At 46.9% G+C, this 48,376-nt stretch carries 44 protein-coding genes and 2 pseudogenes; 13 read left to right on the top strand and 33 right to left on the bottom strand.

Translation table 11 applies throughout. The features are described from left to right. From PMI05_RS22985 to PMI05_RS22980, 3 genes and pseudogenes are all read left to right on the top strand, one after another. Positions 1-2,295 (top strand): annotated as a pseudogene (locus PMI05_RS22985) (hypothetical protein); the annotation flags it as partial. Between the two features lie 82 nt (positions 2,296-2,377). Continuing rightward, entirely contained in the window at positions 2,378-2,560 is a 183-nt protein-coding gene (locus PMI05_RS31440; protein ID WP_007726978.1) for a hypothetical protein, read from the top strand. Positions 2,561-2,582: 22 nt separating this feature from the next. Beyond that, positions 2,583-2,972: a M67 family metallopeptidase gene (locus PMI05_RS22980; RefSeq protein ID WP_052006451.1), complete on the top strand. Its 390-nt coding sequence runs from the start codon at positions 2,583-2,585 to the stop codon at positions 2,970-2,972. A gap of 37 nt (positions 2,973-3,009) precedes the next feature. On the opposite strand, the gene PMI05_RS22975 is transcribed toward PMI05_RS22980, so the two are convergent. The 6 genes from PMI05_RS22975 to PMI05_RS22950 all read right to left on the bottom strand — a co-directional run bounded on the left by PMI05_RS22975 (position 3,010) and on the right by PMI05_RS22950 (position 9,109). Then, positions 3,010-3,198, bottom strand: a complete 189-nt coding sequence (locus tag PMI05_RS22975; RefSeq protein WP_007726973.1) for a hypothetical protein — start codon at positions 3,196-3,198, stop codon at positions 3,010-3,012. A gap of 16 nt (positions 3,199-3,214) precedes the next feature. Continuing rightward, complete coding sequence (locus PMI05_RS22970; RefSeq protein WP_007726971.1) at positions 3,215-3,511, bottom strand: ferredoxin family protein; 297 nt, start codon at positions 3,509-3,511, stop codon at positions 3,215-3,217. Further along, entirely contained in the window at positions 3,511-4,806 is a 1,296-nt protein-coding gene (locus tag PMI05_RS22965; protein ID WP_007726969.1) for an FAD-dependent oxidoreductase, read from the bottom strand. The genes PMI05_RS22970 and PMI05_RS22965 overlap by 1 nt, the downstream gene beginning before the upstream one ends. After that, positions 4,799-5,821, bottom strand: coding sequence for an electron transfer flavoprotein subunit alpha/FixB family protein (locus tag PMI05_RS22960; protein ID WP_007726966.1), 1,023 nt, complete (start codon positions 5,819-5,821; stop codon positions 4,799-4,801). Before PMI05_RS22960 ends, PMI05_RS22965 begins: the two co-directional genes overlap by 8 nt. Then, positions 5,818-6,648 (bottom strand): electron transfer flavoprotein subunit beta/FixA family protein, encoded by an 831-nt coding sequence (locus tag PMI05_RS22955; RefSeq protein WP_007726963.1) that lies wholly within the window; start codon positions 6,646-6,648, stop codon positions 5,818-5,820. The genes PMI05_RS22960 and PMI05_RS22955 overlap by 4 nt, the downstream gene beginning before the upstream one ends. 199 nt (positions 6,649-6,847) lie before the next feature. Continuing rightward, the gene (locus PMI05_RS22950; protein ID WP_007726958.1) at positions 6,848-9,109 is read right to left on the bottom strand and encodes an immune inhibitor A domain-containing protein; all 2,262 of its coding nucleotides are present in this window, start codon (positions 9,107-9,109) and stop codon (positions 6,848-6,850) included. A 397-nt stretch (positions 9,110-9,506) separates the two neighbouring features. Between PMI05_RS22950 and PMI05_RS22945 the strand changes: the two genes are divergently transcribed. Together PMI05_RS22945 and PMI05_RS22940 are read left to right on the top strand one after the other, a co-directional pair. Then, positions 9,507-10,265 carry a TrmB family transcriptional regulator gene (locus PMI05_RS22945; RefSeq protein ID WP_007726955.1) on the top strand — a complete coding sequence of 253 codons (759 nt, stop codon included), beginning with the start codon at positions 9,507-9,509 and terminating at the stop codon, positions 10,263-10,265. A gap of 124 nt (positions 10,266-10,389) precedes the next feature. Continuing rightward, positions 10,390-11,577, top strand: a complete 1,188-nt coding sequence (locus PMI05_RS22940; protein WP_007726953.1) for an MFS transporter — start codon at positions 10,390-10,392, stop codon at positions 11,575-11,577. Between the two features lie 76 nt (positions 11,578-11,653). Here PMI05_RS22940 and PMI05_RS22935 read toward each other — a convergent pair whose 3' ends face one another. Continuing rightward, positions 11,654-12,985, bottom strand: a complete 1,332-nt coding sequence (locus tag PMI05_RS22935) for a sensor histidine kinase (protein WP_007726948.1) — start codon at positions 12,983-12,985, stop codon at positions 11,654-11,656. A 241-nt stretch (positions 12,986-13,226) separates the two neighbouring features. On the opposite strand from PMI05_RS22935, the gene PMI05_RS22930 reads away from it, so the two are divergent. Beyond that, positions 13,227-14,411 (top strand): amidohydrolase, encoded by a 1,185-nt coding sequence (locus PMI05_RS22930; RefSeq protein ID WP_007726939.1) that lies wholly within the window; start codon positions 13,227-13,229, stop codon positions 14,409-14,411. Positions 14,412-14,469: 58 nt separating this feature from the next. On the opposite strand, the gene PMI05_RS22925 is transcribed toward PMI05_RS22930, so the two are convergent. The 13 genes from PMI05_RS22925 to PMI05_RS22865 all read right to left on the bottom strand — a co-directional run bounded on the left by PMI05_RS22925 (position 14,470) and on the right by PMI05_RS22865 (position 27,794). Continuing rightward, positions 14,470-15,636 carry an FAD-dependent monooxygenase gene (locus tag PMI05_RS22925; RefSeq protein ID WP_007726938.1) on the bottom strand — a complete coding sequence of 389 codons (1,167 nt, stop codon included), beginning with the start codon at positions 15,634-15,636 and terminating at the stop codon, positions 14,470-14,472. Between the two features lie 15 nt (positions 15,637-15,651). Beyond that, the gene (gene cysK, locus PMI05_RS22920; RefSeq protein WP_007726936.1) at positions 15,652-16,566 is read right to left on the bottom strand and encodes a cysteine synthase A; all 915 of its coding nucleotides are present in this window, start codon (positions 16,564-16,566) and stop codon (positions 15,652-15,654) included. Between the two features lie 133 nt (positions 16,567-16,699). Next, positions 16,700-17,752: a hypothetical protein gene (locus PMI05_RS22915; protein ID WP_007726926.1), complete on the bottom strand. Its 1,053-nt coding sequence runs from the start codon at positions 17,750-17,752 to the stop codon at positions 16,700-16,702. A 270-nt stretch (positions 17,753-18,022) separates the two neighbouring features. Continuing rightward, positions 18,023-18,247 (bottom strand): hypothetical protein, encoded by a 225-nt coding sequence (locus tag PMI05_RS31435; protein WP_007726924.1) that lies wholly within the window; start codon positions 18,245-18,247, stop codon positions 18,023-18,025. Between the two features lie 163 nt (positions 18,248-18,410). Then, positions 18,411-19,397, bottom strand: coding sequence for an ROK family protein (locus PMI05_RS22905; protein ID WP_007726923.1), 987 nt, complete (start codon positions 19,395-19,397; stop codon positions 18,411-18,413). 27 nt (positions 19,398-19,424) lie between these two features. After that, positions 19,425-20,249, bottom strand: a complete 825-nt coding sequence (locus PMI05_RS22900) for a sugar phosphate isomerase/epimerase (RefSeq protein WP_007726922.1) — start codon at positions 20,247-20,249, stop codon at positions 19,425-19,427. Positions 20,250-20,254: 5 nt separating this feature from the next. Further along, complete coding sequence (locus PMI05_RS22895) at positions 20,255-21,229, bottom strand: Gfo/Idh/MocA family protein (protein WP_007726919.1); 975 nt, start codon at positions 21,227-21,229, stop codon at positions 20,255-20,257. A 15-nt stretch (positions 21,230-21,244) separates the two neighbouring features. Beyond that, on the bottom strand, positions 21,245-22,219 hold the full coding sequence (locus PMI05_RS22890; protein WP_007726917.1) for a Gfo/Idh/MocA family protein: 975 nt from the start codon (positions 22,217-22,219) through the stop codon (positions 21,245-21,247). Between the two features lie 13 nt (positions 22,220-22,232). Then, a complete protein-coding gene (locus PMI05_RS22885) occupies positions 22,233-23,222 on the bottom strand; it encodes a Gfo/Idh/MocA family protein (RefSeq protein ID WP_007726915.1) in 990 nt (329 codons plus the stop codon). A 28-nt stretch (positions 23,223-23,250) separates the two neighbouring features. Next, positions 23,251-24,093: a carbohydrate ABC transporter permease gene (locus PMI05_RS22880; protein ID WP_007726913.1), complete on the bottom strand. Its 843-nt coding sequence runs from the start codon at positions 24,091-24,093 to the stop codon at positions 23,251-23,253. A 30-nt stretch (positions 24,094-24,123) separates the two neighbouring features. Beyond that, on the bottom strand, positions 24,124-25,083 hold the full coding sequence (locus tag PMI05_RS22875; RefSeq protein WP_081496865.1) for a carbohydrate ABC transporter permease: 960 nt from the start codon (positions 25,081-25,083) through the stop codon (positions 24,124-24,126). Between the two features lie 71 nt (positions 25,084-25,154). After that, positions 25,155-26,435: a sugar ABC transporter substrate-binding protein gene (locus PMI05_RS22870; protein ID WP_007726909.1), complete on the bottom strand. Its 1,281-nt coding sequence runs from the start codon at positions 26,433-26,435 to the stop codon at positions 25,155-25,157. Positions 26,436-26,588: 153 nt separating this feature from the next. Further along, positions 26,589-27,794, bottom strand: coding sequence for an ROK family transcriptional regulator (locus tag PMI05_RS22865; protein ID WP_007726907.1), 1,206 nt, complete (start codon positions 27,792-27,794; stop codon positions 26,589-26,591). A gap of 184 nt (positions 27,795-27,978) precedes the next feature. Between PMI05_RS22865 and PMI05_RS22860 the strand changes: the two genes are divergently transcribed. Together PMI05_RS22860 and PMI05_RS22855 are read left to right on the top strand one after the other, a co-directional pair. Further along, positions 27,979-28,440, top strand: a complete 462-nt coding sequence (locus PMI05_RS22860; RefSeq protein ID WP_007726905.1) for a hypothetical protein — start codon at positions 27,979-27,981, stop codon at positions 28,438-28,440. Positions 28,441-28,613: 173 nt separating this feature from the next. After that, positions 28,614-28,856, top strand: a complete 243-nt coding sequence (locus tag PMI05_RS22855; protein WP_007726902.1) for a hypothetical protein — start codon at positions 28,614-28,616, stop codon at positions 28,854-28,856. A 250-nt stretch (positions 28,857-29,106) separates the two neighbouring features. On the opposite strand, the gene PMI05_RS22850 is transcribed toward PMI05_RS22855, so the two are convergent. After that, on the bottom strand, positions 29,107-31,314 hold the full coding sequence (locus tag PMI05_RS22850; RefSeq protein WP_052006450.1) for a glycosyl hydrolase family 18 protein: 2,208 nt from the start codon (positions 31,312-31,314) through the stop codon (positions 29,107-29,109). 572 nt (positions 31,315-31,886) lie between these two features. Then, positions 31,887-31,976: a DNA translocase FtsK gene (locus tag PMI05_RS31825; RefSeq protein ID WP_369751240.1), complete on the bottom strand. Its 90-nt coding sequence runs from the start codon at positions 31,974-31,976 to the stop codon at positions 31,887-31,889. A gap of 270 nt (positions 31,977-32,246) precedes the next feature. Between PMI05_RS31825 and PMI05_RS31430 the strand changes: the two are divergent. Together PMI05_RS31430 and PMI05_RS22845 are read left to right on the top strand one after the other, a co-directional pair. Then, positions 32,247-32,348: pseudogene (locus tag PMI05_RS31430) on the top strand (glutamine amidotransferase); the annotation flags it as partial. 273 nt (positions 32,349-32,621) lie between these two features. Next, entirely contained in the window at positions 32,622-33,191 is a 570-nt protein-coding gene (locus tag PMI05_RS22845; RefSeq protein WP_007726897.1) for a hypothetical protein, read from the top strand. Between the two features lie 162 nt (positions 33,192-33,353). Here PMI05_RS22845 and PMI05_RS22840 read toward each other — a convergent pair whose 3' ends face one another. Further along, positions 33,354-33,704 (bottom strand): hypothetical protein, encoded by a 351-nt coding sequence (locus PMI05_RS22840; RefSeq protein WP_007726895.1) that lies wholly within the window; start codon positions 33,702-33,704, stop codon positions 33,354-33,356. Between the two features lie 169 nt (positions 33,705-33,873). Here PMI05_RS22840 and PMI05_RS31675 point away from each other — a divergent pair, with 169 nt between their 5' ends. Together PMI05_RS31675 and PMI05_RS22835 are read left to right on the top strand one after the other, a co-directional pair. Continuing rightward, on the top strand, positions 33,874-33,999 hold the full coding sequence (locus tag PMI05_RS31675) for a hypothetical protein (RefSeq protein ID WP_007726894.1): 126 nt from the start codon (positions 33,874-33,876) through the stop codon (positions 33,997-33,999). A gap of 624 nt (positions 34,000-34,623) precedes the next feature. After that, entirely contained in the window at positions 34,624-35,007 is a 384-nt protein-coding gene (locus PMI05_RS22835; RefSeq protein ID WP_007726892.1) for a hypothetical protein, read from the top strand. Between the two features lie 505 nt (positions 35,008-35,512). On the opposite strand, the gene PMI05_RS22830 is transcribed toward PMI05_RS22835, so the two are convergent. The 10 genes from PMI05_RS22830 to PMI05_RS22785 form a co-directional block, all read right to left on the bottom strand. After that, a complete protein-coding gene (locus PMI05_RS22830) occupies positions 35,513-35,734 on the bottom strand; it encodes a response regulator transcription factor (RefSeq protein WP_003387736.1) in 222 nt (73 codons plus the stop codon). Positions 35,735-36,155: 421 nt separating this feature from the next. After that, positions 36,156-37,079, bottom strand: a complete 924-nt coding sequence (locus PMI05_RS22825; RefSeq protein WP_007726889.1) for an ABC transporter permease — start codon at positions 37,077-37,079, stop codon at positions 36,156-36,158. Positions 37,080-37,123: 44 nt separating this feature from the next. Beyond that, positions 37,124-38,047, bottom strand: a complete 924-nt coding sequence (locus PMI05_RS22820) for an ABC transporter permease (protein WP_007726887.1) — start codon at positions 38,045-38,047, stop codon at positions 37,124-37,126. A 34-nt stretch (positions 38,048-38,081) separates the two neighbouring features. Further along, entirely contained in the window at positions 38,082-38,945 is an 864-nt protein-coding gene (locus tag PMI05_RS22815; RefSeq protein WP_007726885.1) for an ABC transporter permease subunit, read from the bottom strand. A 349-nt stretch (positions 38,946-39,294) separates the two neighbouring features. Next, positions 39,295-39,816, bottom strand: coding sequence for a GNAT family N-acetyltransferase (locus PMI05_RS22810; RefSeq protein ID WP_007726882.1), 522 nt, complete (start codon positions 39,814-39,816; stop codon positions 39,295-39,297). 31 nt (positions 39,817-39,847) lie between these two features. Next, positions 39,848-41,941 (bottom strand): ABC transporter transmembrane domain-containing protein, encoded by a 2,094-nt coding sequence (locus PMI05_RS22805; protein WP_007726881.1) that lies wholly within the window; start codon positions 41,939-41,941, stop codon positions 39,848-39,850. 20 nt (positions 41,942-41,961) lie between these two features. After that, positions 41,962-42,486: a hypothetical protein gene (locus PMI05_RS22800; RefSeq protein ID WP_007726880.1), complete on the bottom strand. Its 525-nt coding sequence runs from the start codon at positions 42,484-42,486 to the stop codon at positions 41,962-41,964. Positions 42,487-42,565: 79 nt separating this feature from the next. Then, entirely contained in the window at positions 42,566-43,024 is a 459-nt protein-coding gene (locus PMI05_RS22795; protein ID WP_007726879.1) for a chemotaxis protein CheX, read from the bottom strand. 78 nt (positions 43,025-43,102) lie between these two features. Then, a complete protein-coding gene (locus PMI05_RS22790; RefSeq protein ID WP_007726878.1) occupies positions 43,103-43,501 on the bottom strand; it encodes a hypothetical protein in 399 nt (132 codons plus the stop codon). 70 nt (positions 43,502-43,571) lie between these two features. Further along, positions 43,572-47,303 (bottom strand): S8 family serine peptidase, encoded by a 3,732-nt coding sequence (locus PMI05_RS22785; RefSeq protein WP_007726877.1) that lies wholly within the window; start codon positions 47,301-47,303, stop codon positions 43,572-43,574. A gap of 190 nt (positions 47,304-47,493) precedes the next feature. Between PMI05_RS22785 and PMI05_RS22780 the strand changes: the two genes are divergently transcribed. Continuing rightward, entirely contained in the window at positions 47,494-47,937 is a 444-nt protein-coding gene (locus tag PMI05_RS22780) for a MarR family winged helix-turn-helix transcriptional regulator (protein ID WP_007726876.1), read from the top strand. Positions 47,938-48,376: the final 439 nt, after the last annotated feature.

Raw genomic sequence — 48,376 nt, 5'->3', positions numbered from 1 at the left:
CTCACTTCCAAAGAGCTAGAGCTGCATTCCCAGACGCAAGACCTCAACGCACGAGAACAGGACCTTCTCAATCTCGAGCAAGAGCTTCAGACGCAAGGCCAAGACCTTCAATCCCTTGCTCAAAACTTACAGACGAAAGAACAACAGCTCACTTCCAAAGAGCTAGAGCTACATTCCCAGACGCAAGACCTCAACGCACGAGAACAGGACCTTCTCAATCTCGAGCAAGAGCTTCAGACGCAAGGCCAAGAACTTCAATCCCTTGCGCATAACTTGCAGACGACAGAACAGCATCTCACGTCCAAAACGCAAAACCTCGACGCACGAGAAGAGGAACTTCACGTTCTCGAACAAGAGCTTCAGAAGCAAGACCAAGAACTTCAATCCCTAGCGCATAACCTACAGACGAAAGAAGAACAGCTCACTTCCAAAGAGCTAAAGCTAGATTCCCATACGCAAGACCTCCATGCACGGGAACAGGACCTTCACGCTCTCGAGCAAGAACTTCAGACGCAAGGGCAAGACCTACAATCCCTAGCGCATAACCTACAGACGCAAGAACAACAACTCACTTCCAAAGCGTTAGAGCTGCATTCCCAGACGCAAGACCTCAACTCACGGGAGCAGAACCTTCTCCATTTTGAGCAAGAGCTCCAAGTACAAGGGCAAAAACTGCAAACGCAAGCAGATAACCTGCAAACAAAAGACCAAGAACTAACAATCCTCGAACAAGAACTCAAAACTCGGGGGCAAGACCTTCTCACCCAGACACAATACCTTCAAGCACGAGAGCAGGACCTTTACATTCTCGAGCAAGAGCTGCAAACCCGCGGGCAAGAAATTTACTCTCAGAATCAAAATCTCCAGACGAGAGAACAAGAACTGCTCACTTTCGAGCAAGGGCTTCAGGCACGAGATCAAGAACTTCTCGCACAGACACGAGACCTTCAAGCACGGGAAGAAGAACTAAACGGTGTTGAACAAGATCTGCAGGTGCAAGGAAAAGCGCTACTAGCTCATGCACAGTCGTTGCAGGTTCAAGAACAAGAGCTCAAGACCCATGAACAGGGGCTTCGGGATTGGGAGCAAGCCAACCTCTCCCAGGAGCAAGTACTTTTGGCTCAGACCCAGGAACTACAGGTTCAAGAACAAGGACTTCAATCTCGAGAGCAAGCGCTGCAGCTTAGCAGGCAGGAGCTTCTCTCTCATGAGCAGGAAATCCACTCCCACGAGCAAGAGTTACTCACGCTGAAACAAGAGCTGAACGCTCGAGATCAAGAACTACACAACCAAGAGCAGGAGCTGCAGGCTCAAGGGCATACCCTACACAATCGTGAACAGGAGTTGCTCACTCGGGAGCAAGAATTAAACACACTGGAACAGACCCTCCTCTCTCAAGAGCAAGAAATCCAAGTTCAGAGGCAAGAGTTGCAGACCCGGGAGCAGGAGCTACAAGTGCAGAATCAAGATAGATACACCCGAGAGCAAGAACTCGAAGCGCAAAAACAGGATTTACGAACGAAAGAGCAAGAGCTAGAAGCCACCCGCCATGAGATGTTGCAAAAAGCAATAGATCTCGAACAAAGTTGGACAGCAAAGTACGAAGAGACTTCTCAACAATTAACAGAAGCTCTGCTTGAGCTGGAAGCAGCTCGGTTAACAAAAAATCAACTCGTCGCTGACTATAAAAAGCTGGCCGAATCGCTTTCCCTGCAAGAGCAAGAATTGCAGCAAAGCATCCAAAAACGCGACGAAGAAATCCAACAAACACAAAACACCGTTAAGAGTCTCCAGTCAGAGTTAAAAGAAACAAAACAGCAATTAACGGAGGCCCAGGATCTTATCAAATCTTTTCAGCAACAATCCAAGGAAAACGACGAAAAGCTCGCGAACGTCTCTCTTCAAAAAAATAAATGGAACGAAGTACTGGAGAAAACAACCCAAAAATACGACTCTCTTTTAACAGAAAAAGAAAAAGCCATTGAGCAGTTTACATCCCAAGAGCAAGCGTTGAAAAAAACGATAACCGGACTCAAAAACATGCTGAAAGAACTCCAAAACAATGAAGAAAAATACAAGCAAATCATCAAAGAATTCACTCAAAAAGAATCTCGAACCAATAAAGCCTTCAGTCAACTCCACCAAAATGCCCAATTCCAGCCAAACACCCAATTCCAACCAAGCACGCAATTCATGCCAATCTCCGATCCCTCCACTCAACATCTGGCTTCCACACCAGTAAAAATGCAGATGCCCTTTCCTAAAAATGCCAACGAATTCAACCCGTTTCGTTGAAAAATTGAAAATGTGCGAGAGCCGTTACCATGTGAATCTATCCTGAATACAACATAATACAGCCAGAAAGGGAGGAAAAACCATGACACCTGAACAAATGCGTGCACTGTATCATCAACGTCAACAACATCAAGTCCATCCTGCCCAGCGCCCATCGAGAATGCCGCGATCACCATTGCCAAAATCCGGTCCGGTTCATAAAGTCCAACCGTCCGTCCAGAGTAGAACGAGTGGAGGCTGCTGCGGCAGGCGTTGGCAGGGCTAATCTTTTAGAGACCCCCTTTTCCATGACCCGTGCAGTCTGGGATGAAATCTTCCGAGATTCCCTGGAGAAGAAGCCAAATGAAACGTGCGGATTGCTTTCCGGTAGAAATGGGAGTGCACAGACGGTTTGGCGTATGGAAAATATATTGAAAAGCCCGGTCGCTTTCGCCATGGACCCCAAGCAGATTCAACACGTTTTCCACAAAATGGCGTTGCGCGGGGAGCATTTGGTTGGGATCTATCACTCCCACCCTACTGCACCTCCCATTCCGTCACCTGAAGATATTGCTTACTGTCATTACCCGGAGGTCGCGTATCTCATCGTTTCGCTCGCTTCCCCGCAACCAGTTCTCGGCTGTTTTCGAATTGAGGGGTCTTTTGCTCGGGTGTATCCTTATACAGTCCGAAACTAGTGGTCAAATTCACGCAAAACAAAAGAACAGTGGGAATTTACTCCCGCTGTTCTTTCTGTTTTTGAAGATCGCCATGTTCCATTAAACTGGGCAGCAGCCATTCCCTTTTCTCCCAGCTGACAAAATCATCTTCCCACTTTACCTGGAAGCGGTCCTCCTCAATATGAATGACAACTCCCTTTGCACCATCCTTTACGTATACAACCAGATCGCCTACTTGTATCACCGCTCATCGCCGCCCATTACCCGAGTCTGAAAATGATTCCGTGTCCACCCTTCGGATACACCCATTTGATATTTTCGTACGGACAACCAATGCGGCAGCTCCCACATTCGTGACACCCCTCGTAACCGACGTGCATCCGCACTTCTTCCCATTTGTATACTTCCGCAGGACAGAAGATGGTACAGAGCTTATCAGGGCATTGCGTCGCACAAACATCTGCGGAGAGCACATGCAGATGTGACTCCGTATCCGCTTTGAAGCGCACAAGGTACTGTTTCTCCTCGATTGACTGGCCCTTCGGTAGATCCTGCATCACTTCATCACCCTCCACGCATTCATCAAGTCACGCGCCATTTTCCATTTGTCCTTCGCAGAGCCGAGGTCGCTCCAGATTTTCTTCTGCTTGCTCCATTTCGAGCTACCATCAACCGTGAACATTTGACTCGCCGCTTTGTTCATCATCGGAATATACTGTTCGAAATACTGCGGGAATTTTTCAAAGTGATGCGTTGCGTCCTTGTACTTTTTCAAATCTTGACCGACAAAGCTGTTCAATAGATTGATTCGGTATCCGTCGAGCATTTTTTCGGAATAGTCCCCTGCCTCTTTTGCCGCCAGAATCGTTTCCGCCGCCATGACACCTGATGCCATTGCCATATTCGATCCCTCTCGATGGATAGCATTGACGAGCTGGGCAGCATCTCCTACAACAAGTACACCATTGCCGACAACTTTGGGAATGGAACGATATCCCCCCTCGGGAATCAGGTGCGCCAAGTATTCCTGCTGCTCACAGCCTTGAATATACGGCCGAATCATCGGGTGATTCTTTACATAGTCCAACAACTCATACGGCTTGATCTTGTTTTTGATCAGACCTGACAGCATCGTCCCTACCCCAATGTTCAAGCTGTCCTTATTCGTATACAACCACGCCGTCCCCAAAATCCCTTTGGTCGAATCCCCGAAAATTTCAATCGTACAACCGTGATCGCCCTCTAAATTAAAGCGATCCTCGATTATTTTGCGATCCAGCTTCAGCACTTCCATGACAGCGAGCGCTACTTCATCTGGGCGAAACTCTTTGTGGAAACCTAACGATTTCGCCAGTAACGAGTTGACGCCGTCTGCCAGAACGACAACATCTGCGTATAGATCCCCATCCGGTCGATCTGTCTTGACCCCGACTACCTTGCCATTTTCAACAATGCACTGCAAAGCGACGGTCTCATTGAGTAAAAGTGCTCCCTGCTGTACGGCTTTATCTGCAAACCATTGGTCAAATTTCGCCCGCAGCACTGTGAAATTGTTATAGGGTTCCTGGGCCCACTCCATGCCTTTATAGCTGAAATTGATGGCTGATTCCTTATCGAGCATCATGAACCGCTGCTCGACGATCGGCCGTTCAACTGGCGCCTCCTTGTAAAATTCGGGAATGATGTCTTCCATCGTTTTGCGATACAAAACACCTCCCATGACGTTTTTGGAACCCGGATATTCCCCGCGTTCCATCAACAGTACATTTACACCCGCTTTGGCAAGCGTATAAGCACAAGCTGTTCCAGCCGGACCTGCTCCGACAATGATTACATCAAATTTCTCAGCCATACGTTACCTCCTTGTCCGGCTCCTTTTGGAATGCTTCAATGAGCAATGGCACAATTTCAAAAGCATCACCGACAATACCGTAGTGACAAGACTGGAAGATGAGGGCATTCGGATCTTTATTGATGGCAATGATCAATCCCGAGTTGCGCATGCCGACCAAATGCTGGATAGCTCCCGATATGCCGATAGCGAAGTAAATTTTTGGCGTGACAGTTACTCCCGTCTGTCCGACCTGATGTTCATGACCGATCCAGCCTGCTTCCACCGCATCTCTGCTGGCCCCGACCGTTGCCCCGATTCGTTCTGCAAAGCGATGAATAAGCGCAAAGCCTTCCTTGCTGCCGAGTCCCTTGCCACCAGCGACGATCACATCAGCCTCATCCAGCCGCACCTTTTCCTTCGTCTCCCGGACGATTTTCAATACTTTTGTGCGAATGTCTTCTTCACGTAGCTCCATGCTTTCATCAATGATTTCTCCTGTACGTGACTCGTCTGGCTCAATCGCTTTCATGACTTTCGGGCGAACGGTCGCCATTTGCGGTCGATGTTTTTTGCACAAAATCGTTGCCATGATGTTACCGCCAAACGCTGGACGGCTTGCCTCTAATAAGCCTGTCTCCGCGTTCACATCGAGCATGGTTGTGTCAGCGGTCAGCCCCGTCTCCAAGTCCGTCGCGACAGCGCTCGCCAAATCTTTTCCAGTTGAAGTCGCCCCGTACAAGATGATTTCCGGCTTGTGCTTCTGGACACATTCGATAACAGCTCGCATATAGGACTCTGTTCGGTAATCATGAAAAATCTTGTGATCGTATACATACACTTGGTCCGCACCGTATGGAAACGCCGTGTGGGCCAACTCCTTGATTCCATCTCCGATTAACAAGCCAGCAAGCGGCACGTCTCGCTTGTCAGCCATTTGTCTACCCGCCCCCAGCAGCTCGAGTGATACAGGGGCGATACGGCCGTCACTCACCTCTAAAAACACCCAGATGCCACGAAAATCATCCAGATTCATATCTGCTCCTCCTTCATCCGAAACAGTCGCTGTTTATCGTGCAAAATTTCCATCAAGCGCACGATTTGCTCGCTGGCGCTTCCTTCGAGCATTTCACCACCCTTTGGCTTCTCTGGGGGCCAAACTTTTGCAACAATGGTAGGAGAGCCCTTCAGACCTAACTGCGTCCGATCGATATCCCCCAAGTCATCGACGGACCAGATAACGGGATTATATCTAGCAGCTCGAAGCATGTTAGGCAGCGGAGAATAAGGTACCTCGTTAATCTCCTTCTCCACGGAAAACAAACAAGGCAAGGTCGACTGAATGACTTCATAACCATCCTCCAGCTTTCGATGCACGATGGCGTAACCTTGTTCTTTGTTTATCTCCACTACTTTTTTCACACACGTAAGCGGCGGAATATCCAACCTTCTGGCAACACCCGGTCCAACTTGTCCCGTATCACCGTCGATGGTCATCTTCCCACAAATGACGAGGTCGACTGGCTGACTTTCTGCAATCTTCTCAATGGCTTTGGTAATCGCATAGCTGGTCGCCAATGTGTCTGCTCCGGCAAATGCACGATCCGTTACCAGATAGCCTGCGTCTGCTCCGATCTCGATACATTTCCGAATGGCCTTCACCGCTGGCGGCGGTCCCATGGTAACGACGGAGACCACACCCCCATATCGATTCTTCAAACGAACGGCTTCCTCCACCGCATGTGCATCATACGGGTTGAGAATGGCTGGAGCACTGGCGCGATCCATCGTATTCGTCTTCGGATTCATCTTGATGATTTTGGTGTCCGGCACCTGCTTAATGCAAGCAACAATATGCAGCATGATTGATCCCCCCTTGCTGCCGCGCGCGATACCTATGCCTGTACAAAAGGTTGCCTTTCTTACGCGCAATCAGATCAGGCAGCTTGTCGTTCATTGTTATAGCCTATTTCGATGCAGCCGAGCTTAGACCAGTAATCATAGAAACGAAAAAGACGCCAAGCATCAGCTTGGCGCTGTGTGGCGTCTTTTGGCTTATTCATTAATCTTTGTCAATCGAGAATTCAATCGATGCATCCGTGAACTTTTTGTCTACTCTTTTCAGCTTGATTTGCAAGCCGATTTGCGGCAGGATTTTTCCGACTTCCGGTACTTCCGGCATCGAGTAGTCCTCACTGTCGTCAAACTCCTTAACGCCTTTCAACGGCTCGTATTCCATCGTTCCCAAAAGGTAATCCAGATCCATGCCGGATGTTGCGTTCGGGCTAAACGCAGCATCGTTCACCTGATAGCGGGAGTCTGCGATTGCGTTTTTGTTCCCCTCATCATTGTTCCAGTAACGTACTTCCTGATGAGCATCTACTACACCGAGCAAGCCGTAGCCTGGATGCTGGCTCGTATTGTTGTCACGTGTTCTTTCGAAGCGACCATCAAAGTACCAGATCACCATACCTGGATCATACGTGAAGAAGGAGTCGTTGCGGCGGAAGTGCTTCAGTCCAGCGTCAATTCCTTCATGAGAACGCAGCTCAACCAGGTAGTAAGCATCGTACATTTTCCCTTTTCCATCGAAGTGGATGAAGCCCTCCAGCTTGAACTTCTTCTCACCCTCTGCATCATCCGCGAAGATGACTTGTCCATCTGCCTCTACTTCAAAGTTATCGAGATAGAAACCGTCCAATACGTAAGCAACGTCTGTCACATAGTTAAACTCAACTTGCACTTTTTTGCCGACAAACTCATTCAGGCTGATTTCTTCTTTGTCCCAGCCTTTTGTTATATCATCGAATTTCTGCACTTCTTTTTTCTCACCTGTATCCGCATCAATCACATTGACGTACAGGTAGTCATAACCTTCCTCAATGCTTCTCCATGAATCGAATTTCATCGTTGCGGAGCTGACTCCAGTCAAATCAATTACATCGGAAGTCATTTTGGTGTTCAATTTGTTGCCTTCATCCGAGAAGTATGCGTATCCACCATCTTTTGGCTCAACCGGCGGTTTCTTTTCAACTTTCGGCATATTCAGTTTGACGACTTTTCCGCTTTTCTCGGTGCTGCTCGCATCAATGAGCGGAACCGTTTTCTTGCGTTTTTCTACATCCTTGTAGTCCAGAACAGTCGGAGCAATCCAGTTGCCGCCAAACATTTGTTGCAGAACCATTTTGGACCAAGGATCAAGGCCTGTAGGTTCTGTTTGGAAGACTTTACCTGTATGGCTACCAGACGACATGAGGGACCAAGCGCCTACTGGCGAATCTTTTCCGGCTCTTGTCGTGTCATACAAGTCTGGCAAACCGAGATTGTGTCCGTATTCGTGAGTGAATACGCCTGGTGCGCCATCTTCAGGCTGGATCATGTAATCAAACGCTTTGAGGCTTGTACCTGGAATATCCACTGGTTTTTTCAAGGTCCAACGGTGAGACCAGATTGCATCTGGGTCTTCCCCTGTCTCTTCTCCAATCCCTGCATGAACGAGCATGAGGTTGTCCAGATTGCCATCCGGCTCCATCAGGTCTCCATCACCATCGATATCATACGGATCGCGCTGATCGTACAATTCCTCTTTCCCAGCAATGGATTCCCCAACTGCCTCAAGCGTCTCGATTACCAGATCGCGCGGATTGGAATCGCCACCTTTGATATCGTTTTCTCCATAATACTTGTAGCCATTCTCTGCCATTTGCCATGGCGTTACCACACCGTCAACCGTCCAAGATCTTCCCGATTGCAAATAGAAGTATTTCGCCATTGTTGTCATGCTGATTCCTTCAGGAGTCTCGTACCCCTTCTGATCAAACAGCATCTCTTTATAGTGCTTTTCGTTGAAGTCTTCCGTCCAAAGCGAGTCACTCACTTTTGGTAACTGGTTATGCTCCCGGTCAGGGAACTCGATAAGAGCGACAACGATGTTATCAGTATGTAGACGTTTGGAAGAGCGCACTTCATCGCCTTCCCCCATCTCAGCCACTTTCTGCACAGCATCAGCCAATGCTGCCTGCTGTCCTCTGCTCGCTTCCTTACCGTAAGAGGACGATTCATCAATGCCGTGCGGTACTTTTTTGTCCTCGAAGTACTCGAGCAGCGCCTCGTCAATCTCTTCCTGATCGGCGTCTTCATCAATGATTCCTTGCTCGATTAACCCTTTAATCAGTCGGTCCAGGTTAACAGTGGACAAATCTACATGCAGATCATGCTTGTCCTCTTTTGGTTTGGCCAAACCCGTTGCAGGTGCAGCCACGAAAGTACTGAGCACGAGTGAGGAGGAGAATAAAACGGATAAGAGCTTTTTGCTTTTCTTCACTACGGTTCACCCTCTTTTTCTATCTATTTGTGATGCATCGGAAAAATCAGACCCCCAATTCCGACTATTCATAATTATTGCGTGATACGTAATTTTTGCCAAATTCTTTCCTTCGACAAAAAATACTTCCCGTTCAAAAGAAATTTCTTAATAAGGCTATCGAACTAGTTACAATACGTGCCGAATTTTCGGCGAATCATTTATTCACAGGGTATCTGATCGATATATTATCATCGTGTCTACTGTCTAAAGACCCATAGAAAATTAGCGAATTTTGTCGAAAAAACTCGATATTTTTCTATCATATATTTCTTTCGCCCCTCTCTCTTTCTTGCAAAACAACTCGATTATCGGTACGATCGAATAAAAATGCTCGTGTTTTCCATGGAGGATTTTGATGCTGCAAACATTTGGTTTTTCTCTGTATGAGAGTAAAGTTTATGAAGCGTTGGCGTCTAGCGGCGAGCCTCTCGATGCAGCAATGGTCGTGAAGCATTCGGGGGTGCCAAAGGCAAAAATTTACGAGGTGTTGAATCGTCTGGTAGAAAAGGGGATGGTCCTTGACACTGTATCTGAAAAGAAAAAGCGGTATACAGCCCTTCCTTTGGACAGCCTGGTAGAAAAGCTGACCCGCCAATTTCAAACAGACGTCAAAAAATTGACCAGCTCCCTTTCTCATAAAGCCGTACGTGATGACCGGGTCTGGAGCCTGAAGGTTAATGAATCGATCCGCGCGGAATGCAAACAATTGATCCAGCGAGCAACACGGTCTATTCGCATCTCTGCCTGGTCCGATGATTTTTTGGAGTATGTACCCCTACTGGAGATGAAAGAAAAAGAAGGGGTGGAGATCGAAGCCTTGGTTATCGGGCAGATTAACACCAAGCTCTCCTGTGTTCATTCCTTTATCCCTGTGCAAGAGCATCAAGGCTTGGAGCGCTATCAGCTAATCGTAGCGGACCAAGATGAAATGATTTTTGCAGGCGAGGAGGACTCGGGCTGGCATGCGATCAAGACACGCGGCCAACCGTTCGTCAAATTTTTTGCCGATTCTTTTTACCATGATGTCGCGCTGACAAAAATCACCCAAAAATATGTGGATCAACTGTTTGACGATGAAGAAATCCGCAAGATGATCATCCGCCTCCGATACTGACAATACCTGGACTTTGGCTTTTGGCCAGAGTCTTTTTTATTTGTATGGAGAAATTTGTAGTTGCACAGGACGAAAAAGGTTACTATTATGGTAGTAACCTTTTTACCAGAGAGGAGCTATTGTTTTGAATCCACGTGTCTTCATCTTAGCGATTGCTACCTTTGTTGTAGGTACGGTGGAATTGATTATCGGTGGTACGCTCGATCTGATTGCTCGTGATCTTCAGGTATCGATTAGCGCTGCCGGACAATTGATCACCATATTCTCCCTTGCATTTGCCATTGCCGCTCCTCTGCTCCTGCATGTGACGAGGCGTGTCGAGCGCAAAAAGCTATACATGTATGCATTAGCGGCCTTTTTCCTGAGTAATGTGCTCGCGGCACTTAGTCCGAGCTACGCTGTATTAATGACGGCGCGCATCTTGAGTGCAGCAAGCAGTTCCATCCTGATTGTGCTGTCGATTACCATTGCGACAAGTCTTGTGGAACCGGCTTATCGCGGCCGTGCCATTGGCGTTATTTTCATGGGTATTAGCGGTTCGCTCGTACTCGGCGTCCCTGTCGGATTGGCTCTGGGGAATGCCTTCGGATGGCGTGCCCCGTTTTGGCTAATTGCGGCTCTTAGTATTGTCGCGATGATTTTTATCCTCTTGTTTTTGCCAAAAGTTCAGACTGCACCTCCCATTCCGCTACGTGATCAAATGTCTACCCTCCGTAGCGGCAAGCTATTCAGCGCATTGTTTATCGTCTTGTTAATGCTGACAGGTCACTTGACGCTGTACGCATACTTTACCCCTTATCTGCAAACGACGATGAATGTGGACGCAACGACACTGAGCTGGATTTATCTCTTGTTCGGGATTGCTGCCGTTGCAGGCGGTGGTATTGGCGGTTGGATCTCAGACAAATGGGGAGCAACCAAGAGCATTCTGTTCATCATTCCAGTGTTTGGCTTGATCATGTGTGTCTTGCCGTTTTTTACAGGCTCGCTTTATTTGTTCTTGCCGATCATGGTAATCTGGAGTGCGCTTAGCTGGGCTATTTCTCCAGCACAGCAAAACTATTTGATCTCCTGCTCACCTGCTACCGCAGACATTCAATTAAGCTTGAATACTTCTGCCCAGCACTTAGGTATCGCCCTTGGCTCTCTGGCTGGCGGTCTCGTCGTCGAGCGGTCATCTGTCATCTACACGCCTTGGGTTGGAGCCGTGTTCGTCCTGCTTTCGTTCGGATTTGCCTTCTACTCAATCTCACGTCCATTTCAAGCACAGGAAAGCCAAGTAGCGCAGCCTGCGGCAGGTCAAAATGCATAACGACTCGCAAAAGCAAAAAGCCGTCAACTATTTGACGGCTTTTTCTTATCATCCTAGAATCGTTTTCGTTACTTGCCTATTTCACTGGCAACCGGACGGTAAATCTCGTGATTCCTTGCTCGGACCAAACCTCAATTTTCCCCTTGTACTTGTGAACAACTGAATCTACGATCGTCAGACCCGTTCCACGCGAGCCACACTTTTTCTCTGTTTTCGTTGTATAGCCCTTCTCGAAAATACGAGCACGTTGTTCTGGCGATATTTCTGGTCCTGTATTTTCCACTTGGAAAATAACGTGTTCTTCATCACAACAAAAATAAAGGCTGACCCGCTTTTCCCCATTCGCTAACTCAGCCGCTTCAATCGCATTATCAATAAGATTCGATAAAATTTTGATCAGATCAATGGAAGGAATGCTGTCGATTGGATCAGAACATTCTTCAAATTGCATCACGATTTGTTTGGATTTAGCCTGCTCCCATTTGGTGTGAAGCAATACCATTAAGGCAGGATTCGCAAACCTCACGGTGAGGTCCAAAAGCTTGGTTTCTTTCAGCAACGACTGCACGTAATCTCGTGCTTTTGGATAATATCCGCATTCGATCAAACCATAGAGCACTTGCATGTGATTGACGAAATCATGGCGTATGGAGCGCATCGAACAAATGACTGAGCGCAATTCATCCTGATAGGTTTCTTCCGTCTCGTCAACTGCTGCCTTGATGGCACGTTGGTACCAGCGTTCCATGCAAAGAACCAGGAAGATCAGTACGACGACAAACAAACCTTGAATCGCAAAAACAGGAATGCTGCTACGAACGACATCATCTCCAATGTCCTCGACGATGGCTACGTCCGTATCTACTCCGATGATTCCGATGATTCTTCCTTCTCTATCTCTAAGCGGCGCGCCAGCAGACAAGTAGACCCCGTAATTTGGATCCCTGATAATATCTGAGTAGTACGTTGATGATCCTTCGTAAATCATTTGAATGTGCTTAGAAGATAGAACAATAGGCATACCGATATCAAAAGTTTGCTTCGCATTTGGAGGCCTTGCGACGATCATCGCGCGACCACTCTGCCTGTCTTCACTGATTTGAATCGTGTATAAATACAGCAGACCGAACTGCTCACGCGCTTGATTCAATTGCTGTTCGATTCGTTTATAGGCGGGGGTCCCTTTTACCGGATTTCGTAAAAACTCCTGATACGCGTCAACATCTAGACTGTCTGCTACTGTAGAGGCAGCTTTCATGCTTTGATTCGCAATGGAGAGTCGGACGGATTGAATCGTATTGAAATAAGAAATCGCGATGCTTACACAAGTCAAGATCAAAACAAGGATGCTAGAAACGAGCATAATGATTAGAACTCTGGGGTTTTTTGGGTGTGTTGGACTCGTCATAATCTCCTCAATCCATCTGTTCAAAAAGTCGTCTTTTGATTACGCAGCTGTACTAAAAACACGACTTTTTGAACATGTCTCTCTAATATTCTAGAGATTTCTACTGGAAATGTCTACATAATATGAATTCAGCTTCATTATACTTCTCGAAATCATACATTGAATTATGATTCGGAATATTTTTATAATAAGGCGAATACGAAATACCAATCTCTTTCCCTAGGAAAAAGGAGTGGGTTCGATGGAAGAAAAATGGTTTGCCCGGCTGCAGGAAATTTATCCAGAGCTTGTTACATTCAGACGTGATTTGCATATGTATCCCGAGCTTTCCTTTCAGGAGGAAAACACAGCGAAGAAAGTAGCAGACAAACTGGCTTCTTTTGGTATAGAAGTCCAAACCGGTGTCGGCGGCATGGGTGTTGTCGGTCTCCTGAGGGGTGGAAAGCCAGGAAAAACAGTTGCGTTGCGCGCTGACTTCGATGCCTTGCCCATTCAAGATGAAAAAGAAGTACCGTATAAGTCCCGCATTCCAGGCGTTATGCATGCTTGCGGTCACGATATACATACCTCCGGACTTTTGGGAGTCGCACGAGTGTTGAGCGAATTCCGTGATGAGCTCCCAGGAAATGTGGTATTCCTGCATCAGTTCGCGGAAGAGCTGCCACCTGGTGGCGCCAAAGCCATGGTAGAGGCGGGTTGCCTCGAAGGTGTCGATGTCGTGTATGGCGCGCACGTTGCCTCCGAGCTTCCCGTAGGCACTGTCGGGATTGGTCATGGCTACATTACGGCCGCAGCAGACAGCTTCGAGATCGTCTTGTACGGAAAAGGAGGACACGGTGCTTATCCTCATACCTCCGTTGATCCAATCGTATTGGGTAGTCAGGTTGTCATGAATTTGCAGCAGATTGCCAGCCGTCAGGTAGATCCGCTGAAACAAGTCGTTCTGTCTGTTTGCTCCTTCGTGGGCGGGGGCGAGGCGTTCAACGTCATCCCTGATCAAGTAAAGCTAAAGGGCACAGCCCGCACATATGACGAGGAAGTGAGAGTCGCGGTCGAGCAATCTCTGAAACGCATCGTGGAAGCCAGCTGCCAGGCCGTAGGCGCTACTTGCGAAATCATGTATCAACGCGGTTACCCAGCTACTTGGAACGATGAGACAGAGACTCCGCTTTTTGTAGCAGAAGCCAAACGGATTTTTGGTGAGGAACGCGTATTGAAAATCCCACCAGGTATGGGCGGAGAGGATTTTGCTTACTTTGCCCAAGAGCGCCCCGCTACCTTCTTCATGGTCGGTGGACGCAACCCGGAGATCCAGGCGACGTATCCGCATCACCATCCCAAATTCGATGTCGATGAGCGCTCCATGATTCAAACCGGTCAGTTATTCATTGCAGCGTTGCTTGCCTATCAGGCACGTCATCAATAAGCGAACAAAGTTGAAAGGCAAGGGCCTCATGCACCTTGCCTTTTTTCTGCCGCCATATTCACACCTCGTGTCCAACAATCCAGTCCAGTCTTCTGCTCTGGATACGAGCTGGGATCGTTTTTAGCAGGAAATGACGAGCCGCGATGGCCAGCGGATTTTCCCATTGGGTGACTGCCCCCATCAAGCGGGAACCTTTCACAATCGCATTCGCCCGCTTCTTCCGTAGCTCTTCATACATGTGCAAAGCGTGGGCCGAGTCCGTATTATCTGCCACTGCCAAGCATCTGGCCAGAACGAGTGCGTCTTCCATTCCCTGACCCGCCCCTTGCCCCAGATTCGGCAGCATCGGATGTGCCGCATCGCCTACTAATGTAACCCGGCCCTGACTCCATCTCCTGAGTGGTGCACGGTCGTATATATCATGCCGCAAGATGGCTGCATCCTCTGTCGCCTCAATCACTGCACGTACTGGCTCATACCAGCCGTCAAGTCGGTGCAACATCTCTCGCTTCCGGCCCAGCGGCCCATCTTTTTCTCCCTCAGGTGCATTGATGGCGGCAAACCAATGAATTCGATTGTTGCCGATATGGGAAAACCCGAAACGAATCCCCCTGCCCCATGCTTCAAAGCCGCCTCCTGATTCCAGCGGATAACGAGGGTCTTGGTAAGTAGCAATCCCGCGAATCGCCGTGTACCCGGAGTATCTCATCGACTCTTCACCGAACAGTCTCTTCCGTACATGAGAGTGAATCCCGTCCGCTCCGACCAGAATCGTTCCATGTGTACTTGACCCATCTGCAAAAGCGGCATGTACCCTTCCTTCTTCTTGAGAAAAAGAAACGAACTGCTTGCCGAGAACCAATTCATGCGTCGAGATTTTCGCCAAAAGAGCCTGCTGTAGATCAGCCCGATGAATCAAGTAGCTGTCAGCCCCATACCGATCTGCTTGTTCCGCGACAGGCAACTCGACTAACAAGTTTCCCTTCCAGTCCCGAATCCTTGCTGAACGGACAGCTGCCCCAAGCTCGCGTACTTCCTGTCCAACTCCCAGCTTATCCAATGCCTTCATGGCATTGGCTGCCAAAACGATTCCAGCACCGATGCCTTTATGCTCCTTTGCCTGCTCATAAAGCGTCACTTGCCAACCCTTTTGCTTCAAGACAAGCGCCGATGCAAGCCCGCTCAAGCCTGCCCCGATGATCAGCGCGTGTTTTTCGTTGTTCATCGCCTTTTCTCCTAATTAGAAAAGATTCATACTCAAATACCGCTCCCCCGTGTCAGGCGCAATGCAAACGACCCGCTTACCTACTCCCATCCTTTTGGCAATCGTGATGGCAGCAAAGACCGAGGCACCCGATGAAGGTCCGACGAGAATCCCTTCCAACGCTGCAAGCTGCCGCATGCTTTGTAGGGCGTCTTCGTCTGCGATTTGAATGATTTCATTATAAACGCTTGTATTGAGGATTTGTGGAACAAAACCAGGGCTCGTGCCGACCAGTTTATGTGGACCAGGCTTTCCGCCAGATAGAACCGGGGAGCCTTTTGGTTCGACGACAGCGATATACAGCTCCGGGAGCTTTTCCCGCAACGCTTCGCCTGTTCCGGTAATCGTTCCGCCCGTCCCAGCTGTGGCGACAAAAGCATCCAATTGACCATTCGTTTGCGAAAAAATTTCCTTAGCTGTCGTCGTTCGATGGATGTCTGGGTTTGCCTGATTCTCGAATTGTTGAGGAATAAAGCTGCGCGGAATCTCTTTTTGCAGCTCCTGCGCTTTGGCAATCGCCCCCGGCATCCTCAGCTCGCTCGGAGTCAAGACAACCTCTGCCCCATACGCTTTCAATATATTGATCCGTTCCTTCGACATATTGTCAGGCATGACCAAAATCGCGCGATAGCCTTTTGCTGCGGCATTCATCGCCAAGCCGATTCCCGTATTGCCGCTCGTCGGCTCTATGATCGTATCCCCCGGTTGGATCAGCCCTGCTTGCTCAGCCGTCAAAATCAGATTGTAGGCAGCGCGGTCCTTCACACTCCCGGACGGATTGAATTTCTCCAACTTCACAAAAACTTCTGCTGCTCCTTCAGGAACCATGCGCCTCAGTCGAACAATCGGCGTATTTCCAATCAATTCGGTAATGTTCTGGTAGACGCTCATCGTACTCCTCCTGGAAAATTTGCCTTATGATTATCTCTTAGTAATACTATAAGAATAATACAATTTTTCCGACCTGAAAACGATATGGGTGCTCAAATGGGAAAAAGCTCTCGAATGAGAGCCTTGTTCCTGTCTAAAAACCATACTTTGCTTTTGTCTGGTTTAGTACATTCGCCGCTTGTTGATACAGGCTGTTCGCGGTTTCTTTCACTTTTGCTTGTCCGCTTTTGTCTACCGAGCCTTGGCGCTTCTTCGCCTGCGCGATGGATTCAGTGGCCGTCTTGATGGCCGCATTGATTGCTTTTTCCCTTTTCTCGGCATCCGGCACGCTCGCTTTGATTTCCGCCCAAATCGTTTGGAGATCCTTCATGTCGGTCTCCATGATGGCGATCATTTCCTGCATGTTTTTGTTTTTATCCTGGATCGAACCATCCATGGTGTTCATCCCATCGACCAACACCTTCATACTGCCAAGTGTTCCTTGCATGACCTCGAATTCCATCTTGCTCAAGCCTGGCTGCGTCGAATAGGTCCGAATCTCTTCCAACAGTCTTTGCAGCTCCGCTATTTGATCGTTTGAAAACTGCGCTTCATCCGTAAATTGCAGCTCGTCCAAATACTTTGCCGTTTCTATCAGATCAGCCTCTAGCTTCCCTGTCTGTTCTACTTTTTTGGCGAAGTCGACACGCGCTGCTTCTTTGACTCTTTGTTCTGCTACTTCTTTCTTTTTTACTTCGGCTTCCTCGTGGATGCGCTTGGTTAATGTCGCCAATTTGCTTTCGTACGCGCTTTTGTTTGTGGCAACAAGACTCGTCTGTCCCTTATTCTCTTCCATAAGCAGGCCGTCAAATTGGAGCTCGTCACCGTTCACTGTGCCGATGATATCCTGACCAGTTGCCGGATTTTTGAGAGTCAGCTGCTTCCCATCCATCGTTCCCTCCAGCAAGATCGACTCTGTTTTTAGAAAAGGGATGCTGTCTTCCGTTTCGACGATGGAGTCCGTCATTTCAACGTTTACTTTCTCGTTATTCACCGTGACACTTGTGTATAGCATGCGTGTATCGTCTTCGTACAAATACCCTTCCGCCAGTGTCACAGGACCAAGGAAACGATAGCCTGCGTATCCCAGCAATGCGACGATGACCAGAGCCATGACGATCATGATGCTTTTGTTTTTTCCCTTCATGCTGAGACCCCTTTACCCACAATTTCTATTACGTTTGACCTGTTTTTCCTGCCAAAACGTGCCATAGTTCTAATATACATGAATCGCGGTGGTAAACCCTATGAGTCTAAAGGCCAAAACAAGATTAATAGAACGTATTACCAAAATCGCGACTGAAATCGAGTATTTGATTTTCTTCGATTGTAATCGTAGAGAGTTCATATTTGTAATGTAATAGACTAATTCTTACAAATGAATCCCAATTTCTGATGATATTCTCCAGCCGGCAAGTTACCAATCTCGCAATTCCCATATCCATTTGGTTAATGCAAATAATCCCGAGTTTTTTGGAACTAAACCTATTGCAAATACACCATCATCAAGGTTTTTCCCAGATAAATAGAAAATAGCACCGCTGGCAATTCCGAAGATGATGGCAACTACCAATAAAAAAGTAAGGAGTTCTTTGAAAAATCCGGGCTTCTTCGCTACTTTTGCTGTTTTGACCTCTACCATGATACCCCTTCGTCAGTCTCTCTATCATGTTATGTGGGGATTTTCCCAATCAATATTTTACCAATAGATAGAATCTAGGTCTAGACTCCTATGACTCGTACTGCACAGGGAACAGGAAAAAGCCGATGTCTACCAAACATCGGCTTCTCTCACTTTCATTCCGTTATACCTCAACCATTTCACGCTCGGATGGATAATACATGCCTGCTGCACCGAGCACCCCTGCTTCCGCTCCAATTGTCGTCAACTGGATGCTCGCTTGATTTGCCATCCGAGAGATAGAGCGCTCGCGAATGACGTTCTTCGCTTCTGCAAGCAGCAGCTGTCCGTTCTTCATCACACCGCCACCCATGACGATCACCTGTGGATTGAACAGGTGGATCAGATTAGTCAGTCCAACCCCGAGATAATAACCTGCTTCCTTCATCAAGGTCATGCTGAGCAAATCTCCGCGAACTGCTGCCTCTCCGACCTCTCTAGCCGTTATCCTGCTCAGGTCATTCCCATTTTCAACGAGTAACGAGCTTGTAACACCTTGTAGAAGCTGTTCCCTGGCTCTACTTGCCAAAGCCAGCCCAGACGTGTAATTTTCCAAGCACCCTCTATTCCCACACACGCACAGCGGTCCTTCGGGATCAAGCGAAATATGCCCGAACTCCCCAGCACTATCGCCAACACCTGTAATCAACCGTCCTCCACTGATAATGCCAGCACCAACACCCGTACTGACCGTTACATAGATCAAGTCTTTCGTGCCTCGTGCACTTCCAAACGCCCATTCTGCTACCGCTGCTGCATTGGCATCATTGATCAATTGCACGGCTACTCCGAACCGCTCCTGAAGAATCGCGCCGATCGGCACATCGCTCCAGTTTAGATTGCTCGCAAAAATGACCATTTGGCGCTGGGTATCAATAATTCCCGCAGTTGCAATCCCGATCCCGCGAATGCGAGAGAGATTGATTCCGCTATCCTCTAGGACAGTCTGCACCAAATCACCGATGCGTCCGATGACTGCCTGAGCTGCCTCTTCTGTTTGAGTCGCTGCGTTCGCCTGCCTGAGGATGTTGCCATGCTGGTCGACGATCGCGGCTATGATTTTTGTACCACCCAGATCAATCCCGATGGCATATGGTTTGTCTTGATTCATCTTCCGCTTCACATCCTTGTTGTCCATTCACGATTGAAAGATGGCGTCCAACGCTTGGGACGTATGCGCGATCAATTGCTCAGGCAACTGGCTGTATGGCGAGATTTCCGGGATGATGTAGCCTTCATACCCGATCTCACGCAACGCTTCCACCACGCGGTTCCATGGAATATCGCCAGCGAGCAGCGGTACGAAACCCGTGATGTTGCCTGTCGACGTCTTGAAATCTTTGACGTGAATAGCTTGGATTCTCTTGCCCAAAATGCGAATCCATTGCTCAGGAAAACCGAATTGCAGCACGTTGCCTACATCAAAATAAGCGCCTACCCAAGGATTGTCTACTTCATCGATCAAGCGGGCCATCTCCAGTGGACTGAGCAAAAACTTGTTCCATACGTTTTCTACCCCGATGTATACCTGATGCTGCTCCGCCTTCTTTGCCAAGCGCTGCAATGCTTCACCCGCCCGCTCGTAGGCCGTATCATACGACACCTCAGCCGTTACGAGACCTGGGACGACGAGAACGGTCCGTGAGCCAAAAATGCTTGCCGACTCTATCATTTTCTCGACAACACGGATGCCTTGCTCGCGGATCGCTTCCTCATTGTGTGTCAACGGATATTTCCATAAAAGGGCAGTAGAGACGCTTGGCAGCTCCAGACCGAGCTCACGAGCCTCGTCTGCCAGCCCCTTCAATTCCTGCTCTGTCATCTCTAGATGAAAGGGAGCATCTCCCTCGTCCAAATTCAGTTCTACCCCTTGATAGCCATGTGCTTTCGCCTGGCGAAACATTTCTTGTACGCTCGTTTCCTTTGGGAAGCACCAAGCATTGATTCCCTTTTGAAAAGCCATGCGCCTCACTCCCCTTTTCTCAAAATAGTGACAGGCTTTCCTTCTTGTGCCGATTGATTCGCTGCCAACGTTACTTCTAGCGTCTTTCTCGCTGATTCATACGGCGACAGAATCAAGCTGCGATCCCCTGTCAAAATCGCTGTAATAAACGCACGGTCTTGCTCCACGTACATATCCACAGTGCTCGCTTTCGTACGCGCTCCCTGCTCATCCATGATCGCTAATTTCTTCCCGTCAATCATGACGCGGAAATCTTTGCCCAAGATTTCTACATTTGTACGGTGATCCGGCTGGATGAAGCACGTATCCAGATGTCCTAGCGCCCCTGACTGAAACACCATACTGATGGAAGTCACGTCTGGAATATCGATGTTTGGAATGTCACGCGAGACGAGCAAGGCCATCTGCGCATAGACCTTCTCGATATCTCCGGCCAAATACCGCATCATATCCAGCGTATGTGTCGCCTGCTCGACAAGCTGTCCACCTGACTTGCCCATTTCCCTCCACCAAGGTGTCGTGACGAACTTGGTCAAATAATGGCCGCGAACGAGTGCAATCGACTTGCCTTCCAAGTACGCTTTTGCTTCCTGCACGATATCGAGATAGCGCAGGCAATATCCAGTGGCGGTGATAATCCCTGCCTTTTCAATCGCTGCTTGCTTTTCGTTCACTTTCTGTATGTCGAGCCCAATTGGCTTTTCCACAAACAGATGAATCCCTTTCGCAGCCGCCGTTTCCTCAATCTCTTCATGCGCAAAAGGTGGGACGCACACAAACAAAGCATCCAGCTTTTCTGTCTCTACTAGCTCATGCCAAGAGGTGTAGCCATGCGCACCAATGCGCTCAGCAGTCTCTGCAGCCACCTCTTCGTTCACGTCGCACACTGCAACGACCTTTACCCTATCGTCCGTCAATAAGCCTTTCAGATGATGCTGCCCGATTCCACCTACGCCGATCATGCCTACACGTACACTCATGCGTCATTCACCGTCCTAGCGTAATACGACTGGTTGCTTCTGTTCAGCGGATTGATAAGCGGCGAGTGCTACTTCCACAGCTCGCAAGCCGTCTTCACCCGTAATCGACGGCGCTTTCTTTTCACGCACGCTGGTGACGAAATCCTTGATCAATTGACTGTCCATGTCATCGCCCCAGTTGACCCACTTCAAGCCTCTTTCATTGGAATAGACATCCAGCTTTTGAGAAAAAGCGTCGAGCGAGATGGTCCCTTCTGTCCCGATAATTTCCATCGTCACGTCTCCCCATGTCGGGAAGGTCTTGTTGCGAGACCAGCTGCAATCGAGTGTGGCAAATACCCCGTTCTCAAATTCCATGGTCAAAATGCCGCAATCATCAATCGGCGTATCGGAAAACTTGCTGTCTATCTCCGCGTAAACCTCACGTACTTCAGAGTCCATGAACCAGCGCATCAAATCAACAACGTGAACCGTGTGATCGATCACTGCACCTCCGCCGGATTTCGCCGGATCGACGAACCAACCACCAGGGTTTTGTCCACGGTTCGTACCCCGGATCGCCATGATACGTCCGACCTTGCCTTGCTCCACCAATTGCTTTGCTCGAACAACAGCCGGATGGAATCGCACTGGGAATGCCGTCTGCAAAATGACGCCCTGTTCGCGGCAAAAGTCGATCATATCTTGAGCAGCCTCTGCTGTTGTCGCCAGCGGTTTTTCGCACAAGATGTGCTTGCCAGCCTTCGCTGCCGCTAACGTATGCTCTTGGTGCTTGGCGTTTTCCGAGGTGACGATGACCGCATCGATATCCGTTGCGAGCAACTCATGATAATTAGCGAAGAACGGAACGCCAAACTTTTCAGCCGCCGCCTTTCCACGCACTTCATCCTCGTCTGCTACCCCGACTAATTGAACCCCATCTAATTTCGCAACCGCATTTGCATAGCTGTATGCATGCATGTGTGCAACACTGATGATTCCGAGTTTCATGTCCTGTCCCCTCCTACACCAAAGTTACGGGTTTACCCGTTTCGATTGACACAAGTGCAGCACGAGCGATTTCTACCGCTTTCACGGCGTCTTCTGCCGTCACGAGTGGCTCCAGATCACGGTCGATACACTCGATGAAGTGCTTCAGTTCTCTGAAATACGGGTTTTCACGCAACGGACTCTCCGGAACTGCGACTCCGCTCATGCCTGCTTGCTTCGAGCGATTAACCGCCACTAACGGTTTTTCCTTCGAGCTGTCATAGGAAATGATACCTTCCTTGCCTGCCAGCTCCATTTTCATCGCGAAGCCTTCATGTGCCCACGAGCCTTCCACATGTGCAATCATGCCGTTCTTGAAGCGAAGCGTAACCAGTGCGTAATCCATCCGGGCAAAACCTCGACCAAGCAATCCTTTCGCGTACACACGCTCCACATCCCCGAAGCACCAACGCAAAAAGTCAAAATCGTGAATGATCATATCTAATACAAGGCTGCCACTGTTTTTGTAGTCCGCGTACCAGTCGTTCCACGCAGTTGGGAAAATACCACCCCGGAACGTACGTGCCACACCAACGTTACCAATCGCACCATCATTAACCAGCTGACGGGACTTTTCATACTCCGGGAAGAAGCGCAGGACATGTCCAACGAACAGCTTGACGTTCTTCTCCCGGCAATAATCAACAATAAAACGAGCCTCTTCTTTATCACGAGCCAATGGCTTTTCGCAAATGACATGCTTGCCTGCATCCGCAGCCTTTTTCACATAAGTCTTATGAAGGTACGTAGGCAAACACACGTCTACAATGTCGACCTGCGCCAATTTTTCCATAGCCTCTTCATAGCTTTCAAACCATTCTGTTTTTGTCTCGGCTGCCAGCTCTTTTCCTCTCTCGCTGCGGATATCGACGATCCCGACCAGCTTGACGTTTTCCATGGCAGCATACGATTTCGCGTGAACAGTCCCCATGGTTCCTGCTCCGATTACCAGAACATGATGCATAATGGTTTCACTCCTTTTGGGAAAAAGTCTATTTGGACCCAGTTAGGGTAATTCCCTCGACAAAATGCTTCTGCAAGAAAATAAAGACGATGATCATCGGCCAAATGGCAAGAACGGAGCCCGCCATCAAAATCGGGTAGTTCGTCAGATTGGTATGCTCGCCCGTCAAGTACGCCAAACCAGCGGAGAGCGGCATTTTATCAGGCGTGCTGTTGACGATCAGCGGCCACATCAGGTCGTTCCAAGACCACAACGCTACGAAAATGGCGAGTGCGATCAAGCCGGGCCTCGCCAGCGGCAGCATAATTCTCCAGTAAATCTGAAAATGGTTGCAGCCATCGAGCTTCGCCGCTTCTTCCAGTTCTTTTGGCAGCGACATGAAAAACTGACGTAGAAGAAACGTACCGAATGCACTGAACAATCCCGGTACAATCAATGCTGTCAACGTATTCAGCCAGCCAAGCTCTTTCATGATCATAAATTGCGGGAGAAGAAACACCTGACCTGGCACCATCAAAACGGTCAAGAACAGGATGAACAAGGCGTTTCGCCCTGGAAATTCAATTCGCGCGAATGCGTACGCCGCAAGCGAGCAAAGGAATACTTGTCCGACTACCTTCGCCACGGTTGTGATTACGGTATTCCAATAAAAGTCCAAGAAGGGCAGCATCTCAAAAATATGGGTGTAATTCTCCCATTGATACTTGGTCGGCAAAATGACCGGTGGCACCTGTGTCGATTCGCCTAGTGACTTGAGAGAAGTGAGAACCATCCAGACGAATGGCGCAATCATCACGAGAGCACCTGCAATCAACAACAGATGAATCAACAACTTCTTGCCCATTTTGTTCCGACTCGTATAAACACTCATTCCATATCCCTCCCGTCTGTTCAGCTTTGATTAATCATAGTGAACCCATTTTTTCTGCAATTTCATTTGAATAGCGGTAACAATCAGGATCATCACCAGAAGCACGACAGCAACTGCGGCCGCATAGCCACCGTTCCCTGATTCAAATCCATTCGTAAAGAACAAATACGCCATCGTCTGCGTTTGCTCAGTCGCCGGATTGCCCATTTTGCTTCCGAGCATCAGATAAATCAGGTCAAATACTTGAAAAGCCCCAATCAAGGAAGTGATACTGACAAAAAAGATCGAAGGAGTCAACAACGGCAACGTAATCTTGAAAAACATGCGAACCGGTCCCGCTCCGTCAATTTCTGCCGCTTCGTAATAGCTTCTCGGAATACCTTGCAGTCCGGCCAGAAAAATCACCATGTTGTATCCGATAGAGCTCCAAACGGCAACGATAATCACTGCATACAGAGCAATGGCGGGATCAGATATCCAGCGTGGGCCCTCAATACCTACCAATCCCAGCAAATAATTGATCAGACCGTAGTCAGCGTTGTACAACCATCTCCACACCATCGCCACCGCTGCCGCCATCGTCACAACGGGCAGGAAGTAAAGGGTGCGATAAATCGTAATCCCCTTAATTTTCTGATTAAGCAACACAGCGATAAAAATGGAGATTGCGATACCGACAGGAACTGCGATCACTGTATAAATCAGTGTGTTTTTCAGCGCGATCCACAAGTAAGGGTCCTTGAACAACAACTCGTAATTATGTAAGCCAGCCCACTTGTACTTGCCAAATCCTCCCCATTTGGTAAAGCTCAAATAAATGGTTTGTACAATCGGCCATAAGTAGAAGACACTCAACCCGATCAGTGTGGGAGCAATCATGAGATACGCCCAGAACCAATCACTTCTCTTCATGCGATTCAACGATTTTTTCGCTTTTGGCTGAACGGCGGCGTGCATTTCAGGCTGCAACTGGCTGCTCATCGCATTCATTCCCTCCTTACATAAGCTTTTCAAAAAAGGATGGCCTCGTCCATGATGCGAAGCCATCCATCATGGAGCTTTTATTCTTGGCTAAGCATTTCATTCATTTTTTGTGCGAGCTCTTTGGAAGCATCCTCTACGCTCATTTGTCCAGCCCAAGCCTTGGTCATGAGCTCTGTTTCCAACTTGGCCCATTTTGCCGTGTCCTTCGAGATCGGATATGGTTTCGCCGCAGCTGCCTGATCAATAAAAATTTTCAGATTAAAGTTCGGCATGGATTGTACCCATGTATCCTGTGTTCCGTTAAATGCCGGAATCGCAGCACCCGATTTTGCCAGGATTTCTGCCCCTTCTTTCGAGCCCAAGAATTTCACGAATTCCCATGCTTCCTTCGGATGTTTGGTATTAGCCGAAATCACGTTGCCCAGGCCGTGAATGACGCTTGTGTTCTCTTTCCCTTTTGGAAGATACGTCACGTCCACTTTGTCCTTTGTATACTCATTCTTATTAAAAGCGGATGCCATCCATGATCCGTTGTACATCATCGCGATCTTGCCTGATTCAAATAGCTGTGTTGCCTCTGTTTCGGACAATTGCGCTGCTGTTGGCGATGATTTTTCGTTGATCAGGTCTGTCCAAAACTTGAGGCCTTCGATCGTTTCCGGTTTGTCATAGCCGGACGTTTTCTTGTCTTCCGAAATGATATAGCCACCACTTTGATAGATCGTGTTATAGAAACCGTCTTGTCCATAAGGAGGCGCTGCAATTCCCCAAACGCCTTTTTTCTCATCAGTCAGTTGCTTTGCTGCTTCCTTCAGCTTGTTCCAATCCCAGGTTTCGTCTGGATACGGTACTTTTGCGTCGTCAAACAGCTTCTTGTTGTACCAAAGGCCAATGGTGTCGAAATCTTTTGGTAGCGCGTAGTTTTGTCCATCGTAGGTGTAGAGATCAACGAGAGCTTTCGGATAATTGTTCAGATCGATGCCATCTGCCTTGATTTGATCTGTAATCGGCAATAGCATGTCATTCGCTGCGTATTTAATAATACGTGGACCATTAATCCAAAAAATGTCCGGCAAGGTGCCACCCGTTGCGGCTGCCTCCATCTTTGTCCAGTATTGCTTGTTAGGAGTTAGCTCGATCTTGATGTCCACGTTCGGGTTCTTTTCGTTAAACTTTTTCGCGATTTCCTCCATCGCAGGCATTTGGTTTTTGTCCCACAGCGCATATGTGAGCGTTACCTTTTCGCCTGAAGCAGCACTGCCAGTCGTTCCAGCTGGTGCAGAGCTCTGCCCGCCGCCCGAACATCCTGCCACTGCTACCAAGAGAGCAGCCATTGCAATCGAAACCAACTTCTTCATCAGAAATCCCTCCTCGATTTACGTTCTCCTCTATTACCCCCAAAATATTGCCCAAAACTACACGCTCCCCTTTTCGACTCGCCCCCTTTCAACGATTTTGGATGGGTTGAACTTTCTTTTTCCAATGACCAAATAAAGTATGTAAAAAAGATGTTACAAGCTGAAGTGAAAAACCTCTTGTAACAAAACAGCAGCAGCAGCCTTGACCTCGAAATCAGCCCCTAATACAGTTGGACGGAATTCCAGCCCTTCGACCATCGTCCCCATCGCTTGAGCCATCACTTGTTTTTGGATGCGCTCAAACAACACTTGGTTGTCCCGGATCATTTCTCCACCCAGAATAATCAGGCTCGGGTTGAACAAATTCACCAGATTCACAATCCCGATCGACATGTACGAAGCGATTTCATCGACGATGTCTTGGCATACTTGATCCCCTTGATGCAGTGCTTGGCGAAAGACATCAAATGTGATTCTTGTCATATCTCCGTCAGCCAAATCCATGACGAGCGTCTCTTTTCCGCGTGTAACGGCGGACAGTATGCCTGAGTAAATGGCTGGCCACGCCACGTAGTTTTCCAAACAGCCGACGTTGCCGCAGTCACACCGCATCCCACTTCGATCGACTGTCGTATGCCCGAATTCACCTGCTCCACCTCGGCTTCCGCGGAAGATGGAACCGTTTACAACGAGACCCGAACCAACCCCTTCTCCTACTGTAACAAACAGGAGATTGTCAGCATTCAGTCCACCACCGAAGTTTTTTTCTGCCAGGGCGATTGCATTGGCATCATTGTCGAGCCATGTGTTTAGTCCAAAACGCTCTTCTGCCATGTCCTTTAACGGAACATCATGCAAGCGCAGCTTGGAGTTAAAGCGGATGACCCCACTCGCTGCATCGACAATCCCTGGTGCGATGATGGAAATGCCCAGACAACGGCTGACATCATCCACTGACTGGAGAAAGTCCTCGATCGAATCCAACACATATTGGATAATCAGGTCACTCACTAGACCAGCTTTTACTGGATAGATTTTCTTTTGCTTTGTAGCCGCTTCCAAATTCATTTCAGCAATTGTAATCGCTGTATTCGTAATAGAGACGCCAATCAAAAACTTCCCGTCTGGACAGAAGCGAACCATAATCGGCTTACGGCCACCCTTTGACTCACCTGTTCCATCTTCTGCAACCATGCCGTCACGGATCAGCTCATTGACTGCCGAGGTGACTGTAGTTGGACTGATGCCCTGCTTTTTGGCGATATCACTTCGCGAGATGGGCCCAAACTGGCGAATGGTGTCGAGTATAATAAAGCGATTGAGCTCTTGGATTAGTTTCAGATCTCCAGTTCTGCGCATCGTATTCGTTCATCCTTTATTTTTCCAATGACTTTATAAAGTGATCATACTGAATTTTGTATTTTGTGTCAATTTCGTTTTTTCTTAGATTTCAATCAACTTTTTCTGATTGAATATTCCATATTCCTTTCCCAATAATCAAGCTGATATACTTATTTTGCCAAAACCTGTATGAGGTGACCTTATGATATCCATATCCCTTATCAGCTTTTTCTCCCTGTACTTGCTGTTCTCAGATAGCTATGACTCTTTTGAAGCTTCGGCTACTCCAGTCGTATCCGCTTCACCGGTTCATACCTACTCCTTTCTGCAAAAGACGTTTCCTCGCTTCAAAAATTTAAGATTGACGCGACAGGACGAGGTATTAACGCTAACCTATGTTCCAGAAGAGCATATCGCTTTAGGCGCCTATCTCACCTTGGATTCCAATAGTTCTGGAGACTTTATAGGAGGCTACGATGAAACGAAAACCATTCCACTAAAGAATGGCACTGCCAAGTTCGGTTACAACGGCCCATTAGCCACTCTCATCTGGAAAAACGGCTCCACCCACTATGAACTAACGTACCATTTTTATTATGAGGAAGATGTGGAAACCAAGCTGGTGGAGATTGCCAATACTTATAACCAAAAGAACCTCCCTTAAACCGTTAGAAAAAGGAGGTTCTTCTTGCTTTATTCTTATTCTGTGGACCCGTAGGTATAAAACTCACCAGGGATGCCCCCTTTGCTTTTCCTATAATTCTCTAGCTGGGCCTTATGGCTTGGCTTATTTCTTATGTATGTTAAAATTTACAAAACGGTGAATGGGGCGTTAGTATGAGTGAGCATCCCTTTTGGTTTAAAGCGACTGCAACTGTTGTTGTTGTCATTGTAATTTTAGCACTACTGACAAGTGTCGCTTTCTTTCAGCTATTAGCATTGGTAGGCCTTGTCGTTGTCTGTACCTCGAAAGGCGTATTGGAATGGAAAAAGAACAGAGACTGGGCTGTTATTATTTTGGGACTGGTTGCATTACAAATCGTTATTGTTATCAACGCATTCTATCACTTTTTTACATAAGCCACTTTATCAATTCGACATAAGTGGGAAATATTTCTTGATTACTATTATGAACATTAATATAATAATTGTGAATTTGGAATTTTAAGGAGGGGCTTCTATGAATACTGCAATTGCGATTCTTACTTTTATTGGAGATCTCATTCCATTAGTCCTCCAACTGTTAAAAGCCTTTGCTTAATTTCCAAACGAACAAATAGGGGCTGTTCCTCCGTCATTTTCATGACTAGAGGGACAGCCCCTTCCCTACTTATTGGGTATCTGCATTTCCTTCTGTTTCTGGCGTTTCTTCTGTTCCTTCGGTTTCCTCCAAAATATCCTCATCTACATAACCATCAACTGCTTCTACTGCCGCTTGCTGTTGAACTTGCCAGAGAGCCGCTACATTCGTTGGCTCCCAACCTACGAGGGAAGTGTGTGGTTGCAGACATTTGTATACCTTGCCTTGATAGCTAACCAGGTCACCAGGCACGTAGCTTACATTTGGCGCCCATGCTGGAGTTCCCGGATTTGCAGCATCTGTTACACCTACGACCTCGATGCTCTTCTGTGAAGAATTACCTGCTGCATCCTTCGCTACCACAGAGAAGGTATAAGACGTGTTAGGCGTGAGTCCTGTGACAGTTGCAGTCGTAGTCGTTACATCCGCTGCTAATGCTGTCCCGTTGTAAACCTCGTAATTCGTCACCGCGATATTGTCTGTAGAAGCAGCCCAGCTCAGGCTGATACTCGTGCCTGTTTTCCCTGTTACGGCTAGATTGGTAGGTGTGCTTGGAGGTTGGTTGTCTGGCTGAATCGTATCCGTCGTTACCGTTACCTCATTGCTTGCTACTGAGGAATTACCCGCTGCATCTTTCGCCTTCACTGTGAATTGGTACGCAGTGCCAGCTGTAAGCCCGCTAATCGTCGTATTTGTACCGGTTACCGTTTTCGCAAGCTGAGTGCCATTGTATACTTCATAGCCAGTAACCCCTACATTGTCGGTAGCAGCTCCCCAACTCAGACTAACACTTATAGCTGTTTTTGCAGTCGATTGGAGGTTAGCTGGTGCTGTCGGCGGTACGTTGTCGACTGGAGCTGTCCCGCCCAGAAGATCGCCATTCACTTTGTCTAGCAGAACCTTGTTACGGTCTCCGCTAAATTCCCAGAACATTGCGCCTGCCAGCCCTTTGGAAGTAATAAAAGAAGTTTTGTGTCCGATCGAAGTCACATCGTCATAGCTAATATATGTTTTCGAAGCCGGGTTGAAGAGGTAAGGCACTTTTGCCGCGTCATTCCAGTGGCGTGTGAAGCCATTTTTGTTCACATAATTATTTTGGATATCCGTGAAGTCAAGCATGCCAGGTTCCCACGTTCCTCCTGAAGGCCCAGTGCAATTTTGATATTCTCCATTGTTAGCCGTTCCGCAACCCGACCAGCCCCTTCCGTAAAACGGAAGTCCGAGAACGAGCTTGCTGGCAGGAACACCGTCACGAAGATGACCCTCTACAGCTGTTTGGATATTATAGGTTTGAGCATTCGGCAAACCAGCTGCTCCTGCTGCCGGATCATAGGCCAACGGCGCGTTATGTCCAGTCTGCTTTTGGAAGGCTCCATAGAAGTCGTAGGTCATAATATTGATCCAATCCACAACCCGGGCAATATTTCCAAGCTCTGTATTTGCTGCATAACTAGGGCTGGCACCAGAGGCAATCGTCAAATAGTACTGTTTGCCATCCGTTAACTCAGCCGCATCGAGTTTGTCTCTGACAGCCTGTAGCAACAATGTATAATTTTGCTTATCTTCTGGACGTTTGCTGTTTCCAGGCAAGCCTCCTTCAACTGGGTACTCCCAATCGAGATCGACCCCATCCATCTGATATTTCCGGATAAAATCTACCGAGGACTGTGCAAATACTTGACGTGCAGCCGGATCTGCCGCTACATCAGAGAAGCGATTGGACCACGTCCAGCCCCCGATCGATATCAATGTCTTCAATTGAGGGTTTTTTTGCTTCAATTTTGCCAATTGATTCAAATTCCCGCGGATCGGCTGATCCCACGTATCTCCTGGAAAGGACTTTTGCACATCAATCCATGGATCTCCGAGAACAACCGTACCATTCGGGGCATTAATATTGCCTACTTCATTCTGGCAAGCCCAAGTTTGTGGATTGGGCCCCGTTGGATCTGGGTTGCCGTGTCTGCCATTCCAGCAAATATCCGCAAATGCGTAGTTAATATGCGTTACTTTATTGGGATCGATATCCGTTACATTGTAGTTTCGTCCATAAGCCCCCCATGAGGGATAGTAGCCAATAATTTTGTAATTGGATACCGCTGTCGCCTCCGCTTGATTTTCCTCTGCTTGCGCCGCCTGTGCCGCCATTGGCAATACGGAGGTGACAAGCAGGGCACCTACCATTAGCACATTCCTAACACATTTCTTGAATTTCATAGTATCCCTCTCGATCTTCATGGATTTTGTTACAAATCCATCTTATTACGACTTATATCACGATATGCTAATGTATTTACATAAATGGTAATAAAAGGGTAATTCAGTACAAAAGAACATAAAAAAACCCTTCCTTCCGACCAAGGGAAGAAAAGAGAGGATGGGGAGACTGGGTTCAAATCTCTCGTTCACCAAGTCGAACGAGTTCGACTACTGGCAATTGAATCGCATCCATCTTCACTCCACCTTTCGATAGTAATGTTTTGCATAGTAATCTCATTACTATTATATTCACTTGTACATGCACCCTTTTTTACCTCTGTCCAGAACCTCTTATTCTCTTCTACATAGAATGCATTAAAACAAGAAAAGGAGGATCACACTTGAAGATACCGAAAAGTTTATGCGATCGTTTAGCCAAAATTCTGGGTGGGACAGGCATGTCAAATGATACTTGTTCTATCACGGTTAAGCGTAATCTCCATGCAACAATCTTGGGCAAACCGTATGATACTGAGCACGAGCGCTAAGGTATGGAAGCCTTAGCGCTTCTTTTATTGCCTTCCACTATCGTTTATCCATCGATTGTTGTGTTAAATATAGACTTCTCTTGGTTGAACTCCACTGTACGGAGAAACCAATCCCTCTTTCTCCATCCGATCCACAATGTGCGCTCCGTAGATATAACCGATTCTTTGCGCTTCCGATGAAGGAGCTTTTTTACAACAATCAGCAGGCTTTTACATCAGTCGACCCGGATATAAATATGGTATCCTTGAAACTGCGAGACCAGGTGAAGGTTGGATTACTTTTGACGAGTCCTCCGAAATTAGGAAGGGCTCTATTTTACTTTTTTTCTCTTGTGTTAAATTGCTCCGGGAAACTGGTTCCATTCCCTACCATCCAGGAGGCGTCCAGCCCGTTTTTTTCCAATGCAGTAACCGAATGCAGAGAAGCATGGATCTCCAAATTACAGAGGAGATCAACATTATGTAGATGCTCAATCTGTCCGTGACGAGAATCTAATTACCGCGAGTGGAAGCGGAGCATTGGAGCCTTCCATATTGGGTGCTTTTCCATTCTTTTAACGCTCTCATCTGGCCAAATCTCACAACTGCCTCCATATGCACCTTCTTCAGCTATTCAAAATATTGTCAATTTTAACCGCTATTCGACAATTTCTTCTAAAGTTACGAGGATCGATTTTGTGATAGGATGGTATATATTGGTATTTTAGTAAGGAGATGATGGGTTCCTCTTTGCTGCAACAATTGACCTCTACTCGATGATAGTTTCCAAACAACTTTTATCATGAAAGGTTGATGCTCATGTTTAAAAAAGCACTTATTATCCTGTCATTAAGTTCAGTCGTCGTAGTACCCTCTCTAGCCACACAAGTCCAAGGGGCAGCGCTCCCTACACAGGAAAAGGCAACCACTTACGCTTCCAATAAAAAAATCAGAAACGCCACGTATGGTGAAGAAATCTGGGTGTCTCTTACCTCACCTATTCCAGCCGGATGGGTTATCGTTAGAACTTTAGGAACGCAGAACCTGATCAGGAATGTGAACGGTGCTTCTTATGCCACGGAGGTAGAGGTGCTACTAGCTTCGCCTATCCCAGTCGGATGGGTTATGGTTCGAGCCTTTCGAGGATCGAATGTAATCAGGAACATGAACGGTGCTTCTTATGGTACGGAGGTAGAAGTAATGCTCGCTTCGCCTATCCCAAAAGGATGGGTCATGGTTCGAGCCTTTCGAGGATCGAATGTGATAAGAAATGTCAATGGTGCTCCTAACGGAACGCAGATTGAGGTAATGCAAGCCTCGCCTGTTCCTGAAGGATGGATCATTGTCAGTTCAGGTGGAAATTCGAAAGTGATCAGGAAAGTTGGCTAAAACAAAGCGCACATGGCATGCATCTAGTCCGCGAGCTGACGTCGAAATGCAATCGGCATCAGCTTGTGGGCTTGTAACAACATGTTCGGAATGAATGTGAAGCCACCGCTAAGTGATCAGAAAATACGCTACTTGGTTTAATCAAGAATTTAGGTTTAATTATCACAAGTAATGTTTTGTCCTTGCATTAATCCTCTCGATCTCCGTTCCGTGCAACTCGTTATACGCGACATCAACGAATTTCACGTAATTCGAACCATCTCCATATGCCAACGAATCAATAAAATCAGCGAACTCTTTCCTTTTCTCGTCTCCAATGTCGGACTCTGCCCAACCTTCCTTGCTGCCGTCTGGCGCTACAAAAAAGCTCATGTATCCGTTCAAATTGCTTGTTACGATAGGTGAAGTCAGCACGCCGAACAGCTCCGTTGCTTTCATATGGGCTTTTCCGAACTTCTCCCTGTCATAATCTGCTCCTGTCACCACAATGGCGTTATGTCTCATGGATCCCATGCGCTACCTCCTATTTATCAAATCGTGTGTTGTGTTACCCATTTGGAAGTAACAGCTTCACCATCCTTACTCTCTACAAAACTAAATATCTATTCATGTACTTTACTAAAAACTGTTTATGAGTTACCATATATTGTAAATAAAACCACATTATTAGGAGGTACTAACAATGCAAAAACAAGATTTGTTTGATTTAGATGTACAGGTTAAATTCTCAAATCAAGTACAAGATGGCTTTCCACTTTCTGAGTATGGTTGTACTGGCTGGTGCTATAGTTTTATGACCACTTGCTAAAAAAAATATAAGTTTTTAAAATATAAACTCACTGGCTACAGTGAGTTATTGTTTTGTTTTAAGTAGGTAATTGAGCCATTTTCCTCAATTACCGTTTTGTTAAATATCTTTACTGACCATCTACCGTCCTTATTAAAAACACCTTCGCTCCAATAAACCCATGGGACCTCAAAAGCATAAAGATGCGTGTAGGAGGTGTGATTTCAATTACACGACGAGCTGATGGACTAACCTGTCATGAAAACATCCCAGTAGGGAAATGCTTTTGGACATACATTCCCCCAGAAAGAGTTGCTAATCCAGATGATTATTGCCCTTTCCCTGGTCCGTAACAACAATCATGCCATTTTGTTTTTTATACACACTATCTTTTGCGTTTCATTGACGCATCCAGCACAAACCTTATTGTTGTTTACTATCGATGCCTCAAGGTATATGCAGCAAATGTCCAATACTCGAAACATCGTTTTTCACCCTCTCATCACTACATTAACTATTTAGTAAAATAAGACTCGTTACCCCTTACGAATCCTAGTCAAAATACCAAAAATCATAAATTGTAGTAATGCCCTTGTCCTCTCCAACACCTCCTGCATATTTTGGTACAAGGAGGTGATTTTTCTCATGGCAACAAAGCCGATTACAATCGGGGCAAATAGCATTGCACGGATCGGAGACCGATTTTTCCTAATCGTTGAAGTGGAAGCAAAGGCGCCTGGAGTTGAAATTGACCCTGTTTTTGCTGTTCGTACAACGCCCCAACAAGCGAGGGCGCTCATTAAAGCAGGTGTAATGCGTACTATTATTCAGAACACACGACCGCGAGCTTGTCCTGGATTGAAAGTTGAATTTAAAGGTGTACTGTTCGCTAATGGTCGTTTTTTCTCAGTCTTCGACGTGGAAAACTCAACCGATATTTCAGTACTTGTAAGAATTAGCCGTCAACGAGCGCAAAGGCTTATCCGCAATGGAGCACGGAGAATTAAAGTTATTAGAAGACCTTTCTAAATAACTCGGTTGGGTCTTTTACATTCAGTAATGGTTACCCTGCAGAGAAGTCGTTGCTGCAGGGTTTCCTTTTTTACACATTTTGTAAAACTACCGGATCGTTTGTTATATTAAATAGAAAATCAAATGGATGTGGGAAAGAGTAAGAAGAAACATAAATTTACCTACCAAACTTATCCCCTCACATAATCCTGAAATTGGCGGCTCCGCCCTCAAAAACAGCTTTCTTATTATCAAATCTTGTGCTGTGTTAAAACGACCAGGTAACCAATATTCCCCAATTGCGTATAAAAACGTGAAAGGAGTGAATTTTGCATGGTCGAATTTACATCAATTATTTTGTTAACATTGCCCTTAACTATCTTGACCCTACGCCCCCGCACTATGAGTAACAACTAACTACGACACTAAAATTCTCACAATTACCGATTTGTTAAGCACCAACAACATAAAAAAATCCTCCCTTCCGACCAAGGGAAGAAAAGGGAGGCTGGGTGGACTGGGTTCAAATCTCTAGTTCACCAAGTCGAACGAGTTCGACTACTGCCTGAGATCGACCTTTGACACCTAATTTTTGCATGACATTACTAATGTGATTGCGCACAGTCTTTTCGCTGATGAAGAGTTGTCCGGCAATCTCTTTGGTTGTCTTATCTTGGACCAAGAGTTCAAACACTTCTCTTTCGCGATTCGTTAACAACGGCTTGGTTTGGTCGCTACCCTTCAATCGTGCCACCCCTCCTTGTGGGCTCTACAGGAACAAGGTTGAGGGATTACAGAGTCACCTTATCCTATGATGGGGGGTGGGTGATGGTGCCGGAATTTCAAGGATTTTAGGCTTTTGCCTTACATCCTATTCAGAAAATGGGCAATGGGTTCCGAACACCGCTGAGAAACCTCTTCGACATCCGCCGTGAATTTTTCCGTTCGAGACGACGATGGCCGCCAGTTGTCCCCCGTTCAGATCGAGACGAGTTCGCCTCGTCTGATGAGATTGCCATCGGAACCCAAGGCCAACACCGCCCCCGACACTCCAGTCTATTCACCCGACACATATACTGCTCCCTACAATTCGACTTCCATTCCATTATTTTTAACCGGATCAACCAAAAATGCCCTTGATTCGTAAAAATCAAGAGCACCACAACTTAAATAAATGGGGTACGACTATACGTTTGCTCGAACTTATCACGCAAACCTTTGGCTAACAAGCTAAACGATCCAATGGCGATCATGAATGCCCCTAGTGGTACGAGAAAAATCCACGTATAGTTACTGTAAATAAAGCCTCGATAAGACCCGAGCAGCCCTGCCCATTCGTGTGTAATGGAATGATACAGAAGCGGGTCAAAGGTCATTTTCGTACCACCTACAAACAGGTCAAAGATGCCGAGAAGCCCCATCAAGGTCATGACAGCGATCATTTCTGTCACCAAGATGATAATGAGCTGTTCCTTCAAATGTGGCAAGATGTGGCGAAAGACGATTTGATTCCGGCCAGCTCCCAGTGCAACAGCAGCCAAAACGTATTGTGACTCTTTAATTTGTTCGGCCTTTTGACGCACAGAAGAGGCTACAGAAGGTGTTCCAAGGACAGAGACAAGCCCAATGAAAAGCAGCACGAGCGAGAACGTCGGCAGCTCCGAATTCACATTGATTCCTCGCAAAAGAAAATACACGGGGATAAACACAGGCATATAGCTCCATGCATTTTCAATCGCCATCCACCAACGCTGCTCTTTATCCTGGATGCCGATATAGAGTCCAATCCATGTACCAAGTAACACGCGAATGAATGCGATCGCAAGGGTAATAAAAACGGTGTATGGCGCTCCATGGAGCAAGAGGGTCAGTAAATCATACCCCCATTTGTCCGTGCCGAGTAAATGTTCCTCTGACGGCGGTAAGGGTGGAGCGACCACGACTTGTTTACCGTTCACAACCTCCTGACGCATCTTCGCTTGATATTCCAGATCATAAGGAGCCAAGTAAGGCCCTGCCACAGCGATCACGATCAGAAGGAACACGAAAATACTGCCTAACCATAAAGAAAAATGGAATCGTTTCTTCATCCAAAAACCTCACTTATCCCTCATGCTGAAAAGTGACCAGCTGTTTAAATAAATGGGGTACGACTATACGTCTGTTCGAATTTATCACGCAAACCTTTGGCCAGTAGACTAAAGGAACCGATTGCAAGCATATAAGCAGCAAGTGGAATCAGGAAAATCCACGTGTAATTCGTGTAGACAAAGCTACGGTAAGTCCCGAGCAGTCCTGCCCATTCATGTGTGGTCGAGTGATACTCAACAGGGTCATAGTACATAGTCGTGCCGCCTACAAACAGACCAAATATCCCGAGAAGCCCCATCAACGTCATGGTGGCGATCATCTCTGTCACCAGAACAATGACCAGATGCTCCTTCAAATGTGGCAGGATGTGGCGAAAGATGATCTGATCCCGCCCAGCCCCCAGCGAAGTCGCAGCTAAAACGTACTGGGATTCCTTGATTTGCTCCGTTTTTTGACGGATGGACGCAGCCACCGAAGGCGACCCTAGCACTGCCACAACCACTACGAAAAACAACACGAGCGTAAACGTTGGCAATTCGGGATTGATATTGATTCCTTTTAATAAAAAATAGACAGGAATAAATATGGGCATGTACCCCCAGGCGTTCTCAATGGCAATCCACCAACGCTGCTGCTTGTCCAATATTCCAATATACAGTCCGATCCATGCTCCAATCAATAATCGCAATAACGCAATCATGAGCGTAATAAAAATGGTGTATGGTGCCCCATGGAGCAGTTTTGTAAGCAAATCATAGCCCCATTTATCCGTACCCAACAGATGCTCGCCTGAAGGTGCCAAAGGCGGCGAAATGATCACTTGCTTCCCGTTCACCATTTCATTGCGCACTTTCACCTGGTAATCAATGTCATAGGGGGCCAAATAAGGTCCGGCTACACCGATAATCATTAGAAATACTACCAAAATACAGCCTAGCCATAAAGCCCAATTGAACCGTTTCCTCATACCATACCCTCACTCATTCCAAAAGAAGTCTGGGTTATTTATACACAACCGCGCGTTCAATCACATACAGAATGAGACGAATCAACACATAGACTAAAATGGATAACAAAATAATACCTAAAAGTCCCATGACAGCAGCATTGAATTCGTATCCGCCATCTTTGCTGAAAATAAACCGGGTTAATCCTACGACGTTTAATAAGTACTCAACAATAAACAAGTTGGCTACCGAAATCGCAATCGTCTTCTTTAAATCAGCAATGAGAAAAGGCTTGATATTTTTATAGACGTGGTGAATCAGAACATGCCAAATCCCCATCCCCTTGGCAAGTGCTGTTTTTATATAGTCTTCGCCGCCAATTTGTGCATACTTCAGACTGACTACCTTCATGAGAAAAATCGTTGGTCCAATTGACAGTAAAGTGATCGGAAACCAGGTACTCTCAGAGTCACTTATGGGTGATAGGGTGATAATTCGAATGTTCGTCATCTTGTAAAATCCGACCGCACCAACAATCGAAACAACAATCAGGATAAAATCAGGAATCGTGGCAAGGAGATTCAAAACCTTTTGAATTTGACGTACAAACCGAAAGCGCTGCAATAGCAATCCAAAAATAATACTAGCAAGAACTGCGACACTAACACTTGCGAATAGTAGTTCAAAGGAGCTAATTGCAAATGGGAGGATATCCTCTGCGATACTCCTTTCCGTTTGCCCCGAATAATAGGTTCCGAGGGAGCCTTCTGCAATCTGCTGAATCAGATATACCGTATGGACTACGATATTTCCCGGTTCGAACACGATTTCTTCCTTTTGCGTATATAGCATGAACGGCCCACCGCAAACGACGATAACTAGGAAAAACATCCCAATTAATTGTTTTACATAGGTCAAACTCTCATACCCCCTTACTATTTCCAACAATACACTATCTATTAAAAATCATCCAGACAATAGAAAATATTTTATTTTTTTATTCTATTCAAACAGAAATAAAAAAGTGGCTGAGCAGGATAGCCTGTCAACCACTTCTCCATTTATGGGAACAGTTGATACGGAAAGATGATAGCTTATCGACTACTTCGTAGAAGAAGTAGCTACACGCAGCTGCTCATTTTTCATGAGAAGATTTTGAATCGAAGCAGTAAAAGGTTTTCTTACTCCGTCTTTCAAACGTGGTACCATTGGAATCATCTGATAGTCCTCCTTTCTGGCAATATCTTCTTAAGAATAGCATTTTTCCTTATTTACCGTCAATTACCGCTCCCAAATAAGAGGCGAGTTGATTGATTTCGGCCATGTAGATGTTTTCTTGTCCGTAATAGCCCTCCTGCTCCCCTGCAACCTGGGCAAATTTAGAATAGAGCCGGTTCAGATAAACGTGGTTAGCATCTGCACGAAAGGTCACTTGTTTCACGTGTTCATTTTCTTCTTGGACCTGTCTGATAAGATGGCGAAAGCCTTTCAGAAATACCCTGCTACTTCGATATTTTTCTTCAACGATGACAGAATGGATATAGCAAATTTCGCCCGCTGGGTCTGGTTGCCTTTCTGCTGTCAAATATTGATAATGGCCCCATCCGATCAATTTACCTCGCTCGTCTTCTATCAGGATCAAATGAGAATCCGGGAGAAACGTCAAAATATGAATGAGCGTGTCACTAAGGGAAAACATACGGCTAAATTCCAATCGATTGCGCATAAAGAATAGCGTGAATTGGGCAAAATCATTGTCACTGGTACAGCTTCTGAATTGGACATGCATCCTTTGCACACTGCCTTTCTTTTTCTGTTCGTTAACGTATCGGCTGTTGGACGTTCTTGCCAATCGCCGAGTGTTGGGACGTGATGTACTGGTATACCTTCAAAGGTAAGGTCAAAACAACACAAGAGGCGAGAGCCGTCACGGTTGTTGTCTGTAAAGCACCTGCTAGGTCTGTTTCTCCAAAGTGATCGCCGTCCTCCAGAATCGCAAGTCGAATCTGCTCCTCAGATTCAGCAGATGTTTTGGATACCTCTACCTTTCCGTGTGCGAGGAGGTGAAACTTCTCTGCGGCTTCTCCTTCCCGAATGATCGTCTGTCCAGCCGTAAACGTTTCGGTATGGAAGAGATGCAAAATATCAGGAACGTCGACACCTAGAACATCCGTAACACCTTCTGGGCTGGTCAAAGCACTTTGCTTGTCCCATAGCCTTCTGTAATAGCCCCGCTTTTGCAACAGTTGAAAGTGTGTCCCTTGCTCCACTAGTTCTCCCTGCTCCAACACAAATATTTGATCCATGTCCGTTATGGACGACAAACGATGTGTCACCGTAATGATAGTCCGATCGCTGGAAAGCTTTGCAAAAGTCTGGTTAATAGAAGCCTCTGAAATGGGATCGAGGGCAGAAGTTGCTTCATCCAGAATGAGTAATGAAGGATTGCGCAGAATCGCTCGAGCAATGGCAAGTCGCTGCCTCTGTCCCCCAGAGAGGTTGCTTCCCCCATCCAAAACTAGTGTCTCGTACTTATCTGGTAGACTCATGATATAGTCATGGATCTCCGCTTGCTGTGCAGCCATCCTCAGCTCATCGTTGGTCGCATCGAGTTTGCCGAGCCGGATGTTTTCCGCTATTGTTCCGTGAAAAAGAAAGTTATCCTGAAAGACGACCCCTACGTGGTTGCGGAAGGCTCCCCGATTACATTCATCGAGCTTTGTGCCGTTTATCTCGATATGACCAGAACTAGGTTCATAAAAGCCAAGTAACAGCTGAACGATCGTGCTTTTTCCAGACCCGCTGGAACCAACAATCGCAACTTTTGTTCGAGCCGGGATCTGCATGTTGACCTGATTTATAGACAACTGATTATCCTGATAGCCAAACGTAACATTTTTTATGGACACTTCAGTCATACGCAAATCGGGCTGTTCCGCTGCAGAATGGGCGACTTTTTCACCTGGTTCATTCAACACCTTCTGGATTCGCTCCATACTGACTTGTGCATCTGTAATCAGCGGGAGCGTAAAGGTCAGATTAAACACTGCATTCCCCATCGACGTGTACATGGTGAAAAAAGCGACAAGTGAACCAACAGAGATGCGCCCGGTGAGTGCCAGATAGGAACCAAAGCCAATGATCGTAAAGTTGATGAGTAATAAGCATAGCGCAGGAATTCGTTCCAATTTCGCTGCCATCAAATTTTTGCGATAGTTGCTGACCAACAGCAATTTGAGTCTTTCATTGAATTTATCGATCATAACATCTTGCAGGTTGAAGCCCTTGATAACCATTTGCGCTTTCGTACTTTCCTGAATATCATTCGTCATAGCAGCGAGTTGTTCTTTATATGCGGCATTGACAGCGTGGGCACGTCGGCCAAGCAAATAAGGACCTGTAAAGATCAAGATTGCTCCCACCAAGATACACAGCGCCATCACCCATTCCAAGTAAAACAACACTATCGTACTAATCGTCACGACCGCCAATGATTGAATACCCGTCGTGAAGAGAATAGCCAACGATCTGTCAATGACAGGCAAATCCACTGAAAAGTGAGAGACCAGTTCGCCCGAACGCGTTTTGTGGAAATAGCTAACCGGCAAATGCTGCATATGCGCAAACAATTTTTGCCGCAAATCATTTTGTACGTGTGCGTTTAGTTTTGCCAGCACATAATCACTGATAATTCCAGCACTGACACAGATAAACCCGCTAATCGCCAATACGATCATGATGACTCTGAAAACGTGCATATCTTTGGGAACAATCGCTTTGTCAATGATCATCTGGAAACTAAGAGGTGCCAAGGATAAAAAAAGTAAATCGAGTGCAAGCGTGAGGAAAAAAAGGGAACTCAGGAGCTTATAGGGGCGTATGTAGTCAAACAGGTTTTTGATGACGAACAGCATCGTAACGTCTCCTTCTTGGATTAGAAAAATGGTTCATGTTGAAACCTGGCTGAATAGGATTGCCAAGCCAAAAACGATGCGCGATATTCATCCAATGGACCGTTTGCTGTTTCCACAGATGCTATTCGTTCTGCAATCTTGCTAAACAATTTACGTAAAGAGTCGTCCGTGGAAGTCCAGAATCGAAACTCCTTCACGTCTTCCTCCATATAGGCGATATATTCGGTTACATACTGAAGGGCATGCAAAAAAAGGCGACTGCTGCGATACTGTTCTAAAAAATAAACCACCTGAATTTGAACGATATGCTTGTCTTCGTACTGATTTTCACCTGTCCCGTAAATGTACGAAAAGGCACCGATCACTTCATCGTCATCGTTGAAGCAAAGAAATGCTTTCCCCTCCATTAAAACGGGACTCGCCAGAAAACTGAGCGTCACAGGAAAGGAATAGGGCATGCGAAGCTGGTCGTAGTTTTCCAATAAAAAGGCCATGTATTTCTCATAATACATCTCAGCTGAACAGATCGAGAAGTAATGATCCATCTCTTTCCATCCCTCCTTTGAATGATGATGTGTGGCTACGTATCCTTCACAAAAAAGACGGCCATTAGATTAGCCGCCTCTATCTTATCACAATAATTTGAATATCCAGTCTGCCCATGTCATGAAGATCGAGCGGTGCAGTCAATGCTGTCCCTGCCATGTCTTTCAAGTCATGTTGGTGTAAAAATAAGGGCGGGGTAATGTCTACAAGAACACCTAGATTGGACAAAAGCGTACTCGCATTCCCGGAAATCATGTTCCCCAACTCGGAAATGGCACTTTTTCCGAGCTCATCCATCTCTTGCACGGGGTAGCCGCCCATCATGGCAGAGACAATGCGCAAAGCCAATTCCTCTTGCAGACCGAAAAAGACCTCACCCTGTAATTGACCTGTCATTCCGATTCGAATCCATGTATGGCCTTCTACATGGCTCCATTCTCTTTCAGCTAACTCTCCACGCGAAATGTCGACATTGCATACTTGTTGAATCACGGACGAAGCTGATTCAAGAAATGGATCAAGGTACTGGACTATCATCTGCGTTCTCTTCCTTTCCCGGGCAATTCCAATCGTATAGGACTATCATAATGTCGATTTTTGGCAGATGCAATAGGATTACGAAAACTTCATAGGCTTAAGGTCACGGAAACAGGGTGTACTGGGAAAATAATCCTCTACTTTTGTCTCATGACGAAAGGTATAGATGGCCGTGCACGTTCGCAAGTCTAATATTTCTACTCCGATCTCATGCTTACTCAATTGCCACATCGGAACCTGGACTCGATCAAAGGCAAAAACAGTATCTCCAAATGCCAAGCATTCCTGTATACAGCGGACAGCATCATACTGTTCGTCTGCCTCAAGCAAATGAACGGGCTCCAAACCGAATTGTTCGATCAGATGAATACGATCCCTCAATTGCTCTGCCCCACGCTTCCTTCTGGCGGTCCTTCTTGGTGATAGAACAGGGTACTCTCTCGTAACATATTCCCACTTGATCCCGTGGTAAAACATCGAATGGTATCCTCCCACAAAAATTTGGCCCGGCAATAGCCTTTTCGCTGCTACTGACGGGCCCGCTACTCTATTTTTTCTTACCGACGACGTTCATCTCAGCTCGGGCTTCCCTACCCAGTGCATCAGTAGCGACAACTGTCAATTTTTGCTTGCCTTCCTCTACCTCATGAAGCACCAAACGAAATAGCCCACGATCATTCGCGTTGGTTTGAAAGCTTTTTGATCCATAGTTGATTTGGAGGTTAACAGCACCAGCACCTGTTACTTTCCCTTCGATTGGCAGCGCTTCACCTTCCTGTCCTTCTAGCTGTTTGTTCGGCAGCTGGATCGTCGGAGCTGGCACTGTTCGCGCCTTGTAGGATATACGCTGCTCCCCATTGCTTATAACGACCGACCCTGAATTGGCATCGACATACGCATACACCAGCAACATACTTTGATTACCTGCACCGTCTTTGCCTTCAAGCAAAATACGATTTTCTCCCTGCTTCATACTCAAAATTTGCGTTACGTATTTTTGGGCAGGAATTTCCAATTGCTCTTCTTCAAAGTAGGACACGATTTGCCCATTGATACTTACCTGACCTTTATATGTTTGATCTCTGTACATAAAGCGAACTGGAACCAGCATGTTTTTGGTTGCTGCATCGAACTGTACATCTTCGCTGCCATCGTTTAACAATTGCAGTGTCGGAGGACTCGTATCGACGATGACCCGCTGGGTGAATTGGCGCTTGTTTCCATACATATCCATTGCACTGTACATCACATAATTGAGACCTTCCGTTAATCGCAGAATGGTTTCAAATGATCCATCCATCGCCAGCTTTACAGGCGTTTTGTTAATCGACAACCGGACTCTGTCCATCATATCCTCGCCTGTTACTTTACCCCTGAAGGCTACATCCGGCTGCTTGGATATTTTCAGATAAGGAAACAAATCATCCGGGAACTCCACAAATGGCGGAGTGCTGTCACTTTTCCCGTTAATATGCGCCACACTGATATTCCCTGCATAATCATACGCTACCACACTCATTTTTTTATCGGGCTGATTAATGAGCGTACTGGACACTTTTGGAGAATAGGGGCCTCCTACCCTTTTGCCGTTTACATAAAGGAAATAGGCTTGGATATCTTTATCGCGGCTGCTCCACTGAACCCGGTTTCCTGACACAGAAGCTGTAATCACAGGAGCTTTTGTATCCACGCGGATGGGGAGTGTCATCGATTGCCAGTTTGCATTGCGGTCGTCTATTTTGGCCTTGATGGAGAATTGGTACTGTCCATCAGGTGCCTGTATATAGGCGCCTTTTTGCGGTGAAAAGATCTTTCCGTCCCAGCTCCACGCTTCCTTTTCCGTATAATAGTATGGCGTCCCCAGCTTGGATTGGTCGTACTTGCTCACTTTTTCATCACGCACAAGAGTGCGAATCGGCTTGCCTGACTGGTCTGTTACTTCGACGATAATATGACGGGCATTGCGCAAAAATGTAATCGAAGGAGCAGCGACATCGTAATGCCCATCCCCGTTTGGCGAAAAGGCAATATGATTGGGGTCGACTTTCGCACCGCCATCAGCTTTGACACCTGTAACTCCTAGATAATCCCGATAGCGCCATTTGTCATTACGTTTATCGTGATACCAGCTCGTCTTGACACCTGTTCGTTTTTCCTGACTTTCTGCCTCCCATACGGGCTGATCCATAATCCTTGGTTCATCCCAGTCGCCGTAGAAGCCATAAAACGGCGTTCGCAACGTAGGCAACTCCTTATCATCTGGTTGAAAGGAAATAAATCCTTCTGCAAATTGATTGCGTGCTGAGCCTTTCGGAATCGTGAGCGTTACCTTCACTTCCTCTAACTTCCCCGGCGCAACGGTAATCTTAGGAGCGGAAAATTGCAATTCTGCCCCCTCGAAAAGTGTATCTGTCAGCATGTTGATCCCATTCTTGCGCAAGTCAGTCATGACACCAAACTCATTTTGCAGCTGATACGTAATGGGCTTTTTGCCAAACTTGTTATTAATAAATAGAGAAAAGGTCGTTGAATTCCCAATCTCTCCTAACGAGACACCTGCTTTTCCTTTTGCATTCACAACAATGGCTGGCGTCTTGATTGCTTTTGCGATTTGCATCAGTCCTGCCCCTTGAACCCGAGGGCTGTAAGGAACTTTTTTTGCTTTCTCTTTATCCGCTGCGGGTACGCTGATTTGCGGATCGATAATCGGCTCTGCTGTATTCATCGCCGCCGCCTTTAACGTATCGACAAGCGATCTGCCTTGCAGGTTTCGCCCTTGCTTGAGATAGCCTTGCTTCAGCAAAGCCATCCCGCCTGCCACATGTGGCGTTGCCATTGACGTACCACTTTTCACGGCATATTCAGACTCTCGCGTGAGTGACAAGATACCTCCACCTGGAGCTGCAATCTCGGGCTTGAACTGCAAATCGGGTGTTGGTCCCCATGATGAAAAAGCCGAGACCGTCCCTCCGTCTGGATAAGGCATTGGATTTTGTCCATATTCACCGTTAAAGGAGACCGTCACTTTCTTGCCTTTTTTAATCGCTTGTGCCATTTGCTCTCCCATGTGCTTCAAGATAGAGACAGCCGGGATTTGTTTGGCATGCTCCGCACTGATAATGAGTGGTCCCATTTCATTGTTGTAGATAACAGCACCCACTGCTCCTGCTTCTTTGGCGAGGCGCAGCTTATCATCGAATGAAATGTCGCCTCGCTCAAGCAATACCACCTTATCTTTTACGGAAACATTGTAGTCTTCCTTCTTCCCTTTCCCCATATAGACAAGCGTGTACGGCTTCATCAGCGTCATGACTGGGTTTATTGCCCCCCCGCCTTCCACGTATCCCGATAAATACACGACTTTCTCCATACCGGGTACTCCCTGCACCGAGAAGCTATAGCCAGCGAGTGCGGTAGCGTTGACAGAAGCAACTGAAAACGCATCAGGACTCAAGCCTGGAGAACCGATCATGGCGATATCCGGATTCTGTGCTCGTACCTTATCACTGCCGAAATACGCATCATTACCCGCGGCTGCCACTACTACGATCCCATTATCGACTGCTCGCTTTACTGCCATTTGCTCCACATTGGTTTCATCCACATAGCCCGCTGAGGAACCGAGACTCAAGTTGATGACATCTGCTTTTTTCGTAATGGAATCATTGATCGCAAATAAAATCGATTCACCTAGCCCTGGAACCTCGCTTTGATAATTGGAAAATACTTTTTGGCTGATGAGCTGGGCTTCAGGAGCAACCCCTTTTACTTTTCCGTTCGCACCAATAATTCCCGCCACATGGATACCATGCTGAGATTCCGATACGTCTTCCGTTGTTTGCGTACGGTCAGCCCAGTTAAAGCCAGCGATCACCTTCTGGGAAGAGCCTGACTTTTGCATGGCTGAACGCTTATCATGCGGGGCAGGCAAATCGGGATGGCGCGGATTGACTCCCGTATCAATCACCGAAACGAGCATCCCTTCCCCTTTTACCCCCGATTCCTCCCAAGCCTTTGTCGCCTCAATCATTTCCAGCGAATCGACAGGCGCGGATTTTAATTGCTCACCTCGCAGTAGCAGTTCTTGTCGTTGCCATTCATCTGCCTTCGTCTTATATTCCTTGTCCGCCTTGCCTGTATGTAATGGCTCGTGCATTTCCGCGAGATCCTGCAAAATCTGCGTATGAATGGTCGCCGTTCCTTCAAACGCTGTTGTGCTGACAGTCGTTGCGGGAAGCAAAGCCAATATCAATCCAATGCTGCATACCTTTTTCTTCATCGTTTGCCCCCTTGCTGGAAGTCATTCCATTATGTTTTCAGTTTTCACTAGGAATCGCTTGGGTATTCCCTTCTTTTCGCACAGGTTGACAAACGAAGTATTTTCAGCCTATATTTAAGTGCATTAAATATTACATATCCAAATATTCCCGATAACGAAGAAATAGATCAAATAAGGAGAAGATACGAGCATGCCCTCCCCCTTAACAGATACGCTTGAGCGCCTGCAGGAGGCGTTTCGTACCATTATGCGCACGATGGGAACGCAATTAGCCGAACCTGTCTCTGGTTTAACTGGCCCGCAATTCTACATTCTTCATCAGTTGGAACAGAAGGAAAAATGCACCGTTGGAGAATTGGCTGAATCAATGGGGGTCAAACCAAGCGCAATCACTGCAATGGTCGACCGTTTGGATAAACACGGCTTCGTCGCCCGTGATCGTGATGAGGAAGATCGCCGAGTGGTTTACATCAGCTTGCGCGATTCTGGCAAAAAAATTCTGCAAGTAGCCAAGCAGAATCGGAGAGAAAAGCTAAATAAAATGTTCTCTCACCTCAGCGAAGATGAACTCCAGCACTTCGTCCTCATTTTTGAAAAGCTGGCGATGGCGGCGGTCATCGAGGCGAGTGAATAAACTCCTTGTACGTTGCTGTTGTGGTGGGGAGAAAACAGGAGAAAACGCTCAGCTTCTAGGGCCACCCCCTGGGGGATTGACTGCACGACTCCATGCAAAAAGCGAAACCGCGTCCAAAGTGGTCCTTTCAGGATGCTTCTCAGAGGTGGACGCTTAAGAACGTGTTTCGCTTTTTGCATTGCGTCTCGGTCGGTGTACCAAAGATCTTCTCTTTTTTCTCCTGTTTCCTCTACGATTTTTCCATGTGATCCGATTTTTTAAATCCTTCAAAGAATGAAATACCTCATCTGTTACGACAGAGAAGAATATTTCCTGGCGTAGCGACTTGTGGAGTCCTACCGAGCGGAGAAGGGATTTGCGGGGAAACGCAACGTGCCCGTGCTACGAAGCGGCTACCACTTTTGCGTTTCCCCGCAAATCCCTTCGGAGCGGACAGTCT

The sequence above is a fragment of the Brevibacillus sp. BC25 genome (assembly GCF_000282075.1).
Lineage (GTDB): Bacteria > Bacillota > Bacilli > Brevibacillales > Brevibacillaceae > Brevibacillus.
The sequence above is the reverse complement of the archived record's forward strand: the minus strand, read 5'-3'. Positions and strand labels throughout refer to the sequence as shown.

Bases quoted from the DNA above. Each gene is read 5' to 3' on its own strand.
- PMI05_RS22890 (WP_007726917.1), bottom strand. From the start codon at position 22,219: ATGAAACTCGGAATCATCAGTGTTGCACACATGCATGCATACAGCTAT.
- PMI05_RS22835 (WP_007726892.1), top strand. From the start codon at position 34,624: ATGGCAACAAAGCCGATTACAATCGGGGCAAATAGCATTGCACGGATC.
- PMI05_RS22865 (WP_007726907.1), bottom strand. From the start codon at position 27,794: ATGCGCAGAACTGGAGATCTGAAACTAATCCAAGAGCTCAATCGCTTT.
- PMI05_RS22905 (WP_007726923.1), bottom strand. From the start codon at position 19,397: ATGAATCAAGACAAACCATATGCCATCGGGATTGATCTGGGTGGTACA.
- PMI05_RS22960 (WP_007726966.1), bottom strand. From the start codon at position 5,821: ATGAATCTGGATGATTTTCGTGGCATCTGGGTGTTTTTAGAGGTGAGT.
- PMI05_RS22930 (WP_007726939.1), top strand. From the start codon at position 13,227: ATGGAAGAAAAATGGTTTGCCCGGCTGCAGGAAATTTATCCAGAGCTT.
- PMI05_RS22825 (WP_007726889.1), bottom strand. From the start codon at position 37,079: ATGAAGAAACGATTCCATTTTTCTTTATGGTTAGGCAGTATTTTCGTG.
- PMI05_RS22805 (WP_007726881.1), bottom strand. From the start codon at position 41,941: ATGCTGTTCGTCATCAAAAACCTGTTTGACTACATACGCCCCTATAAG.
- PMI05_RS22970 (WP_007726971.1), bottom strand. From the start codon at position 3,511: ATGCAGGATCTACCGAAGGGCCAGTCAATCGAGGAGAAACAGTACCTT.
- PMI05_RS22945 (WP_007726955.1), top strand. From the start codon at position 9,507: ATGCTGCAAACATTTGGTTTTTCTCTGTATGAGAGTAAAGTTTATGAA.
- PMI05_RS22820 (WP_007726887.1), bottom strand. From the start codon at position 38,047: ATGAGGAAACGGTTCAATTGGGCTTTATGGCTAGGCTGTATTTTGGTA.
- PMI05_RS22965 (WP_007726969.1), bottom strand. From the start codon at position 4,806: ATGGCTGAGAAATTTGATGTAATCATTGTCGGAGCAGGTCCGGCTGGA.
- PMI05_RS22855 (WP_007726902.1), top strand. From the start codon at position 28,614: ATGAGTGAGCATCCCTTTTGGTTTAAAGCGACTGCAACTGTTGTTGTT.
- PMI05_RS22780 (WP_007726876.1), top strand. From the start codon at position 47,494: ATGCCCTCCCCCTTAACAGATACGCTTGAGCGCCTGCAGGAGGCGTTT.
- PMI05_RS22895 (WP_007726919.1), bottom strand. From the start codon at position 21,229: ATGAGTGTACGTGTAGGCATGATCGGCGTAGGTGGAATCGGGCAGCAT.
- PMI05_RS22860 (WP_007726905.1), top strand. From the start codon at position 27,979: ATGATATCCATATCCCTTATCAGCTTTTTCTCCCTGTACTTGCTGTTC.
- PMI05_RS22870 (WP_007726909.1), bottom strand. From the start codon at position 26,435: ATGAAGAAGTTGGTTTCGATTGCAATGGCTGCTCTCTTGGTAGCAGTG.
- PMI05_RS22915 (WP_007726926.1), bottom strand. From the start codon at position 17,752: ATGAAGGGAAAAAACAAAAGCATCATGATCGTCATGGCTCTGGTCATC.
- PMI05_RS22790 (WP_007726878.1), bottom strand. From the start codon at position 43,501: ATGTTTTACCACGGGATCAAGTGGGAATATGTTACGAGAGAGTACCCT.
- PMI05_RS22925 (WP_007726938.1), bottom strand. From the start codon at position 15,636: ATGAACAACGAAAAACACGCGCTGATCATCGGGGCAGGCTTGAGCGGG.
- PMI05_RS22785 (WP_007726877.1), bottom strand. From the start codon at position 47,303: ATGAAGAAAAAGGTATGCAGCATTGGATTGATATTGGCTTTGCTTCCC.
- PMI05_RS31675 (WP_007726894.1), top strand. From the start codon at position 33,874: ATGCAAAAACAAGATTTGTTTGATTTAGATGTACAGGTTAAATTCTCA.
- PMI05_RS31435 (WP_007726924.1), bottom strand. From the start codon at position 18,247: ATGGTAGAGGTCAAAACAGCAAAAGTAGCGAAGAAGCCCGGATTTTTC.
- PMI05_RS22795 (WP_007726879.1), bottom strand. From the start codon at position 43,024: ATGATAGTCCAGTACCTTGATCCATTTCTTGAATCAGCTTCGTCCGTG.
- PMI05_RS22900 (WP_007726922.1), bottom strand. From the start codon at position 20,249: ATGGCTTTTCAAAAGGGAATCAATGCTTGGTGCTTCCCAAAGGAAACG.
- PMI05_RS31440 (WP_007726978.1), top strand. From the start codon at position 2,378: ATGACACCTGAACAAATGCGTGCACTGTATCATCAACGTCAACAACAT.
- PMI05_RS22955 (WP_007726963.1), bottom strand. From the start codon at position 6,648: ATGCTGCATATTGTTGCTTGCATTAAGCAGGTGCCGGACACCAAAATC.
- PMI05_RS22800 (WP_007726880.1), bottom strand. From the start codon at position 42,486: ATGGATCATTACTTCTCGATCTGTTCAGCTGAGATGTATTATGAGAAA.
- cysK (WP_007726936.1), bottom strand. From the start codon at position 16,566: ATGAGCGTCTACCAGAACATTACCGAATTGATTGGAAATACGCCGATT.
- PMI05_RS22885 (WP_007726915.1), bottom strand. From the start codon at position 23,222: ATGCATCATGTTCTGGTAATCGGAGCAGGAACCATGGGGACTGTTCAC.
- PMI05_RS22980 (WP_052006451.1), top strand. From the start codon at position 2,583: ATGACCCGTGCAGTCTGGGATGAAATCTTCCGAGATTCCCTGGAGAAG.
- PMI05_RS22875 (WP_081496865.1), bottom strand. From the start codon at position 25,083: ATGAATGCGATGAGCAGCCAGTTGCAGCCTGAAATGCACGCCGCCGTT.
- PMI05_RS22880 (WP_007726913.1), bottom strand. From the start codon at position 24,093: ATGAGTGTTTATACGAGTCGGAACAAAATGGGCAAGAAGTTGTTGATT.
- PMI05_RS22935 (WP_007726948.1), bottom strand. From the start codon at position 12,985: ATGACGAGTCCAACACACCCAAAAAACCCCAGAGTTCTAATCATTATG.
- PMI05_RS22840 (WP_007726895.1), bottom strand. From the start codon at position 33,704: ATGGGATCCATGAGACATAACGCCATTGTGGTGACAGGAGCAGATTAT.
- PMI05_RS22850 (WP_052006450.1), bottom strand. From the start codon at position 31,314: ATGAAGATCGAGAGGGATACTATGAAATTCAAGAAATGTGTTAGGAAT.
- PMI05_RS22845 (WP_007726897.1), top strand. From the start codon at position 32,622: ATGTTTAAAAAAGCACTTATTATCCTGTCATTAAGTTCAGTCGTCGTA.
- PMI05_RS22810 (WP_007726882.1), bottom strand. From the start codon at position 39,816: ATGCATGTCCAATTCAGAAGCTGTACCAGTGACAATGATTTTGCCCAA.